Origin of the sequence: Yersinia alsatica (assembly GCF_902170305.1) — a bacterium.
Lineage (GTDB): Bacteria > Pseudomonadota > Gammaproteobacteria > Enterobacterales > Enterobacteriaceae > Yersinia > Yersinia alsatica.
Genome location: NZ_CABHWW010000009.1, coordinates 1 through 56,900 on the forward strand (window position 1 = coordinate 1; position 56,900 = coordinate 56,900).

The following is a 56,900-nucleotide window of genomic DNA, read 5'->3' on the forward strand; positions in this document are numbered from 1 at the left end:
TCAGAAGTGAAACGCCGTAGCGCCGATGGTAGTGTGGGGTCTCCCCATGCGAGAGTAGGACACTGCCAGGCATCAAACACGCATCATCAGAGTGACATCTGGTGATGGACAAAATCGCCAAGCGCGGTTTTGCACAGCGAGAAGCGCTGGCCCTGAAAAGGGTAAGTATCAGGAAGATACACGTAAAAGAATCGGTGGAGCGGTAGTTCAGTTGGTTAGAATACCTGCCTGTCACGCAGGGGGTCGCGGGTTCGAGCCCCGTCCGTTCCGCCACTTATTGCAGAACCCCTGAATCATAGATTCAGGGGTTTTTTGCATTATAGAATCCTAATCTGCTAGATATATTCGTCAATAAAGGCTCATCATTATCCTTCTTTGACGCTATTTCCCCCTAACGCATCTATATTACTCTACATGAAACTTACTGTTAAAATTCAGCTAATTAATTGCCGTATACATATATAAATAGAGCTGTTTGGCTAAGTATAAAATCTCAATCTGCTAGTTATGTTCCTCTAGAAAGCTCATCAATAACCTTTTACGGCAGCATTTACCCCTATAATGTCTATATTACTCTACATACAACTTACTGTTTGAATACAGCAGTTCAGTTACTACATGTTTATATGAGGCTAATGGGGAAGGGAAAACGCAGAGTATCAAAGTTGGGACAGCGATATTAAGCCCTCGGATTGAGGGCTTAATGGTTAAGCGGGTTCTTTACGGCAGATTAATAATGTATGCCCAATGCCAAGACCATCAATATCTTTCTCAATATAGAATCCGGCAGCAGTTAAGCATTGGTAAAAAGTATCTGAATGATAAAAACGGCTATTACCATTAGCCATACATGTAAAATATAGGGAGGAAGCGTTTAAGCTAAATGCGCCTGCTTCGAATTGTTGTCTATCCCAAAATATCTCCATGATACATACGTAGCTGTCGGGCTTCATCGCACGATGGATAAGCTTGAGAATATGTACAATTCTTTCTTCACTAAAACAGTCTAGAAATTGGCTCATCCACCAAACATCAGCATCATTTGGTAGCTTATCAGCTAATAATAGATCCACTGGGTAGGTACTAATACGATTACTGAGACCTTTGCTTTTGACATTTTCGTTAGCTAATACCAGCTGCTGCGGTAAATCTAATAGTGTTATCTTCACGTCAGGGTTATAAGCTGCGCATTGCAGAGCCCATTTACCGGTATTAGCACCAATGTCATATATATGCTTTGGTTCAAGATCAAAAATGGTTTTTAGTGCAAGTTGAAAGGCATTATCGGAGTAAAAGTGATCAAAGGCGAACCAACTTTCGCGGGCTGCAGTCGGTAACTCACTCAGTGCTGGGTAAATAGTGGGCCATTCACCAAATACTGATAGTCCTGCAGGTTTTCCCGTCTCTAGTGCTTCTTTTAAATTGAATAAACCTTGATAACAAACATCTTGAGTAAAGTCCATATTTACGCGGGTCATTTGGTCATGTAATAAGTAGTGACCAACCTTTCCAAGATAAAATTGTTTTTCCCGCTGATAGAGAATATTGCCACTAAGCCCCATATCGAGCAGGATGCTGATTGCATATCGACTAAGTGAACAACGGGTATCAAGCTCATCCAGTGTGATACCGTTTTTACCTGATTCATCTAATGCGGCTAGGATCCCTGATTCTCTCAGGTTAAGTGCGGCTTGAAATAGCATAGGGGCAAAAGCTATTTTCTGGGCTTCAGTGATTGCTGCTAAAGCACTAATTTGGTCTCTATCATATCCGTAGCGCAAGCTTACGTCCTCGTAATCCAGGTAATCGCTCACCATTCGACATGGTTGAATTAGAATGGCGAACGAGATTTTATTTTAATACAATCCTTTGTTATAAAAGGATTTTATACTGATGGTTGAACAAGTTTGGTCTGAATGTCTTTGTTTAAGTTAGCGATCCAGCGATTATACTTTGAATGTATTTTCCCATTCTTTGCGTCCATGTTAGTGCTGCCAACGTATTTTATTTGGTAATTATTAGCACTGTAATTGATTCTTATTTCAACGATATGATCACGATTGATTAATTTGCCATTAATCACACCTTCAGAAGCAGGTACCATTATCCAGCCGCGGCTTATACCGCCAGCTAAAATGGCTCTTTGTACTTCTGAAGCGGTGTGACTTCCCATCACTGTTTGATTAACATCTTGGATAGGTGTTGTACCTGCACAACCAGTAATAAATGCAATAGATACCAACCCGACTAGAAGGATTTTTAATATTTTCATGATGATCCAATTTACTAATAATTTTCATGTTATTCATGGGAGGAATAACGCAGATATGCTATACAGCAAACATAAAATACTCTGACTTATTCGAATACACAAATATTATTATGTTTTATTTATTTTAAATAAATGTAAAATTTATATTATAAATTTATTCTAGTTTTCATTTTTATATTTATTGTGAATTTATTTCAAATTTTTCTAAAGAATATTATATTAGTGCCGATAAATAATGTATTTTTTTAATTTTAATTATAGATTTATTTAGGTTTGATGATTTTTTAATTAAACAAAGTCATAACTAAGACAGTTTTTAAATGCTTTTTATCTAAAAATAGAATAAATTATCTCGCTTTACTGCTTGCTACTTGGGAAGTTTCGATATCGTGGTTCATTCGTTGAATGTATTGAACTGGTGTGCTTTAGCTCCTGGTATGGGGTCGCATGAGCAGTGGATTGCTTGGGCGCAAGATCCTGAGCTCCGTGCGACATGGCAGGGAGATTTACCCAAGTCATCACATATACCTATGATGTCCGCGAGAAGAATGAGTACAGCTAGCCGGCTCGCCGTTGAAGCCGGCCTTTCATTACTCGAAGGGGCCACTACTGATATGGCGATTTTTACTAGCCGCCATGGAGAACTAGAGCGTACTTATAAAATATTACAATGCCTCAATTCTCAGCAGAATATCTCGCCGACCGATTTTGCCATGTCAGTGCATAATACGGCCTCTGGATGGCTGACTATCACAGCAAATGAGACAATGCCTGTGGCCTCTCTTGCCGCAGGAATCGATAGCTTTCAGCAAGGCATTATTGAGGCGATGGGCATGCTCGCCAGTGGCGCTAAACGTGTATTATTGGTCGATTTCGATGGAATTATGCCTAATTTTTATCATTCTCAGACTTCTCCAATAGGGTTGCCCTATGCTTTGGCATTACTGTTAGCCATCGGTGATGATTTACAGTGTGAATGTATCTCTTCGATTGATTCTAATGAATCTGAATTACCCCAGGGGCTTAGCTTCTTACGTCATTGGTTGAATAAAAAACCTTCTTTTGTGGTACGCGGTCAGCATAATAATTGGCAATGGAGTCAGTGATGGACAGCTCTCTCGCAGTACAAACTGCCTCCCAGCATTCTTCTTTACTTAATCGTTTATGGCGAGTAGTGGCGACCGGCTTTTGTTTTGCACTGTTTGGTCTTGGGGGGCTGATATTATCCATTGTATGGTTCTCCTCGCTCCGTCTCATTATTCGCTCTGCGGCGGTGCGTAGTCGAGTCACTCAATTGAGTATTCGTTATAGTTTTCAACTGTTTCTACGAATCGCTAGATTTCTTGGTGTCTTTGATTACCAGATAAAAAATAGCGAACTGTTCTCTGAAGATGCAGGATGCTTGATTGTTGCTAACCATCCCAGTCTATTGGACTATGTGTTACTGGCTGCACATATGCCAAGGTGTGATTGCATTGTCAAAGAAGCACTACTGAATAATATATTTGTTTCCGGTGTCATTAAGTCTGCCGGTTATTTGGTTAATACTGAATCAGATAAATTATTGGTGCATTGCAAATCTCGTTTAGGTCTTGGGGGAAGTATCCTTATATTTCCAGAAGGAACGAGAACAACTGCAGGTGGTATGCTGAGTTTGCAGCGGGGAGCGGCTAATATTGCATTACATAGTGGATGTAATATTCGAGTGGTGTTTATTGACTGTAACCCGCCAATGCTGACGAAAGAGCTTAAATGGTATAATATCCCGCCAGTAAAACCCCAGTTTAATATTACTGTTCAAAATAAAATCAATAGTAAGGATTTTATTCAAGATAGTGATTTATCGCTAGCGCTTGCCGCGAGACGGCTGACTAAGCATTTAACCTGTGCATTAATGCCCGAATCTAAGAGAAAGAATTAATGGAATTACTCAGTAGTGAGATTAAACAGCTAATTATTGATGCCTTGAACCTGGAAGGAATGTCAGTGGATGATATTGATTCGCAGGCTGCATTATTTGGTGATGGTTTAGGTTTGGACTCAATCGATGCGCTAGAACTTGGATTAGCATTAAAAAACCGATATAGCGTTGTGCTCTCGGCAGAGAGTGAAGATATGCGTCAACACTTTTATTCGGTAGAAACGCTCGCGAAATTTATTTCTGAACAGCGTAACTAACAGGATATTGCACTAATGGACAAACAGGAAATATATCAGCAGATTACAACTCTTCTGGTTAAGCTTTTTGAAATTGATGAGGCTGACATTAAGCCAGAATCGCGACTGTATGAAGAATTAGAGTTGGACAGTATTGATGCTGTCGATTTGGTGGTGCATTTGCAGAAAGTGACCGGCAAAAAAATAATGCCAGAAATGTTCAAATCGGTTCGAACTGTGCAAGATGTTGTCGATGCTGTCGATAATTTATTAAACACCCAATCGTAAGTGGTGAAATCAGGTGACAGCTAATCAAAGTAATTTATTCATTGGTCGCCTGGCTATTTTGCTCAAAGTTTTCACGGTTATTGCACTTACTGCCTATCCTCTGGCGGTGTGGTTTGGTTTGACGCGCTGGGGAATGCAGGTATTAGCGCCAATACTGTTATTAATGTTTACACTGCGGTTGTTTGTCGTACGTAATCAAATTAAACAACAACTTTGGTTAGGTAAAGCGCTGGCACTTACTGGCATTATTCTGTCTTTGGCAAGTTGGGGATTAGGGCAGGCGCAATGGTTGTTGTTTTATCCTGTTGTGGTAAACATCCTATTACTGTCACTGTTTACCTATTCTCTGTTTTATCCCCCACCCATCATTGAACGATTGGCAAGACTGGCCGAGCCTGAATTGCCTCCTCAAGCCGTGGTTTATACCCGCAAGGTAACGCAGGTATGGTGCGCTTTTTTTGCAGTAAACGGTGCTATTTCTCTGGCAACCTGTCTGTACGGTAATATGCATCTATGGGTTTTGTATAACGGTGGCCTGAGTTATTTACTTATTGGTTCTTTGATGGGTCTGGAATGGATAATCAGAAAAAGAGTTCAACAGCAATGAATCTACCCATGGCTAATTGGTTAGATCATTCTCGTGGTGATGCCTTGGTTATTGCTAGGTGCGGTTCAACAGCGATAACTTTACATCAATTCAGGTGCGACGTTAGCTCTCTATTTAATAAAATCACGCTATTGCCCAATCAACGCTGGGCATTATGTTTTGAAAATAGCTATTGGTTTAGTGTCGCATTGCTGGCCACTCTGTATTGTCAAAAAACACCGGTTATTTTCGGCCATACACGTGAAGCTGTTCTCAAAGAACAGCGGCATGAATTTGATGGCATGTTAACTGATCAATCACTGAATCTTGATTGCCAGAATATTACCGTAGCTAATCACGCATCTGTTGAGGCTATCTATCACCCACTACCTGATTGGTTTTCTCATGCTTCATTAATCCTCTTTACCTCTGGCTCGACTGGTGCGCCTAAAGCCGTAGTCAAATCTGTTGAGAGTTTAGATATTGAAAGCCGTTGGTTGGCTGAGCAATGGCAGTCTTGCTTCGATAAAAAGCATAATCCACTAATCGTTGCCTCGGTTTCTCATCAACATTTATATGGGCTCACTTTTCGTATCTTTTTACCCCTTTCGCTGGGAATCCCCTTCCAGGCCGAGTTGATAACTTACCATGAGCAACTGCACTCATTACCTGAATCTTGCTCAGCTATATTTATTAGCAGCCCGGCGTTTTTAAAACGTATAGACACGAAGCTAGCGCCGATTCTATGTCGGCAGATCTTTTCTGCAGGCGGCCCACTCAGTTTTCATGATGCACAATCTAGTCGGGATGCTCTAGGTATCCTGCCAATAGAGATCTATGGTGCTACCGAAACCGGTCTTATTGCTTATCGTCAGCAGTCAGAACAACAGCAAGCTTGGCAGTTTTTTTCAGGGGTAACTCTGGCTATCAATAACGACAATACTTTCACTGTTTATTCGGACCTTATATCTGAATCAGAGGGGGTGCCGATGAGCGATGTTATTGAGTTATTCGATAACAGGCGAAATTTCTATTTGGTGGGGCGTAAAGATCGGATAGTTAAAATAGAAGAAAAGCGTGTTTCGTTAACAGAAATAGAGCAGCGCCTAATATCACTGCCCGATATTGCCGACGCCACAGTATTGGTCTTAACCCAAAATGAGCGCGTGAATATTGCCGCAGTGGTAGTGTTGACTGATGGTGGGAAAGAAAAGCTTTCCTCGGCAACCATGGCTTCTTTCAATCAAAAATTACGCAGTGAATTACGTCATTGGCTTGAACCTGCCTCTCTTCCCCGGCGCCTACGTGTAATCGATGTTATTCCCGTTAACCCACAAGGGAAGCGAGATTATGCGCGGTTACAGGAGTTATTTTTATGATGTTGCCTACGGTTATCAGTCAGCAAATAACAGGTGATCACCTCGCGAATATCGATCTCTTATTACCTGCTGATTTATTGTGGTTCAGTGGACATTTTCCTACTTGCCCGATATTACCGGGTGTTGCACAAATCAATTGGGTGATGCACTACGCCAATCAGCTATTTGGCCCAATGCCAGTGGTGAAAAGCATTGATGTCGTAAAATTTCAGCGGCCCCTGATGCCCGATGACAAAGTGACACTTGTACTGAATTGGGATCGCACCAACCACAAACTGATTTTTAAGTACCTTGCTCACGGCGAGATAACGGCCAGCAGTGGAAAGATTGCCCTATGTCAGTAACCTCTTTTATGCCGTGTGTCGTTATCCCCTGTTTCAATCATGGCCGCACCATGGCTGGCGTTTTATCTCAATTGGCGGTTTATCAACTCCCTTGTCTGATTATTGACGATGGTAGTGATATTGATACCGCAAATGAGTTGGCGCGCTTAGCAGAGAAATACCCTTGGGTGGTGTTAGTTACACAACCTGAAAATCGCGGGAAGGGGCATGCGGTACTGAATGGATTGGCTGTCGCGCAAAAATACGGTTATAGCCATGGTCTGCAAGTTGATGCTGATGGCCAGCATCAGTTATCCGATCTGCCGATCATGTTGGCAGAGGCTGAAAAACATCCTCATTGTCTGATTTCAGGGCGGCCGATTTACGACAAGTCAGTGCCGAAGGCGAGGCTTTATGGCCGCTATATCACGCATTTCTGGGTATGGGTCGAAACCTTATCTTTATCGCTGAAAGACAGTATGTGCGGCTTTCGGGTTTATCCGATTACTGCGACGCTGGCTTTAGCGGCGCGCCACCCATTGGGTGTACGGATGGATTTTGATACCGAGGTGATGGTGAGATTATATTGGCAAGGGACAGAAAGCCGCTTCCTGCCAACCCGTGTCACTTATCCTGACGATGGTATTTCGCATTTTGATACTTTGCGCGACAATCTGCGCATCTCCTGGATGCACACCCGTTTATTTTTCGGCATGTTGCCGCGCATTCCTGCGCTACTCAAACGTAATCTGCAAAAGTCCGAGCACCATTGGTCCCAGACTCAAGAGCGCAAAGGTTTATGGGGCATGCGTTTGATGTTGCGCAGTTACAAAGCGTTGGGGCGCACCACTTTCAATCTGATGTTATACCCGGTAATTGGCTATTTTTGGCTTACTGGTCATCGTCAGCGGCAGGCATCAAGCCGCTATTTACAGCGCCTCACTGCTTTCGCCGAACAGCGAAATCACCCATTACCCACCTCCCTAAACAGTTTCCGTCATTTCATGCGTTTTGGTGAATCGATGCTCGATAAGCTGGCCAGTTGGCAAGGGGATTTAGTGGTGGGCAGAGATGTGGTTTTGGTGGGGCGTGAGCGCTGTGAAACACAAATTGCCAGCCGCCAAGGGTCACTTATTCTGGCATCGCATTTAGGGGATATTGAATCTTGCCGGGCTTTGGCCGAGCTATCTATTGGCGTGAAAGTTAATGCATTAGTCTTCACGCATCATGCCGCTCGCTTTAATCAGGTAATGAAGGAGATTAATCCGCATGCGCTTATTAACCTGATTCAAGTGACATCCATAGGGCCTGATACCGCCATTTTATTGCGCCAGAAGCTGGACGCAGGTGAGTGGGTTGCAATTGTTGGTGACCGAACCTCAGTCAGCCCTTATCAACGAGATAACCAACCAAGGGTTATCTGGAGCTCATTTTTAGGTCATCCGGCACCGTTCCCTGTTGGGCCATTCGCATTGGCTGCGGCATTGCGTTGCCCTGTGTTCTTGATGTTTGGTCTAAAACTCGCCGGGCAAGAGAAGCAACCAGCCCCCGCGGCACCTTCCGCTCGGCTGCATGTTTACTTTGAGCCTTTCGCCGATCCACTGATGTTACCGCGAGCAAATCGCCAGCCCGCTTTGCAACAAGCTGTGGATCGCTATGCTGCGCGTCTGGAACATTACAGTTTATTAGCGCCGCTTGATTGGTTTAATTTTTATGATTTTTGGCATTTAAACGATGAAAAGCCAAACCAAGGAAATCCGTGAAATGAATTTACCCGATGACCCGCGTTTTACTACCCGGATAGTCCACAGTATCCCTTTCCATGATATCGACCCTATGGGGGTTGTGTGGCACGGCAATTATTTCCGTTACTTTGAAATTGCCCGTGAGGCATTGTTAAACCAAATTGATTATGGCTACCGTGCCATGCAAGCTTCAGGCTATGTTTGGCCAATCGTTGATACAAGAGTGAAATATATTGCACCGCTCGAATTCGAGCAGCGTATTCATATTTGCGCTTCTATTGAAGAGTATGAGAACCGCCTGCGCATCGGTTATCAGATTTATGATGCCAATAGCGGCAAGCGTATGACGACGGGATATACCATTCAGGTCGCTGTTAAGGCATCAACAAAAGAGATGAGTTTTGTGTCACCGCCAGTACTGCTGGAAAAAATGGGTATCACCTTATGAAACCTATTTTGACCGCCATATTATTCTGCCTGTGTATCAGTGCTCACGCGGTGACATTGTCATCATTACAGCAACGATTCAGTGAACAACCGGTATTACGAGCTGAGTTTGAACAGCAGCGCAGTATCAGTGGCATGGACAAGCCCTTGAAATCAAGTGGTAATTTACTGATTTCACGAGAGAAAGGCCTATGGTGGTCACAACAGAAACCTTTTGCTTTGACACTATTGTTAGATGACAAACGTATGGTGCAAACCATGGCGGGCCAACCTTCGCAGGTTATTACGGCCGACAGCAACCCGCAAATGTTCCAGTTTAATCATTTATTAACGGCACTCTTTCATGCTGACACAGCAGTTCTGGAGCAGAATTTCACCTTAACATTTACCGACAGTGGTCAGGAACGCTGGGTATTAATGTTAACGCCGAAAACAACGCCACTCGATAAATTGTTTAAAACCATCACCTTGCATGGGCAATATTTCCTGGAAACAATAGATATCGAAGACATGCAGGGAGATGGAACACACATCCGTTTTTTCAATCAACTAACCGAACCTAAGACACTGAGCCATGCCGAACAGCAGCTTTTTGCGCACTGATTGCCATAGAAAACTGGCTATCGGTTGGTTACTTATCTGTTTGCTCTTGCTGGCGACATTGCTCTGGCTGATTCCCCGTAGCCAGATTAATAGCAGTGTCTTGGCGCTACTGCCCAAACAGGAGTTGGCTGGCGTTCCTGCCGAATTGACCGACGGGTTTAGCCAACGTCTTGATCGCCAGTTAGTGTGGCTGGTTAGCCCAGAGAAAGAGACATTGGCTCCAGTAAACTGGTGGCTACAACAGTTGCAGAACATGCCAGCGCTGCATCAAGTCAGTGGTGAAATGACTGCGCAACGCCAACAAGAGTGGGGGACTTTTTTCTTTCAGCACCGCAATGTGCTGCTTGATGATGCTACTCGTCAGCGATTAAGCCAGGGTGGCGATGCTCAAGCGCAGTGGATACTCGGGCAAGCATACTCAGCATTTGCCGGGGTCAGTGGTAAAGAGTTGCAGTATGACCCACTGTTACTGGTGCGTGGCTCACAGCTGGCACAACAACAAAATAGTGGAACACTCAGTCTCAATAAAGGGTGGCTGGTGGCGAAAGATAGCCACGGGCGGCAATGGTATTTGATTCACGGGGAGTTGCGGGCTTCATCTTATGACATGGCCAGTGCGCGTAGCACCGTCGAGTCATTAGCGCTATTAAAACAGCAACTTCAGCAGCGCTGGCCCGGTACTGAAGTGTTGGAGCGCGGTACCATTTTTTACAGTAATTACGCCAGTCAGCAGGCGGAAAGTGATATTTCGACCATTGGTTTGATCTCGATCGCCGGTGTCTTCCTGCTGGTGTTGATTATGTTTAAATCACTATTACCCCTGGGCTTATGTCTTCTATCGATAACTATCGGAGCATTAGCCGGGGCGGTCGCGACATTACTTGTCTTTGGTGAGGTTCACGTGATGACGCTGGTGTTAAGCGCCAGCATCATCGGGATTTCAGCCGATTACACCCTTTATTATCTGACCGACCGCATGGCGCATGGCCGTCAGATAACCCCATTAGAAAGCTTAGCGAAACTCTTTCCCGCGCTCTCTATGGCACTGCTGACCACCGTCATTGCTTACTTAATTTTACTTATTGCCCCTTTCCCCGGTTTACAGCAATTGGCTGTTTTTGCGGCCGCAGGTTTAACCGCAGCTTGCATCACCGTGATGTGCTGGTACCCCATACTGGCTAAAGGATTACCGGTTCGTCCGATCCCCCGTTTAACACTGATTCACTTATGGCTAACGCATTGGCAAAACAACCGCCTGCTGCGATTAGGCCTCCCTACGTTGATTGTTGTTTTGATTATTAGTGGGGTCGCCACCTTACAGGTTAATGATGATATTAGTGAGCTGCAGGCGATGCCGCGTGAATTCCAGCAGCAGGAGCAGCGCATTGCGGCGCTGACCGGGCAGCACAGTGACCAAAAATGGTTCGTGGTTTATGGTGATAATGCCGAGCAGGCATTGCAGCGCCTAGAGCAATTTTCTCCACATCTGTTGCAGGCTAAAAAGTCAGGATGGATTGAGAGCTATCGTGCGTTGCCATTGCCGTCACTATTACGGCAACAGCAAAATCTGGTGTTACTTGAGCAAACTGCGCCGGCTATTATTCAAAAATTACAGCAGGCGGGTATCAGTGTTTCTATGCCAGATATACCTGCAAAGGGGGACGCCAAGATATGGGTGACTCCGTCACTGTGGCTTGATTCTGTGGTGAGTGAGGGTTGGCGACTGCTCTGGCTGACATTACCTGATGGGCGGACCGCTATGTTGGTGCCTGTCAGTGGTGTTAGTAATCCAGGCGCTTTACAGCAGTTGGCCGCGTCGACACCCGGAGTGACTTGGGTTGACAGGAAAACAGAATTCAATGAGCTATTTTCCCTTTACCGCATTTACTTATCATGGCTGCTACTCATTTCTGTTCTTGCTATAGCGGTAGTTTATTGTTGGCGCTTGGGTGTTCGTCGCGGTTTATATTGTGTAACTCCCACATTCCTTTCATTGGGAATGGGGCTGGCGGTGCTTTCCCTTACCGGCCATTCATTGAATCTCTTTTCATTACTGGCATTGATATTGGTGCTGGGTATTGGCATCAATTATACCTTGTTCTTTACCAATCCCCGCGGGACACCAAGCACCTCCATGTTTGCCATTTTTATGGCGGTGTTCACCACGCAACTGACTTTCGGCATGTTGGTATTTAGCCACACTCAAGCTATCAGTAGTTTTGGCATTGTGCTGAGCAGTGGCGTATTTACTGCCTTTCTATTAGCGCCCCTCGCGCTGCCCAAACCCAAAGGAGAGCGTACGTGAGTTATAAACGCAGTGGGGTGTTGTTGATTTTCATCTTATTGATGATGGGATGTGCCAGTTCGCCGGATCAAACCCAACCTAAAGCTTGGCTTAAACCCGGGGTGAGGGTGGGTTTACCGCTACCGCTGCTTGCTGAACCTATCAATCAACAGCAGCTATTGACCGCGACCGCACAGGGCAAGCAGCAATCATTATTAGTGTTACTCAATGCCGATGGGCAGCATTTGACCTTGGTTGGATTATCCCCGCTGGGGATCCGCTTGTTTAAAGTTTCCTATGACTCACAAGGCATTCACTTAGAACAGAGCATGAAAATTGTTGGTTTACCTCCAGCAAATCAAGTTCTTGCCGATATTATGCTGAGCTATTGGCCCATTGCGTCATGGCAACCACTATTACCTGCCAATTGGCGGCTGGTGGATGAGGGAGATAAGCGCCGGCTCTATGATGATAAAGGCCAAATAGTGACCGAGATTAGCTACCAAATCTCGGGTAGCAGCCGCAAGCCGATAGCCATTGAGCAATTTATATTTCACTACCGCATTACTATCCAGAACGTCGAGGGCTAAAAACTATGGTCTATTTCTCGGCGGTTGGGATGGTTAATGCACTCGGTAATTCAGTGTCTGAGGTGAGTCAGAATCTCAGGGCTGGACAATCCGTGGGAATGGCTCCACAGCAAGGTTGGCTACTGGGCGATTCGCCTGTTTGGCTGGGCGCTGTTAATGCTGAGTTACCGCCAGTGCCTGAAGCGCTTTCACAGCATAATAGCCGCAATAACCGCCTGTTGCTGGCAGCATTGCAACAGATTCAGTCTGAGGTCTCCGCCTGCATCATTCGCTATGGCGCAGCAAGGGTGGCGGTAATTATGGGGACCAGCACCTCGGGTATTTTTGAAGGTGAGCGGGCGGTTAGAGAGTATCAGCCCGCGACCGGTGAGAACGCCGGGCGTTTTCCGGCTGGCTATGATTATCAACAGCAGGAGTTAGGTGACCCCAGCATCTTCCTTGCTCGTCATTTAGGGTTGATCGGGCCGAGCTATACCCTGTCAACCGCGTGCTCTTCCAGTGTGCGGGCGATTATCAGCGGTAAGCGGCTAATAGAAGCAGGAATGGTCGATGCAGCCATCGTCGGTGGCGCAGACAGCCTGTGCCAGATGCCAATCAATGGTTTTCACAGCCTTGAGTCATTGTCAGCTGAGCGCTGCACACCTTTTGCTACAGAGCGCAAAGGAATCAATGTTGGTGAGGCGGCGGCGTTAATCCTATTGTCGCGTGAGCCCGCACCGGTGGCACTGCTCGGCGTAGGTGAGTCTTCCGATGCCTGGCATATGTCGGCCCCCCATCCCGAAGGGCGTGGGGCGGAGCATGCCATCAGAATGGCGTTAAGCCAGGCTAAGTTGCAGCCTGACGACGTGGGCTACATTAATCTGCACGGTACGGCGACACGTTTAAATGATCAGATAGAAGCTCAGGTCGTGAATCGGGTTTTTGGTCATCAGACTCCTTGCAGTTCAACTAAACATCTTACCGGACACACTCTGGGGGCGGCCGGAGCCACAGAGGCGGCATTAAGCTGGCTGATGTTGCGCCATGACTTACCTTTGCCGATGCAAGATTTCACTCAAAGTACTCAGGACCAGACATTGGCCGAGATTAATTTGGTCACGGGTCCGGCAAAACTCAAGAAGCCGGTTATTTTGTCTAACTCATTTGCTTTTGGTGGCAATAACGCTTGCTTGATTCTGGGAGCTCACTGATGGCGTATTTAGCTAAAAATTATCTTCCTCATCAATCACCTATGGTGATGTTGGATGAACTTCATTCAGTCGGGGAAGAGGATGCCGAATGCCGCGTGACCTTGAGCAAAGAGGGCGTTCTCGCGCCTTTTCTTGATGCAGATGGCGGCCTGCCAAACTGGTTTGCTATCGAATTAATGGCGCAAACTATTGGAGTATGGCGGGGTTGGCATGGTTTGGAACAGGCAGTGCCACCCTCGATTGGCATGTTGCTTGGTGGACGGGCTATTAGCTGTGAATTACCCGTATTCCCGGCGGGTAGCGAGCTTCAAATCTGCGTTCATTTAATCTTACAAGATGAAAAAATTGGCAGTTTTGAGTGCAGTATTAGCATTGCCGGGAAGCCAGTTGCGCGTGGCAGATTAAATACATATCAACCAGATAGCGAAGAAATAAAAAAACTTACATTGGGGAAGGGTGCATGAAGCGTTCTATTTTAGTCACTGGGGCCAGCAAAGGAATAGGGCGGGCCATTGCACTCCGTCTGGCTGCGGATGGTTTTTTGGTGGTGGTGCATTATCACCGTGATGCTGTCGGTGCTGAGGCGACTCTGGCTCAACTCACTGACGCGGGTGGCGAAGGGCGTCTAATCAGCTTTGATATCAGTGCAAGACAGCAGTGTAAAGAGGTGCTGGAGCACGATATTGCTACTTATGGTGGCTACTATGGCGTGGTAAACAATGCCGGTATTACTCGCGATGGCGCGTTTCCGGCGCTGACAGATGCCGATTGGGACGGCGTGATTCATACCAATCTGGATAGCTTCTATAACGTATTGCACCCTTGCGTAATGCCGATGATCGGCCTGCGTAGCGGAGGGCGTATTATTGCACTGTCCTCGGTCTCCGGTGTGGTCGGAAATCGCGGCCAAGTCAACTACAGCGCGGCTAAGGCCGGGGTGATTGGTGCATGCAAAGCACTGGCTCTTGAGCTGGCAAAACGAAAAATTACTGTGAACTGTATTGCGCCAGGATTGATTGATACCGGCATGATTAATATGGAACCTATAGCGCTGGAAGAAGCGATGCGGATGATCCCACTGAAACGAATGGGGCAAGCCGAGGAGGTGGCTGGATTAGCCAGTTATCTGATGTCAGATATTGCCGGTTATGTGACTCGCCAGGTGATTTCAATCAATGGAGGAATGATATGAGCAGCAGGATGGTTGCCACCAATAGAGTTGTGATTACCGGGATGAGTGGCGTCACCGCCTTTGGCAATAGCTGGGCTGATATTTCGGCGCGTATCTATGCCGGCCAGAACGCGGTGCAATATATGCCGCAGTGGGAAGAATACCAAGGGCTGAATACACACTTAGGCGCGCCGATTAACGATTTTGTGGTACCGGCCCATTACACCCGTAAACGCATTCGTTCGATGGGACGAGTTTCATTGCTGGCTACCCGAGCAACTGAGCTGGCGCTTGAGCAAGCTGGGTTGATTGGTGAGGAAGTGCTAACTAACGGTGATACTGGCATTGCCTATGGTTCTTCTACTGGCAGCACCAAACCGGTGAGTGAATTTGCCACCATGTTGACCGAAAAGCACACCAACAATATTACCGGCACCACCTATGTACAAATGATGCCCCATACTGCGGCAGTCAATACCGGGCTATTTTTTGGTTTGCGCGGGCGAGTTATCCCGACCTCAAGTGCCTGTACTTCGGGTAGTCAGGCAATTGGTTATGCCTATGAAGCTATTCGTCATGGTTACCAAACCGTGATGGTCGCTGGTGGTGCGGAAGAGTTGTGCCCTTCAGAGGCGGCGGTGTTTGATACATTGTTTGCGACCAGCCAACTGAATGATTCACCCAAATTATCCCCAAGGCCCTTTGATCGTCAGCGTGACGGTTTAGTTATTGGTGAAGGAGCCGGGACGCTGATTCTGGAAGAGTTGGAACATGCCAAAGCGCGTGGAGCCACTATTTATGGTGAAATCATCGGTTTTTACACTAATTGCGATGCCAGCCATATTACTCAGCCACAAAAAGAAACCATGCAAATCTGTATTGAAAGGGCGCTATTGAGCTCTGGCCTGAGTGCGGCTGACATCGGCTATATCAGTGCGCATGGCACGGCGACTGAACGGGGCGATATTGCAGAAAGTCAGGCAACGGCGGCTGTTTTTGGTCATCGGACACCCATTTCCTCTCTGAAAAGTTATTTTGGCCATACACTAGGGGCCTGCGGTGCGCTTGAGGCCTGGATGAGTTTGGAGATGATGAGAGCTGGGCGCTTTGCCCCGACCATCAACCTGACAGAACCGGATCCCGCCTGTGGCGACTTGGATTATCTGATGGGCGAAGGGCGCTATATTGATACTGAGTTCTTCCAGACAAATAATTTCGCCTTTGGCGGCATTAATACTTCATTGGTGATCCGTCGCTGGCCGTGATCGTCATTAACTTCTTCATTGTTGATTTTTTATCAAAAGTATTGTGTTGAATGGTGTGTTTTTAGGCAATAAAACTCTTGGCATAATCACTGCAGATTTTTACCGCGAGCTCAAACAAAAGAGCTCCCGGTAAATAACCCGCTTTTAAACACACATCATTTATTGTCTAACCACGATAAAAAATATTATCTGTTCAAAATGAGGAATTATGATGAGCATACCTGCATTCGGTCTGGGAACGTTTCGCCTTCAAGATCAAGTCGTTATTGATTCTGTTAGTCAAGCTTTGACATTGGGCTATCGCGCAATTGATACAGCCCAAATCTATGAGAATGAAGCCGCAGTGGGCCAGGCTATCGCAGAAAGTGGTATCAAACGTGATGAGTTATTTATCACGACCAAAATCTGGATTGCTAATTTGGCGGCAGGAAAGTTAATTCCTAGCCTGCAAGCAAGCTTGCAGAAGCTGAAAACCGACTATGTGGATTTAACTTTAATTCACTGGCCATCACCTAATGATGAAGTTTCAGTTGCCGAGTTTATGGCTGAATTAGTGCAGGCTAAAGAGTTGGGGCTGACCCGTCAGATTGGTATTTCTAACTTCACGATTGATTTAATGAAGCAGGCCATTGCGGCTGTGGGCGCAGAGGCGATTGCGACTAACCAGATCGAACTCTCTCCACTATTACAAAATCGCAAAGTTGTTAAGTTCGCGCAGGAACACGGCATCGCCATTACCTCTTATATGACATTGGCTTATGGTAAAGCACTGGATGAGCCAATTATTAAGGCTATCGCTGAGAAACATGCAGCAACCCCGGCTCAAGTGATTTTAAGCTGGGCAATGCAGCTGGGCTACAGTGTTATCCCGTCATCTACCAAAGTGGCAAACTTAGCCAGTAACTTGTTGGCTCAGGAATTACAGCTAACTGCGGACGATATGGCCCTGATTGCTACGTTGGATCGTGACGATCGGCTGGTTAGCCCTGATGGTCTGGCACCTAAGTGGGATTAATCCCTGCTTAAATGACGAAGCAAACCACCTCGCAAGGGTGGTTTTTTTATGTTGTAGGGAGGCCCGAAACTAGACGCTCATTGATGAAATCAATAAAACAGCGCAGCCGATTACTGACTGCTTGGTCACTGTAGTACACCGCATTAATTGGCATGGCGACCGGCAAGGTATGCTCCGCCAGTATTGGTACCAAATCCCCACGTTGTAGATCTTGTTGAATCATAAAATCAGATAGACAGGCAATGCCATTACCCTCAAGGCAGAGGCGGCGCTGGGTCTCACCATTATTTGAGGTTAAATCTGATGTTATTTCATAAAGTTGCCCATCAGGCCCGGCGAGCGGCCAACGATTTAACACCGGTAAATCATTAAATCCCAGACAGACATGATGCTGTAGGTCAGCCACCGTTTGTGGTGTGCCATATTGTCTGAGGTAAGCGGGGGAGGCCAGTAGATGGCGATAGCTGGTCATGAGTTTTCTGGCGCGCAAGGTTGAATCCTGCAAAGTGCCCACTCTGATAGCAATATCGACTTTTCGCTCAATAAGATTAATAAAGGTTTCAGATGAGACTAGCGATAAGGTGACTAAAGGATAACGTTGGCGAAATTCAGCCATCAGAGGTGCCACAACATGCAATACCACTGGCGTCGAGGCATCGATGCGCAGCAATCCTTTTGGATTTAATTGGCTGTCTAACAGCTCATTTTCAGCTGTTGCCATGTCGCGCAAAATATTCTGTACTCGGCGAAAATAATGTTCACCTTCTTGCGTCAGACTGATTTGCCGTGTGGTGCGGTTAAGCAGTGTGACACCCAGCTTACCTTCCAATCTTTTTACTGTTCGACTCACTACCGAATTGGCTTGTTCAAGCTGCTCCGCCGCACGACTGAAACTGCCGCACTCCACCACGGTGACGAAAGTAATCAATTCATCTGAGTTTGCTTTCATTATTGCTACTCCAGCAAAAATATTTTGATATTTTGAGCATTTTTGTCATTTAAACATAGGTCCATAATCTCCGCTATCAAATTGACCCGTTTTAATTGAACTGAATTTCTGGAGTAAATAATGCCACTCGCTTTACTGGCGCTGACCATCAGTGCATTCGCTATTGGTACCACGGAGTTTGTCATTGTTGGATTGGTGCCGACAATTGCCGAACAATTAGGGGTTTCTGTCCCCTCCGCTGGTTTGTTAGTTTCAATTTATGCACTCGGGGTTGCTATCGGTGCTCCGGTGCTAACCGCATTAACCGGGCGAATTCCACGTAAAATGCTATTGATTGGCCTGATGGTGTTATTCACCTTAGGTAACTTATTAGCTTGGCAATCCCCCGGCTATGAATCATTGGTAATCGCCCGTTTATTAACCGGTCTGGCCCATGGGGTGTTCTTCTCCATCGGCTCGACGATTGCCACCAGTCTGGTACCTAAAGAGAAAGCCGCCTCAGCGATAGCCATTATGTTTGGTGGCCTGACGGTGGCATTAGTGACCGGAGTTCCACTAGGAACATTTATTGGACAGCATTTCGGCTGGCGAGAAACCTTCCTTGCGGTATCACTGATTGGTGTGGTCGCAACTATCGCCAGTGCCATTTTGGTGCCCAATAATATTCCCCAACAAGTTTCAGCCAGTATAAAACAGCAATTGCAGGTGCTGACTCACCCGCGTTTACTGCTGATTTATGCGATTACTGCATTAGGGTATGGCGGCTTCTTCACCATGTTTACTTTCCTGGCCCCAGTGATGCAGGAGCTGTCCGGCTTCTCGCCCGCCGCAGTGAGCTGGATTTTACTGGCATACGGTGTCTCTGTTGCCATTGGTAATATATGGGGAGGTAAACTGGCCGACCACCACGGCGCAGTACCTGCGCTGAGCTTTATCTTTACTGCACTGGCTGCTCTGTTATTTGTTTTCCAATTTAGTGCCAGCCACAGTATTGCCTCATTGATTACCTTACTGGTCATGGGTATTTTTGCTTTCGGTAATGTCCCTGGCTTGCAAGTCTATGTGGTGCAAAAGGCGCAAGAGTATACGCCACATGCGGTTGATGTTGCTTCCGGCTTGAATATCGCGGCATTCAACGTAGGCATTGCATTAGGTTCAATTATCGGTGGTCAGGCGGTGACTCGGGTTGGATTGGCACAAACGCCGTGGATTGGTGGCGTGATTGTTATCGGCGCATTATTGCTGGTGACATTGAGCGGCAAGCTCGACAAAAAGTCCCTGCGCCCAGTGGCGACAAGCTAGATCTTATTTCAACTGTCCATTCTCAGCCCGCTTTGGCGGGCTTTTTTGTTAATAGAAGCCTAATTAGTGCATTATGAATGAGATACATTGAATCTCTCTTTGGATATCCCAAGATCAGCATCATAAGCTGGGGAAAAGACATTACTGAGCGGAGCATCTAAGCGTATAATCAGAGGACTACCGGCTGCGGTTATCCCACAGGCCAGAGTGATTTTGAATAAGGAATAGGCCATCAAAGTGCCGAAACGAACATATGCAATGCGGTATGTTGCAGGTCAACCGGTTGAACAGATTTTCCCTGGTTCCGCTAAACAATTGGGGCAGGGGTTACCGCCAGGCGCACCATTGCCTACCTCTGAATTCCTACGTGTGATGGTGTGGAACATCTTTAAGCAGCAGCGAGCTGAATGGCTATCGGTGCTCAAAGGGTTTGGTCGGGATGCTCAACTGATGTTGCTGCAAGAAGCACAAACAACACCCGAGCTGGTGAGGTTTGCTACGTCCCATTATCAAGCGGCAGATCAAGTGCCCGCCTTTGCGCTGCCTCAGCACCCCTCAGGTGTGATGACGTTAGCCGCCACCCACCCAGTCTACTGTTGCCCGCTGCGCGAGCGCGAGCCACTGTTGCGCTTGTCTAAATCGGCATTAATTACTGTTTACCCTATTCATGATGGCCGTTTATTGATGGTAGTGAATATTCATGCCGTTAATTTCAGTTTTGGTGTCGATGTTTACAGTAAACAGTTAGAGCCTATCGGTGAGCAGATTGCCATGCACCGAGGCCCGGTTATTCTGGCCGGGGATTTCAATGCCTGGAGTCGTCAGCGAGTTAATGCTTTGCAGCGCTTTGCCCAAAGTGCCGGGTTGGCCGAAGTTGAGTTCCAGGCTGATAATCGTAGCCGAGCCTTTGGCCGCCCCCTGGACTTTGTGTTTTATCGTGGTCTCACCCTTGCCGATGCCTCGGTATTAGTCACCCGCGCTTCTGATCACAATCCGCTGTTAGTCGAATTCCAGCCATAAAAAAAGCACCCCGAAGGGTGCTTTTTTACAGCTTTATACCGATTCTAATGTTAGGCATCCGGAGTCGATTTGTTGTTAACAAACAACGTCAATTTCAAACCGGGTACTAATTTATTTGCTTTGCTGATTACCGAATTCCATCGCATCACATCGTCGGTGTTTACACCGTGACGCTTGGCAATACTGGCAAATGAATCACCTTTACGAACCTGATAGGTGATGCTGTTGCTGGCTGTATTGCTTGCCAGTTGCAGGGTTTGCCCAACTTTTAAGGTGCTCGAGGCACGTAAGTTGTTCCAACTCTGCAAATCGCTGGTCTTGATATTCAACCGCTTGGCAATCGTAGATAAGGTATCGCCGGGGCGAACTTTATACTGCGAACTTGATGCTGATGTTGCGCTGTTCTGTGCCAACTTGGTTGGTTGAACTGCGGCAATATCGGTATCTGCCAATGAATCTTTAAGCTGCTCAGCATGGGCTTTTGGCAACATAATATAACGAGGACCATGTCCATCAGGTGCCGTTACATTGCGCTTATACCCAGAATTAAAGGATTTCAACTTAGTAAGTGACATCCCCGCCATCTCAGCCGCCTGAGTTAGCTGTATCTGCTGACCAACATCAACACGCGCTAATGCACGGTCTTTGTCGGTTTCAGGTAAGTTTATACCGTACTTTTTGCTGTTCTTGATTAAATCACCCAAGGCCAGCATTTTTGGTACATAAATTGACGTTTCACGAGGAAGCGACAATGCCCAAAAGTTCGTCGGTTTACCCTTAGCCTTATTGGCTTTCAACGCCTGCATGACTCTGCCTTCACCGCTGTTATACGCAGCGACTGTTAACAACCAGTCACCGTCAAACATCTTGTTCAGGCGCTCCATCATATCAAGCGCTGCTTTGGTTGAAGCAACCACATCTCTGCGGCCGTCATACCATTGGTTTTGTTTTAAGCCATAATTTCGACCGGTACTTGGCACTATCTGCCACAGCCCTGCGGCGTTGGCGGATGATGTCGCGTGTGGGTCAAAAGCGCTCTCCACTATGGGTAGCAGTACCAGTTCCATCGGCATCTTACGTTTCTTAATCTGCTCGACTATCAGGTACATGTACGGCTCTGCCCGTAATGTTACATCGTGGAGATAGCTCTTATTTTTTAAGTATTTTTGCTTCTGTTCACGGATCCGGGAATTCTCCGGAACCTTCATCTTCAGCTCGTCGCTAATGAAGTTCCACAAATCTTGCTGCGCGAGGCCACTTTCACTATCAAGCCATCGCGCGGAGCCCACTCGGGCGCTATTTGTGTACTCTCCTGCTTCACTCTCTTGACCTGCCGAAGACAAACTCTGTGCATGCTGTACAGGAGCCTGTACGCCCACCTTGGACGACTGGCACCCAACAAGCAAGACTGAGGCGAGAAATATCGCTTTGGTCTTCATGTGTGTGTCAATGTAGTTGCTTAAAAGACGAGCAATCATACTTTGCTTCGACAAAAAACACAACTAAAAGCTCAGAAGCGGTCTTTCTGGGCGCGTAATTCGGAAAAAACTGAGACAAGTGACTCTGGTGGTGACATTACGCCTATTTTTCTTTGTAAATCAACGTCATTGCAACGTAAAAAAACATTAATTTTACGCTCAATTTGCAATTTTACCGGTAGGCTAGGTAGGTTTTTCGCCCGTAATTGCATGATTTGTTGTTGATATGTAGCAATGTCGTGGTCTGAGGGCAGAATAAAACGGGCAAACTTAAGATTTGCGAGAGTGTATTCATGCGCGCTGCAAATTAAGGTTTCGTCAGGGAGTTGCGCGAGCTGTTGAATAGACGAGTACATTTGTGCTGGCGTACCTTCAAATAGCCTGCCGCAACCGGCGGAGAATAGCGTATCGCCACAGAAAAGATAAGGTTTGCTGTAGTATGCAATATGTCCAAGTGTGTGCCCAGGAACGGCAATAACGTGGTAATTTTGACCACCAATTGTCAGGTCATCCCCCCCATTTACGATAATTGTCGCTCCTTTATTCGCAGTTTCTTGCGGGCCATAGACGGGAATATCGGGGTAATGGCGGCGCAAATCAGCGACACCGCCGACGTGATCATTATGGTGGTGAGTCAGCAATATGGCTTGGGGAAGATAGTCACCTTGGCTCAGCATGGCTAATACCGGGGCCGCTTCACCAGGGTCAACAATAACGCAATGTTTTTGTGTGTCCGCTAATAGCCAAATGTAATTGTCTTGAAATGCAGGAATGCTGATAAGATTCATTTGATACCTCTACTCTAATAGCTTGAAAGAAGATAATAAAACATGAAACCAGCACAGACACACCAAAAGATAGATGCGCCCGCATCCTGGGCTGAGTTACCTTGGGGTGAGTATTATCGCGCAGCGATTGAGCAGCAATTGCAGCCTTGGTGGCCGAAATTCTTTGGTTTCCACTTATTGAAAATAGGCCATTTAAGTGCGGAAATTGCTAGTGATAAATGTGCGATTTCCCATCAGGTTAATGTGGGCGAGCAGGGCAAAAATATGCAAGTGCTTGCCAGCCCCTACCAATTGCCTTTCGCTGAAAAGTCAGTAGATGCGTGTTTGTTATCTCATACTTTAGCCTACGCTTCTGACCCGCACCGCATTTTACGTGAGGTGGATCGCGTCCTGATTGATGATGGCTGGCTGGTTATCAGTAACTTTAACCCATTGAGTTTATTAGGCGCAGGGAAGTTGGTGCCATTACTCCGTCAACGACAGCCCCACGTCAGCCGAATGTTTACCCAGATGCGTTTGTTAGATTGGCTAAGTTTATTGAATTATGAGGTTTTGTATTTATCGCGCTTTCATGTGCTGCCGTGGCACAAAGAAGGTGGGCGCTTTATCAGCACCCATTTGCCAGCGTTGGGTTGTGTCAGCCTGATTGTTGCCCGCAAGCGCACCATTCCGTTAACATTCAACCCGATGAAATTTGGTGCGCGCAAGCCGTGGTCTAGCCGAGCTGTGGGCGCAACTAAAAGTTATCGTGACCAACCCTGAGCCGCTGCAATGTTAAAAGCGAAGGATTAGTCAGGGTTATAGCCGCTATCTTCTAACGTCGGTGAATTCGCGCCTTGGCGGGCCAACTCATCACAGCGCTCATTCTCTGGATGGCCAGCATGACCTTTTACCCATTCCCATTGTATGGTGTGGGTTTGGATAGCCAGATCCAGCCGCTGCCATAAATCGACATTTCGCACCGGTTTGCGATCCGCGGTTTTCCAGCCCCGTTTTTTCCAATTGTGAATCCACTGAGTGATACCTTGACGAACATATTGGCTGTCGGTGCTGAGTGTCACTTCACAAGGCGAAGTTAAGGCTTCCAGCGCAACAATGGCCGCCATCAACTCCATGCGGTTGTTGGTGGTGAGAAAATAGCCCGCACTAAAGGTTTTCTCATGCTGTTTGTAACGCAAAATTGCGCCATAACCACCGGGCCCCGGATTGCCAAGGCAAGATCCGTCGGTGAAAATTTCTACCTGCTTAGTCATCTCTGGTAGACTCATCCTATCTGTTTAAACGTTAAGTCTGACATAAACGAGCGCTATGAGCACTGGCAATATGCAAGTTACACCGACCAGACAGATTGTTCTGGATACTGAAACCACCGGTATGAATAAACTTGGCGTTCATTACGAAGGCCATAGAATTATTGAGATTGGTGCGGTTGAAGTGATCAACCGCCGCCTGACCGGCAGAAATTTTCATGTCTATGTGAAACCTGATCGTCTGGTGGATCCAGAAGCTTATGGCGTTCATGGTATCAGTGATGAGTTTCTGGCAGATAAACCCAGCTTTGCGGATATTACCCCCGAGTTTCTCGAGTTTATTCGCGGTGCTGAGTTAGTCATCCATAACGCGGCGTTCGATATCGGCTTTATGGATTACGAATTCCGTATGTTGCAGCAGGATATTCCGAAAACGGAAACCTTCTGTACCATCACCGATAGCTTGTTACTGGCGCGCCGCCTGTTCCCCGGCAAGCGAAATAACCTCGATGCGCTGTGCGACCGCTACCAGATAGACAATACCAAGCGAACTCTGCACGGCGCGTTACTCGATGCCGAAATTCTGGCAGAAGTCTATCTGGCGATGACCGGCGGTCAGACTTCGCTTTCTTTCTCAATGGAAGGTGACCAGTCGCAGAACGACTCTTCAGAAGATATTCAGCGCATTACCCGTCCAGCCTCGGGATTGAAAATTATTTATGCGGCGGATGAAGAGTTGAAGGCCCATGAATCGCGTTTGGATTTGGTGATGAAAAAGGGCGGCAGTTGCTTGTGGCGGATGCCGCTGGAGCCACAAGAGAACGCCAACGCAGAATAAAGTGACATCCAGTCGAAAAACTGTGCAAACGGCTTATTTTGCTAGAAAAAGTGTTGACGAGATACCGTTCCATACGTAATATCCGTCTCGTTCTTAACCGGAACAGCAGCGTGGTGCGGTAGTTCAGTCGGTTAGAATACCGGCCTGTCACGCCGGGGGTCGCGGGTTCGAGTCCCGTCCGCACCGCCAACATTCAGAAGCCCTGAGTTAGCAATAACTCAGGGCTTCGTTGCATTCAGGTTCCCGCCAAATCAGTCTTTACTCATTTCAGTGCGCATAAACAACGTGGCATGGTTAGCGGCTTGTTCGTGACGAGCAATATAGCGGTAGAAACCACCACCGAGTAACACGCCAATAAACCAACTAAAATTAGCCACCTGATGCAGGCTGGGGATAAAACTTATCACCAGACCAATGGCAACCGCAGGGAGCAAAGCCATAATCGCTTTTGGATTAAAGCCACCCCGATACCAATAGCGGCCGGATGGTGTGGCATTGAATAAGTCGTCGACATGTAATTGGCTGCGTTTTATCAGATAGAAATCAGCAATCAAAATACCAAACAATGGCCCAATAAATGCCCCCAATACATCCAGTGTGTAATGAATAATCTCGGGTGACTGGAACAGGTTCCACGGCGTCAACAATACTGAGCCCACCGCAGCTATCATCCCACCGGTGCGGAAACTGATTTTTTGTGGCGAACAGTTTGAAAAATCGAAGGCGGGCGAAACAAAGTTAGCCACAATATTAATGCCGATGGTGGCGATGATCATGGTCAGCAAGCCCAGCGCCACCGCCACACTGTTACCCACTCGGGTGACGGTTTCAATCGGGTCAGTAATCATTTGACCAAACAATGATTGAGTGCCGGAGACAATCACCACCGTGACAATGGAGAACAGCAGGAAGTTGAAGGGCAAACCCCAGCGGTTGCCACGACGGATTTCTTGCATGCTTTTGCCATAACGCGAGAAATCACCAAAGTTGAGCAGTGGCCCGGAGAAGTAAGATACCACCAATGCCGTGGCGGTCAGCATTTGCCAGCCTTGCTCTGATGTGGTTAAGGTTTTACTGGCTAAGGTAAAGGAGATATTGCTTATGCCCGTCTGATAAATAATCCATCCGGCCAATGAGAGCATCACCACGTATACCGCCGGTCCGGCGACATCAATAAAGCGTTTGATGGCATTCATCCCATGCCAAAATACCATCGCTTGCAACACCCACATGATAGAGAAGCAAATCCAGCCCAGCGCTGATAACCCTAGCCAATGACTTTGCGTCAAGGGCATTAGTGATGGGAAGAACTTCAACATCACTAACATCAATGCATTGGCGGCAAGATAGGTTTGGATACCATACCAGGCAAAAGCAATCAGCCCGCGAATGACCGCCGGAATATTTGCGCCGAACACCCCAAATGCCTGACGGCAAATAACCGCATAGGGCACACCAGCCATCTGACTGGGTTTAGCCACCAGATTGGCACAAATTTGCACAATGCAGATACCGGCGAGCAAACATAACAAAACCTGCCAACTGGATAAGCCGAGTGCGAAGAAGCTAGCAGCGACGACATAGCCGCCCATGCTGTGCACATCAGACATCCAGAATGAAAAAATATTATACCAACTCCAGTTCTGGTCACGTGTCGGGGCCAGATCCTCATTACAGAGTTTCGGGCTGTAGTGGGGATTAATACTGCCGTTTCCCGAGACTCTTGCATTATTTGGCATAGAACGTGCTCCTATAAAAGACAACACTCAGATGATGTGATGCAAAGCTTGTTGAACCTCACGAGAGAAGCATTTGCAGGAATCAGGCCAAAAATGAATTCTTGTATACAAGATATCTACTTTATGTATACGATTTGATTATCTGACGGTATACGGAGCGGCGAAAAATGATTACGTGGGATGGGCGGAAAATCGCCTACTTTACTGATGATCAAGACGATCATATCTATAACGCGCTGGTAACAGCCATTGTTGAGCATCAGTTATTACCGGGCAGTAAATTACCGGAAGTAGCGCTGGCAGACGTTTTTGGTATTAGCCGAACGGGGATCCGCAGTGTATTGCAACGCCTTGCGGCGGAGCAATTGGTGACATTAATGCCCAAACGTGGTGCACAAGTTACCACGCCGGGTATTGATGAGGCGCGCGATGTATTTAACACCCGCCGTATGCTGGAGTGCGCCAACTTGCCCGCCGTGGTAGCTCATTGTCAGCCGCTGCATATCTCGGCACTAGAGCAGATCCTCAGTGATGAGCAGCAGGCTCATCAGGATTATCAAGGGGCGGCGGCCATCCGTTTATCTGCGCTTTTTCATCTTCAGTTACAAGCTATTGCGGGTAATGGGGTGCTGACTGAAATGGTTTCCCAACTGACATTACGTTCTTCGCTGGTGATTGCGGCTTATGGCGCACCGTGGCAGCAAGGTTGCCGCTGTCATGACCATCATGATTTGGTGGCGCTGTTGAAGCAGGGGGATGCCGCCAGTTTGTCGACACGGATGGCGCAACACTTTGATGAGATTGTCGCCAGCCTGAATTTTATCGAGCGAGATAGCCACACACCGGATTTTGGGCGCATTTTTTCTCATATAAATGTTGCCAATATAAGCGCGGATCAATCCGCTCAGGAGTAACCATGCATTTGCCCTCTTCTCGGCCATTACGGATTCAGGTGATCAATCCCAATACCAGCTTGGCCATGACTCAAACTATAGGGCAGGCCGCGGCACAGGTTGCGGCACCGGGCACGGAAATCCTGGCGGTTTGCCCCACACAAGGTGTGCCGTCGATTGAGGGACATTTTGATGAGGCGGTTGCGGCGATTGGCGTTTTGGAGCAGGTAAAACAGGGGCGAGCCGCCGGGGTTGATGGCCATATTATCGCCTGTTTTGGTGATCCAGGATTATTGGCGGCCCGTGAACTGGCTAGCGCACCGGTGATTGGTATTGCAGAAGCCGCCATGCATATGGCGACACTGGTCGCGACCCGATTTTCTATCGTGACGACTTTACCAAGAACCTTGATTATCGCCCGCCATTTATTGCAGCAATATGGTTTTGAACACCAGTGTGCCGCCTTGCACGCGATCAATCTGCCGGTATTGGCACTGGAAGATGGTAGCGGGTTAGCACAACAGAAAGTGCGGGAGAAGTGCCTGCAAGCGAAGCTGCAAGATGGCAGCGGCGCGATTGTTCTTGGCTGTGGCGGGATGGCGGATTTAGCACGGCAATTGACTCAGGAGCTGGGTATTCCGGTTATCGACGGTGTTAGCGCGGCAGTCAAAATGGTCGAATCGCTGGTGGCCTTAGGTCTTGCCACCAGTAAACACGGCGATTTGGCTTTCCCGGTGGATAAGCCGTTATCGGGAATGTTTAGTATGTTTAGCCAATAACAGGATATGCCCATGAGTGAGACTGATTTCAACCAAAACTATCCACGAGACTTAGCCGGTTATGGTGGTCAGCCGCCGGTTGTCAATTGGCCGGGGCAGGCAAAAATCGCCGTGCAGTTTGTTCTCAATATTGAAGAGGGGGCAGAAAACAACGTGCTGCACGGCGATGCCGGCTCTGAGCAATTTTTGTCTGATATTATTGGCGCTGATAGTTACGCCGCTCGGCACATGTCGATGGAGTCACTTTACGAATATGGTTCCCGAGCCGGTTTTTGGCGTATCCATCAAGAATTTGTTCGCCGTGGTTTGCCATTGACCGTATTTGGTGTGGCGATGGCGCTAGCGCGCAACCCACTGATTGTTGAAGCGATTAAAGCGGCTGACTATGATGTGGTGTGCCATGGTTGGCGCTGGTTACATTATCAACATATTGATCAACAAACAGAATTGCAGCATATGCAGCAGGCGGTTGCTGTGATGCGGGATCTGTTTGGTCACTCTCCCTCCGGTTGGTACACCGGCCGCGATAGCCCAAATACCCGGCGGCTGGTAGTGGAGAATGGCAACTTTCTCTATGACAGTGATTATTATGGCGATGATCTGCCATTTTGGCAGCAAGTTCAGCGGGCTGACGGGAATCTCGCCCCCCACTTGATTGTGCCGTATTGCTTAGATACCAATGACATGCGTTTTGCTTCTGCTCAAGGGTTTAATTCAAGTGAGCAGTTTTACACCTATTTAAAAGACAGTTTTGATGTGTTGTATGCCGAAGGGGAATCGACACCTAAAATGATGTCGGTAGGGATGCATTGTCGTCTATTGGGGCGGCCGGGGCGCTTTCGTGCATTGCAGCGTTTTTTGGATTATATCCAGCAGCACGAACGAGTTTGGGTGTGTCGACGGCAAGATATTGCCGAGCATTGGGTTAAATATCATCCGTTTGCAGAATTGCAGCGGCGATAGGAAAAAACAGACACCCGCGGGTGTCTGCTGCACATAATTTACTGTGCCGCTTTGGTGTTGCCAGCTTCCGCGGCGGTTTTCACCCAACCATCAAAGGTGGCCTGATGAGCTTGAATCCAACCATTCACATGGCGTTCAATGTCGGCATCTGAAGATTCACCGGCATGCATCCGCATATTCTGAGCATTCACATCATTAATGGATAATTTCATGATGGAGAACAGTTTTGCTGCGGCAGGGTTAGCTTCAGCCCACTTTTTGTTTGCCACAATGTGCATCACACTGGGTGGGAAACCATAGTTCGCGCCATTAGAAAGCTGGGTATCAATAGTTTTATCTGGCAAGGATGAGAACGGCACCTGTAACCACACCACATCACGCCCCGGTACTAATACATCACTGACCCAATATGGCGTCCAAGTGTAGTACAGGATAGGTTTGCCTTCTTTGTAGCGGGTGATGGTATCGGCAATCATGGCGGCATAGTTACCCTGATTATGGGTCACGGTATCGCTCAGACCATAAGCCTGAATTTGATGATTTATCGGTGCTTCACAGCCCCAGCCGGGGTTACAGCCGGTAAGATCGGCTTTGCCATCATTATTGGCATCAAACAATTTGGCGATTTTCGGATCTTTTAGCTGCCCAATATTGGTGATGTGGTATTTATCGGCGGTTTTTTTGTCGATCAAATAGCCCTGTGCCAAGCCTTCAATGAAGTTACCCTGACGATAAAATTTGGCATCACCACCGGCCGCCGCATATTGGTCATTATGCAGTGGCTCCCAGTTAACGGCGAGGAAAGTGGCATCCCCTGCGGCAATGGAAGAGTAGGCAACATTGTAGTCCACTTCTTTGGTCGGCTGGACGTCATAACCGAGCTTTTCCAGTGCTTTATTCACCAGCGAAGTCTGGAAGGTTTCTTCCGAAATAGTACTTTGCAGAGGCAGGACCGTAATGCCTTTGCCCGGTAACTCTGCTGCGGATAACTGAGTGCTGATCAGTGTGGTGAGGGCCAGAGCCCAGATTCCTGTCGTGCGCATAGTTTTTCCTCTTTATTAAGCTATTTTACTTATCATTTTGAACCAGAGCAGTGCTCATCATCCTCAGGTACTGCGTGTACACTGCGGTGATTGCGCGCTGTTCCGGTCCTAACTGCCTGCGACAATGACGCTTATTCTGTTAGTTATTGTTTATGTTGAACACAACCCATTCAAATAACAGACGAAGCTAATTTTTAGGGAGAGAACAGTGATGGAGTCGTAGTAGCGTGAGCCACCGGAGTGCCCACGCTGTGCTAGACCCGAGTATCTCGGTCTTCTTTCCGACTTTGTCATTAACCTCAATTAATTGAGATTATTTATCGTGACGAAATGGTTTAGTGAACAGCCCAATTGGGCCGGTGGCATACCAGCGGCCGACACCTTTGCTGCGGCGATCGCGGCCTAATGATTGGGTCAGACGGTCAAGGATAATCGCCAGAATCACGATACCCACACCACCGACTGCGGCTAACCCCATATCGAGCCGACCAATACCGCGCAGTACCATCTGGCCTAAACCACCAACGGCAATCATCGAGGCGATAACCACCATAGACAGTGCCAACATCAGGGTTTGGTTGACACCCGCCATGATGGTGGGCATCGCCAGGGGTAATTGCACTTTGAACAGCATTTGGCGTGGATTTGCCCCAAAGGATTCTGCGGCTTCAATCAGATCTTCTGGCACCTGCTTAATGCCCAGAATAGTCAGGCGGACAATAGGTGGCAGAGCAAAGATAATCGTCACCACCACTCCGGGGACATTACCGATACCAAATAACATGACGATAGGCACCAGATAGACGAACGCCGGTGTGGTTTGCATCGCGTCCAATAAAGGGCGAATGATACGAGCGGCATTATTACTGCGTGCTAACCATATCCCGAGCGGTAACCCGATAAGAATACAGAAGAACAGTGAGGTCAGAACCAACGCCAGTGTCACCATAGCTTGCGACCAGGCACCAATAGCGCCGATAGCCACCAGTGATACCAAGGTTGCAACCCCCATTCCCAAGGTAGAGAACTGCCAGGCGATCAGGGCGAAAACTAAGATAGCGACCGGTGCTGGCATGCCCAACAATAAGTGTTGGAAGCCGCTGAGAATAAAATCAACCGGCACACGAATGCCCTGAAATAGCGGGCGAAAATGCAGCACAACCCAATCAATGCCGTGGGTGACCCATGAATCCAGTGGCAGCCAAGTGTGGTGGAAGGGGTCCATCAAGCTGAAATGTTCGGGGGCGGCGGCCGGAGCGCTATTCAGCCAGTCAGTATTGGCGACTTGGCTCTGTGCGGCCTGAGTGGCAGCCTCATGGCCGGCACTTCCTGCGGCATGGCTACCCTCGGCCATGCTAGCTCCCCAAGGGTCAGCAGCGGCTGACAAGCTCTGAGGGGCGGTGTCCGTGGTGGCGGGAGCGGCTGACACCGCAGCATCCGTCGCCCACGGGTTACTGACGGTTTGATCGTCAATCTGGATTTGATCACTCATTTGGCGTCTCCTTATCTAAGGCCTGCAACAGCATGGCTTTGGAAATAATACCGATATAACTGTTGTCTTCACCGACCACAGGAACCGCGCACGGTGCCTGTGCAACCAGTGAAATCAGCTCACTGAGGGGCATATCTGCGGGAACCGGTGCCGGATCGGCCAGCAAGGCACTATCCAGTGGTTGGTTCTCAGCTAAGGCTTTTTTCAGTGAATCTATCGATACCACGCCAATAAACTTCTGCCCGCGCTCCAGCACATAGCCGTAATCGCGGTCTTCATCCTGAAGCAGTTTTAACGCTGAACGAGGGCCGAAACCCGGGGTTTTACGGATCAAGGATACCGGGCGACGGCGCGCAATATCTTTGGCACTAAAGACATGACTGATATCAACGCCACGGAAGAAGGTGCGGACATAGTCATTGGCCGGATTATTCAGTATTTCATCCGGTGTACCGACTTGAACGACTTCACCGCCCTGCATAATGGCGATGCGATCGCCAATCCGCATGGCTTCATCCAGATCATGAGAGATAAAGACAATGGTGCGTTGATGTTTGGCCTGTAACTTGACCAATTCATCTTGCATTTCGGTGCGGATTAATGGGTCGAGTGCCGAGAAAGCCTCATCCATCAATAAGATATCGGGGTTATTTGCCATTGCTCGGGCCAACCCAACACGCTGGCGCATCCCACCGGAAAGCTCGTCTGGGTATGACTGTGCGTAAGTTTCCAGACTCACCTGACGTAATGCTTCCAGTGCTTTTTCGTGGCGTTCTTGCTGCGGGACGCCCGCGAGCTCCATGCCGAATGCGGTGTTGTCGAGCACATTCAAATGTGGCATTAGTGCAAAGGATTGGAACACCATACTGATCTTGTTACGGCGCACGGTGCGCAGAGCACTATCAGATATCTTGGCAATATCTTCACCGTCGATCAGGACTTCGCCACGGGTGGGTTCTATCAGACGATTGAGAAGGCGTACCAGGGTGGATTTACCGGAACCGGATAACCCCATGATGACGAATATCTCGCCTTCTTCAATGGCCAGATTGGCATCTTTAACGCCAACGGACAAACCGGTTTTGGCAAATATCTGCTCTTTATTTTTACCTGATTCAAGCAGTTTAAAAGCGCGTTCGGGATGCTCACCAAATATCTTATATAGGTTTTTTACTTCGAGTTTAATTGCCATGCAGCTGGTGTATTCCTCTGTCAATTTTAAATTATGTTTATTCGATCAATATTATCCTGATGAAAAAATAGAGCGCCATATACCCTAACACAGTGAGAATCTGAGACAACCCTCAATATTCCTATAATCAAAATTTCAATAGTCTTCATCCCAATATATATCTTTTTAAATGGTTAATTTACTTACGTTAATATTGTGGTTTTTTATCGCGGATGTATTGTCTAATATTGGAGTTGTGATCGGTGTCTAATTATTGACTGAATGGTGTAAATATTGCACATATATCTTTAATGTGTTCTCAATATTATTATTGATTATATTCAGCAAATATCTTTGTCTGATTAATGGCTAAATCAAATGCGATTAATCAGCCCAAAATGACCAATCTAGGGGGGCCGAATCCCCCTTCGGCTCTGGTCTGCGGCCAAATGAGTAGCTAAGTAATAATTTCGATTCTTGGTGTGAAATTGGCCGGTTGAAATGGTGAAAAAGAGGCTGAGTTGATGGGGTGTTTTTGCGGTATCACCGGAGGTAAATGATAGGAAAAAAATGGACAACCCGCTGCGGCTGCCCATCGGTGCGGTATACCCTTTTTTTAAATGACCAACCGGGGGGCCAAAAGAGGGCTGAGAAAGCTTAAAAATCCCAGTCTTCGTCCTCAGTATTAACCGCTTTACCGATCACATAAGATGAACCTGAGCCGGAGAAGAAATCGTGGTTTTCATCAGCATTTGGTGATAAAGCCGCCAAAATGGCCGGGCTAACTGCCGCCTGACTTGCCGGGAACAATGCTTCATAACCTAAATTCATCAATGCTTTGTTGGCATTATAATGTAGGAATTTTTTGACATCTTCAGTCCAGCCTACATTATCATAAAGGTCTTCTGTATAACGGACTTCATTGTCATATAAGTCCTGCAACAAATCGAAAGCAAAGTTCTTTATTTCCTGACGTCGGTTATTATCAACTTTCTCTAATCCTTTCTGGAATTTATAACCAATGTAATACCCATGTACCGCCTCATCGCGGATGATCAGCCTAATAAGGTCGGCAGTATTGGTTAATTTTGCCCGACTTGACCAATACATAGGTAAATAGAATCCAGAATAGAATAGGAATGATTCCAAGAATACACTGGCAATCTTTTTCTTCAGTGGATCGTCATTATGATAATGCTGCAGGATAATATCGGCTTTCTTTTGTAGTGGGCCATTCTCCTCACTCCAACGATAGGCATCATCTACATCAGATGTCATGCAAAGTGTAGAAAATATAGAGCTATAAGAGCGGGCATGGACTGCCTCCATAAAGCTGATATTCGAAAAAACCGCTTCCTCATGGGGGGTGATGGCATCTTTAATCAGTGCCGGTGCGCCTAGCGTATTTTGAATAGTATCCAGCAATGTCAGGCCGGTAAAAACCCGAATGGTCAGTTGCTGCTCATTGGGGGTCAGCGTGGCCCAAGAGGGAATATCATTCGAGAGCGGGACTTTTTCCGGCAACCAAAAGTTTGCGGTCAGGCGGTTCCAGACTTCCAGATCTTTATCGTCTTCAATTTTATTCCAATTAATGGCACTGACCGGTGTTATCAGTTTTACTGCGTTCATAGATGATTTCCTTATTAATCCGATTCTGTTTATTCAGTACAGCGCATTACAATGAGCAGGAAACACAGCCTTCAACTTCCGTGCCTTCGAGCGCCATTTGACGTAGTCGGATGTAATAAATAGTTTTAATCCCTTTCTTCCAGGCATATATCTGCGCTTTATTGATATCGCGGGTCGTGGCGGTATCGCGGAAAAACAGTGTCAGTGATAACCCTTGGTCAACATGCTGAGTGGCCTCGGCATAGGTATCGATGATTTTCTCTGGGCCTATCTGATAAGCATCTTGGTAATATTCAAGATTCTCGTTGGTCATATAAGGCGCGGGATAATATACGCGGCCAATTTTGCCTTCTTTGCGAATTTCAATCGGCGAGACAATCGGGTGGATACTTGATGTCGAATGATTGATATATGAGATAGAACCGGTCGGCGGTACCGCCTGCAAGTTCTGATTATAAATACCGTGCTCCATCACCGACTTGCGCAATTGCGCCCAGTCCTGTTGAGTGGGAATGGTAATTCCAGCCTCGGCAAACAGCGCCTGTACTTTGGTGGTCTTAGGTTGCCAACTCTGCTCCACGTACTTAGTAAAATACTGGCCAGAAGCATAATCTGATTCGTCGAAGCCTTTAAAGTGGCTGCCTCGCTCTATTGCCAATAGATTGGAGGCACGGATCGCGTGATATGCCACGCTGTAAAAATAGATATTGGTAAAGTCCAGAGCCTCTTCTGAGCCGTAAAAAATACGTTCACGAGCCAGATAACCGTGCAGATTCATCTGCCCCAAACCAATGGCATGAGACTCCTGATTACCTTTTTCAATGGAGGGCACTGAGCGAATGTTGCTCATATCTGAGACTGCGGTTAACCCACGAATGGCGGTTTCAATTGATTTGCCAAAGTCAGGTGAATCCACGGTGTGGGCGATATTCATCGAACCAAGGTTACAGGAGATATCCTTGCCAATATGGCGATAGCTTAGGTCATCGTTGTATTCAGTTGGTGAATTAACCTGCAAGATTTCTGAGCACAGATTGCTCATGTTGATCCGGCCTTTAATCGGATTAGCGCGATTGACCGTATCCTCAAACATCATATAGGGATAGCCAGATTCAAACTGGATCTCCGCCAGAATCTGGAAGAACTCACGCGCTTTGATTTTGCTTTTACGTATGCGTTTGTCATCAACCATTTCGCGGTATTTTTCACTGATGCTGATTTCTGACATTGGCACGCCGTAAACCAACTCGACATCATAAGGAGAGAACAAATACATCTCCTCATTATTCTTTGCCAGTTCAAAGGTGATGTCTGGAATAACGACCCCTAGCGACAGGGTTTTAATGCGGATTTTTTCGTCGGCATTCTCCCGTTTGGTATCGAGAAAACGTAAAATATCCGGATGATGGGCGTGAAGATATACCGCTCCAGCCCCCTGACGAGCGCCCAACTGATTAGCATAAGAGAAAGCATCTTCCAGCATTTTCATAATAGGAATAACGCCAGAAGACTGATTTTCAATCCGTTTGATGGGGGCACCAACTTCCCGAATATTGCTCAGCAGGAAAGCTACGCCGCCGCCACGTTTAGAGAGTTGCAGCGCCGAGTTAATAGAACGGCCAATTGACTCCATGTTGTCTTCAATACGCAGCAGGAAGCAGGAAACCAGCTCACCGCGCTGTTTTTTGCCGCAATTGAGGAAGGTTGGGGTGGCGGGTTGGAAGCGACCAGAGATGATTTCTTCGACCAAATCCCGGGCAACTTGCGGGTTACCCGCCGCCAGCGTCAAGGCAACCATGCAAACGCGATCTTCATAGCGTTCCAGATAGCGTTTGCCATCAAAGGTTTTCAGGGTATAGCTGGTGTAATACTTAAATGCGCCAAGGAAAGTCGGGAAGCGAAATTTTTTGCTGTAAGCTTGCTGGAATAAGCTTTTGATAAAGCTGAAGTCATAGCGCTCCAGCACCTCTTTCTCGTAATATCCTTCTTCAACCAGATAATCGAGTTTTTCCTGCAAATTATGGAAGAACACGGTGTTTTGATTAACGTGCTGTAAGAAATATTGCCGGGCCGCCAGGCGGTCTTTATCAAACTGGATACGCCCGTCGACATCATAGAGGTTCAACATTGCATTCAGTGAGTGGTAATCAAGTTCACTGCTGGATGGATCGGTAATTTTCACTGTTGTCGTTGCCAAAATTCAGTTACTCCCTTGCGCACATTTGCCACATCTTCTGCTGTACCCAGTAGTTCAAAGCGATACAGATATGGAACCTGACATTTTTGGGAAACTATCTTCCCCGCCAGACAGTAGGCGTCGCCAAAATTAGTATTGCCCGCAGCAATTACACCGCGAATTAATGAACGGTTATGGGGATCATTCAGGAATCTAATCACCTGAATGGGCACGGCACCGACCGGGCTGCCCCCACCATAACTGGGTACGAGCAAAATATAGGGCTGCTCAATCCGTAGTTTTTGCCGTGCACCGGCAATGGGAATCCGTATTGCCGGGAGTTCCAGCTTCCCGACAAAACGGTGTGTGTTTTCTGAGGAACTGGAGAAATACACCAGCGGATTCATTTAGTTACCCTCATCAGGCACCGACGGACTGAACCAGTGCACTGATTTTGTCAGGGCGAAAGCCGGACCAATGTTCCTCCCCGGCAACAATGACCGGAACCTGCTGATAGCCAAGAGATTTAACATGATTTAAAGCTTGTGAATCTTCAGTTAAATCAATCACCTGATAAGCAATGCCTTGTTTATCCAATGCACGATAAGTGGCATTACACTGGACACAATCAGGTTTACTGTAAATAATAATGCTCATGATTCGCATTTACCTCTTGTGTTAAGGAAAGGCGGGTTTAGCAGGTTGTCCTTGTCATATTGCAAGACACAGGGTTGTTGGCTGCCATCACTCACCCAACTCCTTGGGTTTCACTGGTTGCCGCTCCAACTTGAGATCGGTTGGATATGACCTCTCTCGGCGACCTGCCTCTGATTATCAGCTACGGTTTCATTCTCGTAATTGATAAATTAAATACTATATCTAGTGTTTATTTAATTCAACCACACTACATGTAGTTTTTTTTTGCGGGTGATTTATGCACATGACAGAGACGAGGCCGCCAGCACGGGGCTGGCAGTTGATTTGGCTAATGATAGGCAGGGTAAAAATATTTCTGGGGTGAATTGCGGTGAGGGTAAATATTTACTGACGCAAACTAACGGCTAATCGGTTAAATGCATTCATAATGCTGATAGCAAAAGTTAAGTCGGAAATTTCAGCATCAGTAAAATGTGTTTTTAAGGCATTGAAAGTACTGTCCGGGGTACCGCTGGTGGTGATGTTAGTCACCGCTTCTGCCCATTCTAATGCGGCACGTTCCGCTTCACTGAATGCATGACTCAGTCGCCAACCGGCAATCGTATCCATTTTGGCATCATCAAAACCGCTCTCACGCAAGAATTTACCGTGCATGTTTAGGCAAAATGCACAGCCGTTGATCTGTGATACTCGCATAAAAATCAGCTCTATCAGTGCCTTCGGCAGCGAACTTTTGTCGAGCGACATAGAAGCATTAACCAGTGCTTTATAAGTCACTGGGGAGAGTTCGGAAAAATAAAGACGTTGTTCGATCATGATAAGTTCCTGTGAGATTTAGCGTACGGCGCTACTTTAGCAACCCCATGACCTATACTATAGGGCCATAAATTACTTATTTTAGTGGGACATGATGAAGGTATTTTCACGCCTGCTTAAGTTGGATCGCCAGCACAACGAACCCATTTATCGTCAAATTTATCAACGAATTAAAGATGCTATTGTTCAGGGAACATTGCCGCCAGATACGCGAGTTCCGTCCGTCAGGGCGCTGGCCAGCGAAGTGGGTGTGGCGCGAGGAACCGTAGAAAATGCCTATACTCAGTTGATTGCCGAAGGCTTTTTACAAAGTCGTGGGCAGGGCGGCACTTATGTTTCAGCTCAATTACGTGATGCTCCTCTATTACCATTGAATATAGTAGACCAGCCTGAGCAACCTATAGCGGTTAACAATGCTTTATCGGCCAATCGCGTGATGGCGCGGCCATTTCAGTTGGGGCTACCCGCGCTGGATGCTTTCCCTCGGGCGCAGTGGGGGAGAATGATGACCAAACAGTTGCGAGGCCTGACCGCGGCTGCACTTGGACATCCTCCGGCTGCCGGATTACCGGCTTTACGTGAGTCGATAGCCCATTACTTGCAGTTATCTCGAGGATTCAGTTGCCAGCCCGAGCAGGTATTTATTTGCGCCGGTTATCAGTCTTTACTTGATCTGGTGGTCAATACTGTACTGAAACGCGGAGACCGCGGTTGGCTGGAAGATCCCGGTTATCCTGCCACTCAGCAATTAATTCGCGAAGCTGGGCTGATTCCACATCCGGTAAATGTCGATAGTGACGGGATGGATGTTGCCGCCGCTATCCGCGACTGCCCACAGGCCCATTTCGCTATCGTCACTCCTGCACACCAAAGCCCACTGGGTGTTGCACTCAGTTTAGCGCGGCGCATTGCTCTACTGGAGTGGGCTGAGCAGCAACAGTCGTGGATTATTGAGGACGACTATGACAGCGAATTTCGTTATCAAGGGCGGCCATTGCCCCCGCTGAAGAGTCTGGATAGACACGGGCGAGTTCTTTATGCCGGAACATTCAGTAAAGTGATGTTTCCTGCGTTGAGATTGGCCTATTTGGTGGTGCCGCCTGAATTGGTGGCCGTTTTTAAACATCGTTGCCAACTGCGCAGTTGCGCTAGCCCGCCACTGATACAAGCCAGCGTGGCGGAATTTATTCATCAGGGGCACTTTTATCGCCATCTTAAACGAATGCGCCATTTGTATGCTGAGCGCCGCGAAATGCTGGCCGCAAGTCTGATGCGCCAGTTGGCGGGTGTTGTGGTGATTGAGCAACAGGCGGGAGGGATTCAGTTGCTGGCTCAGTTGGACCGGCGCTTTGTCGATAGCGATGTTGCTGCTCGGGCGCAAAATCAGGGGCTTGCTATTCAAGCAGTGTCAGATTGGGTGTTGGAAACCAACGTCGCTAAGGACAGAAAGGCTGATAGCCAGAATGGGTTGTTGATGGGGTTTACTAATCTGACGTCTGTCGCTGAAACTGATCGGTTAGTGGCACGGCTAGCCGAGGTAATTTGGTCTTTCTCTAAGGAAGAATAAGTGTTGGCCCGGAGCGAAGATCACCCGGGCCTCCGATAAACAACCCTATAAGTACAACCGTAGACACAGCAATGAGGAGGGATTATCGGTAATCAGATGGATATCAGCGGCGTGCTAACAGCACACCCAGCACGAGACCTATCGCCGCACCAATACCGACACCTTGCCATGGTTTATCATGCACGTAGTTATCGGCATTGCCAGCTACGTCGCGCGCATGTTGCTTCAAACTGGTCGAGCCGCTGAAACGCGCTCGAGCATCGCGTAATACTCCTTCGGCATTTTGGCGCACCTTGGCGAGTTCCTCTTTTGTTTTCTCACCTGATGAGCGCAAGACATCGTCAAGAGTATCGGCCAGAAGGGTCACGTCCTGATCGAGATCTCTTTCCACTTTTTCTGATTTCTTGAACATTTGACGCTCCATTTTGCTAAATGAACATTAAGCATAGACCATCAGAGCGCGTGTCAATTGGCTTCAGGAGTAATCTGAATCAGGGACTTAGCAGCCAGCGGCAATAAAATCGCCATTTGCACTGATTGGGATGACGGAGCTAAACAGTACCAAACCGAATAGAATCAATAGCAACCCACCAATGAGCATGGCAATACGTGCGGCATGAATGAGTTGTCCACTGAGTATTTGGCTATTCATGCTAATCAGTTTTTCACGGGCATGATAAACCAGTGTTGCCACTATCATGATCGACAGTGCGGTTCCCAGCGCCATACTCATGACGGCAATCATTCCCCAAGTAAACATACCGATTGCATTAGCAAACACCAACACCATGATGGCACCACTGCACGGGCGAATACCAATTGAAATAATGACCCATAAGTAGGTTTGCCACCCGCCCTGAAGCTGCTCTGCTGATGGCATATGGCGATGACCACAACCGCAATTTTCATCATGTTGATGAGCAGGGTGATTTGCGGACAATAATGGTGCGGGAGTGTCGGCTAAGGGCTGGCCAATATGATGAATAGCAGCCTGGCGTTTGCGGCGAAATAGGTTGAGCGGGCTAATACCCAAGGCCCGTAAAATAAGAACGAGACCAAATAATACAATAAACAGGGCGCTGCCTTTTTCGACATAAAAACGGCTAAGGCTTAATTCGCCCACGGATAAATTGAATATCACGCCCAGAATAATGACAAACACAATAGCGACCAGCCCTTGCATCAAGCTGCCGAGAAAAGTAATGAGCCGACTGGTGGTCACTTTCTCGCGGCTGGTGGCAAGGTAGGTGGTGATAACAAATTTGCCATGGCCCGGCCCGATTGAGTGTAAAAAGCCATAGATAAAGCTAAACAGGGTTAGCATAAATCCAGCGCCAGTTTGATTATTTTGTTGTTTAAGCAGATACAGCACTAAATAACGGTGCATATAAATCTGGAAGTTAATACAGTACTGCACAAAATCAGCCCAATGCCGGGCAAATACCCACAGTAGTGACAGTAGAATGGCGCCGCTGAAACCGATGCTGGCAATATTCGCTCGGTTGAGTTTGAGGTTTGATAGCATATCGGTGTTCCAGAGAGAGCCATTAATCACTTCTTTATCGTAGCGCACTACGAATCAAAAAACGCGCGCCCGAGAGACGCTGATTGTAAATGGATGTATTCATAATAAGAAAGCGTAAATAACAATCACTATGACTTTGTACATTTGGTTACTCAGCGAAACCAATGACTCACGGAAAGGAAAATTTCATTCCTCTATGATTCTTCCAACGGCCCCACCGGGGGCTTAGCGAAACAAACTTCTGAGGATTTTAAAATGAAAAAAGTATTAGCGCTGATCGTTGCTGCAACCATGGGTCTGTCTTCTGTTGCTTTCGCTGCTGAAACTACTGCGGCCGCAACAGCAGCACCAGCTGCAACCAGCACTGTTGCTGCTCCTGCTGCAGAAAAAGCTGCACCGGCTAAAGCAACTCATCATAAAAAACATAAAGCAACTAAACAAACCACAGAACAAAAAGCACAAGCTGCCAAAAAACACGAGAAAAAAGCACCTGTTCAAAAAGCACAGGCTGCCAAAAAACACGTGAAAAAAGCACCTGCTCAAAAAGCACAAGCTGCTAAAAAACATGTGAAAAAAGCACCTGCTCAAAAAGCACAGGCAGCTAAAAAACACGAGAAAAAAGCACCAGTTCAAAAAGCACAAGCAGCTAAAAAACACGTGAAAAAAGCGCCAGCTCAAAAAGCACAAGCAGCTAAAAAACACCATAAAGCTGCTAAAAAATCAGCAACAGCTCCAGCTGCATAATAACGCCGGAATGCGGGCCACTGAGCACCGCACAGTCTAGCCAATGACAGACACCCGGTTAATACCGGGTGTCTTTTTTTATAGGCTAATCATCATGATCAATCGCTATCTGTTTGAACTCATTTTTAGTGTGATGACATTGTGTGGTGTCTTACTTGCCTGTGCGCTGTTCCTCACCGACTCTTTTATTTAGTTTTCCTTGTCAGATATCAGTGCAGAATATGTTGTTGATGAAGGTATTTGATTATCTGTTGCGCTGCTTGCTGATGCAGTTTCTCTCTTGCAACGGCCGGCGTCGCGCAGATAAAACTTTCCCCTTCAGCGGCTAAAATAGCGCTCGCCGCGGGTTTACATATTGGTAGGAAATCAAAATGGCCACTGTTGGCTAAATTTATCGCGGTAATATTGGGTTGATTAAGCTGTTTTACCCATTCAGCACCAGCCAAATTCAGCGACGCCTTGGGCGAGATAAAATAGTGGGCATTAATAAGCAACAGTGGGGCGGCCAAATGAGACAGACTGCTGTTTTGGTAAAAAGGTACCATGCCCGGATCCAGCGCAATCGCAAAACCTAGGCGGTTATCCACATAATTCCCTTCAAATTTCTCTACTGGTAGTTGCTCTAGTTTCACCCCCGCCCGAGTATAAAACTGGCAATTAGGTTGTGCTGGCTGTTGCTGGCAACTGGCAATAAACCTTGGTAGTGACAGTGTTGCTCCTAATGCGGCTATGGCGCTATAGCCCCCCTTTGAGTGGCCGATCACGCCAATCGGTTGGTTATCCAAGGCGGTTTTCCAATGTGAATCGGACAGCAATTTACTGATAATAAAAGAGATATCCTCAGTTTGTAGCCACAGTTGAGCTGATTGCGCGGGTATTGAGTTACCGGTGGTGCTACCCGGATGGTTGGCGGCGACCACCACAATACCCTGCTGTACCAGCTTATCTGCCAACCATGCCAAACTGGTATTATTGCCACCACTGCCATGACTGAGAATGATTAAAGGGAAATGTCCATTGGCAAGAGTCGCATCAGGTAAAACAGAAATACCCCGAAACACGGCATTCTCCCCCAGCAGATTCGATTTACCTTGCTCGGTCGTTGGATAGTAAATCACCGTATCTAACTGACGATGGCGCTGGATATCATTAAATGAAATTGGGGTTGCCGCCGTTTGCCAGCCATAACTGGTCAGTGGAAAAAACAGCAAAAAACATAAACACAGAACAATATTTTTCATTGTATAACGCTCTAATTGGTTGAGTTCTTCGCCACCTTAAGAGGGTTAAGATATTGCCGCGACCTCGATCATGATCCAGTCCCTGAACGTGCTTGTTTTCAATCATCTGGCTGTCTACACTGCGAAACAGTTATTCACGATATCTATTTGTTAAGGCAAAGGTATGCCGCTAATCCCGGTCTCTTTTCTGCTATCAATCCTCTGTATTGGTCTGTTTTATCATTTGCTTAAAACCGGTCGGCAGGGGGTATTCCTGTTGCTGTTATTGTTAGTTTGTGCGCTGCAAAGTGGCCTGATTGGTTTGCGCTATGGCTACCATTTGGCGCTATTCAATGGCCTGCAACCAATAGTCGCCATGACTATTCCGCCACTGACCTATTTAGCTTTATTGAGTACCGCGAAAGGCAATGTAGGCATTAACCAAGGGTGGAAACACAGTTTAGCGCCCATTGGCACCCTAATTTGTGTATGGCTAGCCCCACAGTGGCTCGATGCTATCGTCATTATTAGCTATGTATCGTATGGCTTGGCGGTGCTGCTTTATTTACGCCCCGGCGAGGATCGTTTGCAGCAGGTTTCAGTGGAGAAAAGTTGGCTCAGTTACCGTTTATGGTTACTGATGGCGATGTTGCTCATAGGGTCAGGGGCGGCGGATATCATTATTAGCCTGGATTATGCTTTATATGCGGGAAATCAGGCCGGAGTGATAGTCAGTTTTAGTAATCTATTGATTACACTGGCGATGTGCTACACGCTGGCGACTAGCGCGCGTCGTGGGGAATCCATTGCTGAGGCACCGACTGAACCGGAGAGAATAGATAATAAGCCGGATAGTGGAGCGTTGGAAGAGCTATTTTCTGCTATCTTATTGACATTAAAGAAAAATAATCTTTATTTGGACAATCAGCTTAATTTGTCTAAATTGGCGCGTAAAGTTGGTGTACCCGCGCGCAAAGTGTCGCAGGCTATTAATCAGCAAACTGGGCAAAATGTCTCGCAATATGTCAATCAGTTGCGGATTGACCAAGCAGCACAACTATTGGCGACAACTGAATTACCGGTGGTCGATATTATGCTGGACGCAGGGTTTCAGACTAAATCCAACTTCAATCGTGAGTTCATGCGGGTTACGGGCATGACCCCTTCACAATGGCGTGAACATCAACGGTCAATCGACACAAAGTAGCAGGCAAATAATATTTAATTATATATATCTGATTCAGCCTGAAAGCTTATCGGGGTATGGTGAATAACACTTTCTTTCTTGTTTGAGCATTGCCTATGTCTGCTGATCCTGCTCCAGTGGTGGCTAATAGCACGCTACTGACGACTCGCCAAATCAATAAGCGCATCCTTTCGATTGTTATTTTTACCTTCGTTTGTTATCTGACAATCGGCTTACCACTGGCAGTGCTGCCCGGTTTTGTTCATAACCATCTGGGCTACGGTTCAGTATTGGCCGGTTTGGTTATCAGCGCGCAATATTTTGCCACCTTAGTGAGTCGCCCACATGCCGGGCGATATGCCGATTTATTAGGGCCGAAAAAAGTGGTGCTGTTTGGTTTGAGTTGCTGTGGGATCAGCGGGCTATTTTGTGGTTTGGCTTTTTGGTTGGATAGCCAGCCACTGCTGAGTGTGTTGATGCTGCTGGTTGGGCGACTTTTCCTTGGTGTTGGTGAAAGTTTTGCCAGCACCGGTTCTACCCTTTGGGGCATGGGCGTGGTGGGCTCGATACATACCGCTCGAGTGATCTCGTGGAATGGCGTGGCAACTTATGGGGCGATGGCGATAGGTGCGCCGCTTGGCGTTTATCTTAATATGCGCTGGGGATTAGCCGGTATTGCCTGGCTTATCTGTTTGGCTGTGGTTTTGGCTCTGGTGCTGGCCTGCCGTAAAGCGGCGGTTTCAGTTGTCACCGGCAAACGTATTGCCTTCCGGGCGGTGTTGGGCAAAATCTGGCTTTATGGGCTGGGTCTGGGGTTTGGTACTGTTGGTTTTGGGGTTATTGCCACCTTTATTACCTTATTCTATGCCGACAAAGGGTGGGGCGGTGCGGCATTTTCTCTGACCTTATTCGGTGCCGCCTTTGTTGGCATTCGGCTATTGTTCAGCAATAGCATTGACCGCCACGGTGGCTTAAAAGTCACATTGGTTTCCTTTCTGATAGAAATCGTCGGTTTATTACTGATTTGGGGCGCGGATGCCACCTGGATGGTCCAATTGGGTGCATTCTTGGCCGGGGCGGGTTTCTCATTAGTGTTTCCTGCCTTGGGGGTTGAAGCGGTTAAGCAAGTGGAGCCACAGAATCAAGGCACGGCACTTGGCACTTATTCTGCTTTCCTAGACTTAGGGCTGGGCGTTACTGGCCCATTGGCGGGGCTGGCCATTGGCCAATTTGGTATTCCGGCGATTTATCTGGGCGCAGCATTAATGGTCGTTTTCGGTGTGTTGCTCACATTACGCTTATTGCAGCGACAGCAGAGCACGGATAACGCCGCTCGGCTTGATGGCGTGTAGACTATTCCGAAATAGTTGCTTTGAGCCAATAAATACGTGGTTTCCCTTATTTATTGCGGTAAGGTCGCTCAATTGGAGTTAAAAAGAGGGGAAATAAATGTATTTACGGCCAGATGAAGTGGCTAAAGTCTTGGAGAATGCCGGCTTTGAGAGAGATTATACGGTTGATCAGGCTTACGGTTATCGGAAAGCGGAGCATTATGTTTATGTGAATCGCGAAGCCCGCATGGGCAGAACCGCATTAATTATCCACCCGGCACAGAAAGATAAAAGTTTGTTGTTTGCTACACCTACGGCCACGCTTCGTATCAGTGATAAGTATGTTGAATTTCCGCTCTATTTAGCGGGTGAAGCTGAAGATCGCTACGGTATTGCCCATGGTTTTAGCTCAAGGGAAATGTTATTGCGCTACCTGAACAGTATGTTCCAGTAAGTTTTCTCATCCCTGCCGCAATGAATTTGATCCGCCGTAATGTCATCAACTAGTGCAATACGGCGTCCGCTTCCTGGTTAAATTGCAGATTATAATTGCGGCGGAATTGCGCCAATTCAAAAGCATCTAAATCAAGCTCAGCAAAATAGAACAGTGCGGCTTCAGTATGTTCAGCGGTTAACATCGGGGATATGTGTGAGCGAATCAGCGTATTTCGCCATTGCATCACATTTTCGTCGGAAGGGTCTTTGATAAAGGTTTGATAAATAAAGACCAGATAAGCCGCTTTTCTGACATCTTCGGCATATCCATTGCTGGTGGAGCGAATAAACATTTGAGTTTGACGCTGCCCCATCTCTTGCAGCATTGACTCGATATAAATTGGTTTTATTTTCAGTAAATTAGCCAATGTGTCTACAGCTTTGCGGGTATCTGAGGTCAATACTCGATAGCCGACAATAAAAACTACGATCAAAACAGCAATAATTATCCACGTCATGTAGTGTTTCTTTGCGCCATAAAAGGTGAAATTGACAACGTAAAATTATCTGGCTGTTGAATCGCCGGTACAGATAAAATCAACCCAATATTTACTGATTATCGCCACTGAAATTATCGCCATTTTTTTGCTGATTATTCAGATGATGATTAAACGCGGCGGCATCTTTTGCCAATGCATCAAGATGCGCACCCAATACTTTGATCTGCCTAACCAGCGAATGTTGTTCCGGCAAGGTATTCGCGGTGTTGAGCTTTCTAAGCAGCATGTCATTTTTAGCACGCAATGCAGTTTCCCGCGCTTTTGACTGCTCCAGCTCATGTTGCAGTGCTGTGTAGCTGGCCTGCCATGTCTGGTGCTGTTTCTCAAAAGTTGATTGCAACTCACTCATTGCATTAAGAAACTTTACTTCAAGTTCACGCATTGTCATTGCTTTTCCTTTATGACGGCTTCCGATTTTCAGTGGCAGTATAGCGAAATCTGAGCATAACCTCATCTGCAAGAATTTGTCTTTCATTAAAGGCTCGGAACCCAACTGAATGACAGGCTACACTCGGTTTTATCATAATTAATGGGTGATTTGTTTTTATCATTCATTAATGTGCAAAATAAATAAGCCTTGCTATTAGCCTCTCAGCATGCGTTAATAGCGTCATCGGTTTGTAGTACAGACCTATTTATGTAAGCCATTTAAGTAAAGTAGTTCCTAGTTAAAGCGATATTTTTAGACATCACTTCTCCGACGAATTTCCTTCTTTAGTGCCCCCATAAGTAACTCTTGATAAGCAGACCTCAATTGCCAAAATTTGGCACTAATAATGAAGGAAATACCTCTATGTCTACTAAAATGACTGGTTTAGTAAAATGGTTTGATGCTGGTAAAGGTTTTGGTTTTATTTCTCCTGCTGACGGCAGCAAAGATGTTTTCGTACATTTCTCTGCAATCCAGGGTACTGACTACAAAACTCTTGATGAAGGCCAGAACGTTGAGTTCAGCATCGAGCAAGGCCAGAAAGGCCCTTCAGCTGTAAACGTAGTTGCACTGTAATTTACATTACTGCAATTAATGTTTCGCTGTAATTAAATCTGATTTTGGTTGGATTTAATGTTGGTGATTTTAATTAAGTTGCCAACAACCAGAAAACCTCGCTAAGGCGGGGTTTTTTGTTTTCTGAGATCTCGAATATATTTTTATTGGTATGAAATATCTGCTGCTAATGATGTTTAAATTGTCGCCGATATACCGCGGGGGTGATGCCAACGGTTTGGCGAAATGCATTTCTAAATCCTTCAACCGTCTGAAATCCACAATATTCAGCAACTCCTGCAATATTCATCTGATCCCTTTCCAGTAACTCTTTTGCTCTGTGCATTCTTTCGTGCTGCAACCAAATTTTAGGTGTTTGACCGGTAGAAGCAGCAAAGCGTCGTAAAAATGTCCTTTCACTGAGCGCTAATTCGGCGGCCATCTGGCTGATAGTCCAATTTTTTCCGAGATCCTCGCGCACTTGCTCCATCAATTTTGCCATATCTCGATAGGGTTGTTTGGTCACTGGCGTTGGAATAAATTGTTGCTGTCCTCCCCGACGAAGTGGGGCCATAACTAAGCGCCGAGCCACCTGATTGGCGATTTTAGCGCCAAAATCACGGGTAATCAGATGCAAGCAGGCATCGATACCGGCACTGCTACCCGCCGAAGTGATAACTTGCCCCTCATCGACATACAACACATTGGCATCGACATGAATATCGGGGTAATGCTGTGCCAGATAATCAGTATAGCGCCAGTGTGTGGTTGCACTTTTCCCTCGCAATAACCCCGCCGCTGCTAAAACAAAAACACCTGAACAGATGGAGATAATACGTGTGCCGCGCGCGACTGCTTGCTGCAATGCCTCAATCAATGCTGGTGATGGCAGGGCCTCCGGGCTACGCCATCCGGGAATGACAATGGTTTTAGCCTGCGTCAATAAGTCGATACCGGCATCAACCTGAATATGGAGGCCGCCATTGGCGGTTGAGATGTTTTGATCCACGCCAACCACTTGGCACTGATACCAAGGGAAATCAAATTCCGGACGCGGCAGCCCAAATATCTCCTGTGCAATACCAAACTCAAACAGACACAGGCCATCATAGGCCAATATAGCGACCAGTCCCGGGGCATGTTTCACCGTAGGATCAGTGTAATGAGTGGCTGAATGATTCATTGGCGTATCTCAGTGGTTTATTGTCATTTCTGCCACTGTAATCGGCTAGCGCTATTTCTTAAAGTGATGCTTCATAATATTTAGTGGAGCAATCATATGAGCAGTTTAGTGAGCCAAATCCCATCAGCCTCTCCTGAGCAAGCATTGCGACATTTTTCTCAGCGCCTGGCGTATGAAACTGATTGCTCGGATGTCTATACCAGCCAGCAGCAGGGAAAGGTAGATTTTGTTTTGGTGGATGTGCGTAATGAGGCGGCATTTGTGGCAGTGAATGTGCCAGGGGCAATTAATATTCCTCACCGTTTAATGGATGCCTCGCTGCTTTCCCATTACCCGACAGAGACACTATTTGTCGTTTATTGTGCCGGGCCGCACTGCAACGGGGTTCACCGTGCAGCAATAAAATTGAGCCAACTCGGTTTTGCAGTTAAAGAGATGATAGGTGGAGTGACTGGTTGGCGTGATGAGGGGTTGCCGCTGAACTATGCTAAAAACAGTTCAGTTGATCAATGCAGTGATGCAGTGAGCTGCGGTTGCCATAGTTGAATTTCTCTACTGTGATATAAAACGCATCGCTTTCCTTATGTTGGCGATTATCCGCTATTATTCTTGGCACTTATTACGAGTTAGCTGGTAGAGTAATGGCGGTTTAGTCATGACAGGAATTCTGTATGCGTTCTGTATATCTGTGGGTAGTCGTAGTGGCTATTATCATTACTGCGTTCGTATCACAGCTCAGTTTCTTTTTCATTGAACCCCAGCAGGGTACCGATGAGGGGAAAGTGTTGGTGCTTAAACGCACGCCAAAGATGAGTTTTATTGATAGCCCGCGAGGTTACTGCCAGCGCGAGTATCCAACTGAAGATTATTTACGCTGTGAATCGAGAACCCTTCCTCCGCTACTGGAAAGCACTCATGCTCTTTATGAGTTGCCGTTTAGCGTTTATTTTTACGAAATGACGTATAAAGCTAATCCTTAAGTATTGGCGGTGAATTACCATTATTCTTATGGCACCATATCATATTAAGATTTTAATATAGATTGCTGTTAAATAGTTTCATAACTTTAATATATAAAACATAAAGGGGTTGGCTGTGAATTGGACGGAGGTCTTGGTATCTGGAGGGGTAGCGGCAGTTCTGGGTATTGTCACGACAGCATTACGCAATAGAAATAAATTGAGTAAGATTAGCGCTATTTTATGGTTTATTATCCCCATCGTTATAGGGAATATTGTTTATTACCAATATAATAATTCTAGCTGGCTACGTGGTAATGAGCGCGCTCAAATAGAGCAATCACTCGAGAGTTACCCTGTTTTCCAAACCCTCAAACAGCAAGATCCCGCCTTTTATACCCAGTTGGTCGACAACTTTATTAAATCGAAGAATGCCGGGCATTCCGAACAACAGTTGATCGATGAAATGAAACAGTCGGTTGCTGAGTTAACTGTGCAGCGAATTCAGCGAGCGTCTGATGAAAACGTTATTGATTATATGCAGATCATCTTAGAAGAGCTACGTTATTATCAGGCCAATCATCGCAGTGAGAAACTCTGCTTTAAGGCATTGTTCCCGCAAGTTAGCGGTGGTGTGAATACCACCAAAATTCTACCTAGGGCACTGTTAGATCGCGATCTTGATTCAGTTAACCGTTTGTTTGAATCTTCCACTGGCGAGATAATAAAGCCTAAAAATCAAGAGTATGAGAACAGACTTAATATAGTTATAGAGCAAATGCAACAACAATACGGTGATGATTTGCACATGTTCTCAAACCCAGCTAGCCCTGATGTCGATCGAGAGAAACTCTGTGATATGGCAATCGATATGTATAGTGAAATATTGAAACTGCCCCCGAGTGATGCGGGTTCAATTTTACGTTCGATGCTGGGTGGTGAATAAAAAATAACCTATCCTGGGTGGGTATTTAAAATGCCTATGCCCAGGAATGTCTACTGAATCACTCTCTTTTCCTTTCTATTATGATAAGTTTCAATCAGTGGATAATAACCTCTGATTGAAATTTACTTTATTATCTTATGTTCTGTCAGATTATTTAGATTAAAAAAATAGCGATTGAACCACTTAATGGCTAATGAATCGTTTTGATAAAAATCGGAAATAATGAGCCGACTAACTTATAGGTACTATCTCTTGATGACAGGGTACTAATAGGCAAATCTTGTTATAGAACGGCATGATAGTAACTGCCAGCAAAGCTTTAATTGAATGTTTTTTGTCATATTTATAGACGTAGATCAATATTATTTATTATCAATTTTATTTCTGGCTTGGTTTTTTTTGATTTTCCTCATCTAAAGCTGACATTTGTCACATAAATACTTTAAAGCTCTTATAAGTGGCGAGAAAATCAGTCATTAATGCTAAATAGGAAGTCTCTTACCCATATTATTGTTTAGTGCTACGCTTAATTGCTTGTTGAATCTTTTTCTGACTGGCAATGATCTATATTCGCTAGCTAATTTATCAAAGGATGATTCATGTCTAAACGTTTATGGCTCCGGAATACCTTATTGACCGCCGCTTTATTGAGTGCTTTTTCTATTCCGGTTAGTGCCGCAACTCACACATTGCAACTGGCTATCGGTGATGAACCGACTGAAGGCTTTGACCCCATGTTAGGGTGGAGTCATGGGAGTTATCTGCTGCTACACAGCCCGTTATTGAAACAAAATGAAGATCTCAGTTGGAATAGTTTTCTACTGAGCCAGTATAAAACCAGTGACGATGGCAAAACCTGGTTACTGACGCTGAAACCCGACCTTAAATTCTCTGATGGTTCGCCTCTGACCGCCAAAGATGTGGTGTTTACCTACAACAATGCGGCTGCCAGTGGCGGTAAAGTTGATATGGGTAACTTCCTCAAAGCCGAAGAGATCGACCCTCTTAATATCCGAATTCAGTTGAAAGCGCCACAAAGCACCTTTGTGAATGTATTGGGTTCACTGGGTATTGTTTCCGCGGATAAATACGATGCTAAGACTTATGCACAAAAACCTATTGGTGCAGGCCCTTATCGTTTAGTGAGCTTCCAGCCGGGTCAACAAATGATTGTGGAAGCGAACCCGTATTATGCGGGCAATAAAAATGATTTCGATAAACTGATTTTTGTTTTCCTTGATGAAGACAGTGCTTTTGCTGCCGCGCAAAGCGGGCAATTAGGCGTAGTACGTATTCCTCCATCTATGGCAGTCGGCCCGGTTAATAACATGAAGTTATGGGTCAGACCGAGTGTGGAAAACCGTGGCATTGTGTTCCCGACCACACCTGCCGGTAAAAAGGATGCGCAGGGTTACCCCATTGGTAACGATGTCACCGCTGATGTCGCGGTGCGCCGCGCCATCAACTATGCCATTAACCGCCAACTACTGGCTGACCAAATCATGGAAGGCCATGCTATTCCGGCCTATACCGGCGTGCAGGGGCTACCATGGAATAATCCAGATTCTGCCATCAAAGACGGTGATATTGAAAAAGCCAAGCAGATACTGGAGCAGGCTGGTTGGACAGTGAACAGCAATGGCATCAGAGAGAAAAATGGCATTCCTGCCAAAATCACCCTTTGGTATACCAGCGGCGATACCACTCGGCGTGATTTGGCGCAGGCGATACGTTCAATGCTGAAACCTATTGGTATTGATGTCGATTTGAAATCCGGCAGTTGGGAAACCGTAGAACGGAATATGCATGCCAACCCGACGTTATTTGGCTGGGGTAGCCTCGACCCGATGGAGCTGTATCATCACTACAGCAGTAAGGCGGCGGGCGTGGAATATTATAATCCTGGCTACTATAAGAACCCGGTAGTGGATAAACATCTGCAACAGGCGCTGGATGCCCCAACGTGGGAGCAAGCGGTGCCATTCTGGCAACAAGTCGATTGGGATGGCACCACTGGCGCGGGTATTCGTGGTGATGCTGCGTGGGCGTGGCTATTGAATGTCCAACACACTTATCTGGCCAATAGCTGCGTTGACTTGGGCAAGGGTGCTCCAGAGATCCACGGTTCCTGGTCACTGCTCAACAGCCTCGATAGCTGGAAATGGACCTGTCAGTAATGAAGGGGGTTTCACTATTTGCCCTGCGTTTAATTTGCCTGCTGCTGATCACCGCAGTGGGCACTTTTACGCTACTGAGTTTCTCCCCGGTTGACCCAATACGTGCCTATATTGGCAGTGAGTTACTGCATGTTCCGCCGGAACAGTATCCGCTGATTGCCGCACGTTGGGGGCTGGATTTACCGTTATGGCAGCGTTTTCTGCATTGGTTTACCCAAGTTTTACAAGGAGACTTTGGTTACTCAATGCTGTACAACGCGCCGGTTTCACAGGTTATCGGTGAACGTTTTGCTACCTCGTTCGCATTGCTATTTTCGGCCTGGTTATTCTCTGGCATTGTTGGGCTATTACTGGGGCTGACTGCCGGGCGCTACCTTAATCGCTGGCCGGATCGACTGATTTCAACGCTGTCATATTTATTGGCTTCATTACCCACGTTCTGGATTGGCTTATTGCTGCTGTCACTGTTTGCCGTGAAACTGAATTGGGCTCCCATTTGTTGTGCATGGACCCCCGGGAGTAACGCCGAGACCGCCAGTTGGAGCGACAAGCTGCATCACCTCATTTTGCCAATGCTCGCCTTAGGGTTATTGGGGGTGGGGAATATTGCTCTGCATACTCGCGCCAGAGTGGCCGAAGTGATGAACAGTGAGTTTATCCGCTATGCTCAGGCACAGGGTGATAAAGGCTGGTCACTGGTTAATTTCCATATTTTACGCCATGCCATAACTCCTGCACTGTGCTTACAATTTGCCTCAGTGGGTGAATTATTGGGGGGCTCTTTATTGGCTGAAAAAGTCTTTGCTTACCCCGGGTTAGGGCAGGCCACCATTGATGCTGGTTTACACGGTGACATCCCGTTATTGATGGGGATTGTGATGTTTTGCGCCATTTTGGTCTTTTGCGGTAACAGCATTGCCAACGCACTGTTACACCGCCTCAATAGGGGGGCAGCACGGCAATTATGACTTATAACCCAAATCTGGCTTTGTTCCGACTCTTCGTGTCCCTGGCGCTATTAACCATTTTAATTGTCTACGGCTACGCAATATATCCTATTGAAATTCCGATGGATTTGATGGCCCGTCGCCAACCTCCCTCTCTGTCTTATTGGTTTGGTACTGACAGTTTAGGCCGCGATTTGTGGCTGCGCTGTTTTCAGGGCATGACCACTAGCCTGCAAATTGGTTTGATTGCTGCTTTTGCCAGTGGCTTGTTGGCGATGCTCACCGCGAGTTTAAGTGCGGTCAATAAAACGCTGGATTATGTTATCCGCGGGGTGATTGACAGCATGTTGGCATTGCCGCATTTATTGCTATTGGTGCTGATTTGCTTCACGTTAGGTGGGGGAAAACACGGAGTGATTCTGGCGGTGGCATTAACCCATTGGCCAAAGCTTGCCTTGATTTTGCGGGCAGAAATCTTGCGTATTCGTGAAACTGACTACGTTATGCTTTCTCATCGGCTAGGTAATAGTAATTTTTACCGTTGGCGTCATCATCTGCTACCGTTATTACTGCCACAATGGATTGTTGGCACGTTGCTGATGTTCCCTCACGCGGTGTTACACAGTGCGGCACTGAGTTTTCTGGGGTTTGGCTTGTCACCTCATGAGCCGTCGTTGGGGATATTATTGGCTGATGCACTGCGCTATCTGAGCAGTGGAGCATGGTGGCTGGCATTTTTCCCGGGCCTGATTTTGGTGAGTTTGGTTCTGATATTTGACCAGTTTGCCCGATCGCTGCAACAACTCTGGGTGAGGATATCCTGATGTTGAAATTTTCAAACTTTGCCATTGATGTTGCCCATTATCGCTGGCTAGGGCGAAAAACTTGGCACCCTTTGCTGAGTCATATTTCGCTGGAGGTCAATCCGGGAGAATTGGTCGCGCTAGTGGGGGGCAGTGGTGAGGGCAAAAGCCTGTTGCTGCAAAGTGCCTTAGGTTTGTTGCCAGATAACATGCGGTGTCACGGCGAGATTATCCTCGATGGGGAAGTCTTATGCGCTCAGGATAAAATTGAGCGGCGCGGTAAAACCCTATGCTATGTGCCTCAAGGAGTGAGTGCGCTGAATCCCTTGATTAAAGTTGGCTCGCAAATGACGCGAGCAGCACAACTCAGTGGGGTAAAACTGCGACTGGAAGATGTCGCCATGCAACTGCAAACTTACAACCTCGCACCGGGTCTGGTGCATGATTTCCCCCGTCAACTCTCTGGTGGAATGGCAAAGCGAGTACTTACTAGCTGCGCCACATTGACCAATGCCCGCTATATCTTGGCTGATGAAGTCACCTCATGGTTGGATGAAGAACATGCCTGTCAGTTACTGACTCATTTACGTGCCTTTTGTCAGCAAGGGCGCGGAATTTTATGGGTAACCCATGACTTGGCGCTGGCCGCGCGCTTCGCCGATAAAATAGCAGTATTACACCAAGGTGAATTGCATGAGACACTGAGCGCCAATGAATTGAAAAATAACGGTGGCAGCCCATGGTTGCAATCACTGTGGGCGGCGTTGCCGGAACAGCAGTTTGTTAGCCAGCCGCAGTCGTTAACAGAGGTGGCAGAGTATGTTTAGTGTCGATAATCTGACCATTGTTCAGGGCGGTAAGCGGCTGTGGGATTCAGTCTCATTTTCACTGATGCCGGGAGAGCGGCTAGGTATTTCAGCCCCCAGTGGCTTTGGTAAAACGACTTTAGGGCGAGTACTGGCGCAATGGCAGTCAGCGACGTCAGGTCAAATTCGAGTCGGTGGGAGTTTGCTGGCGAAAAAAGGGTATTGCCCAGTCCAATTGGTTCCTCAACACCCGGAACAGAGCTTTAATCCTTACCGAACCACCGGTGAGAGCTTGCATGATGCCTGGCAGCCAGATGCCCAGTGGCTTGAGCGAATGGTGGTTAATCCTAATTGGTTAAAACGTCGGCCCGATGAACTCTCTGGAGGGGAGTTGGCCCGAATTGCTCTATTGCGAGCACTGGACCCTCGGACCCGTTATTTAATCGCCGATGAAGTGACCGCGCAGTTGGATGCTCATATTCAAGCACAAGTTTGGCAAGTTTTACTCGAAGAGTCCGCTCGTCGCCCGCTGGGGTTAATTATTTTCAGCCACAACAAATCTTTATTGGAAAAAGTATGCTCACGGATATGGATACCGGAAAGAGAGAGCGAAAAGACGCTTTATCCAAGACCACAGATTAAACCCCACCTTGGTTTGGCCATGATAAAGACCGGATGATACTGAATAAGTATTAATAGAGAATATATTAAATATTAACGATGAAATAATAATGTAACGTGATAATGACATGCTGGGAAGAGAGGTTTTAGCTAATGTGCCATTATAAATATATTGATTAAGATCATATTACTCTTAAATGATAATAATAATGTTTGTTGTGCAAGGTTAATAATAATTAACATGCCGGATGGATAAGTTTACATTAATAAATTTAGGCACTGATAAATATTCGCCAGTAGTGAATTTAAATTTAATTAAGAATGTGGTGTTGATATTTTAACCTGGCCGAGAGCCATTTTATGAGGTTAAATCACCCTCAGGCTTTGTTAGATTTGTCATCTTTATTTTTGTATTTTAACAGCATAAAACTCTAGGTTAAAATAGTCAGAGTACTTTATTTTTGGTAAATAAAAACCCGGAAGGGATTTATATAACATGTTGATTTTAATCTAAAAAACAACAAATCATGCAAATAATAACCCACCCTTTATATTAAATTTGCAATTAGTGGTGAATTTCTCAGGTTTTGGTCTATATTGGTTAGAG

Annotated in this window: 59 protein-coding genes and 2 tRNA genes; 40 read left to right on the forward strand and 21 right to left on the reverse strand. The window is 46.8% G+C overall.

From position 1 onward, the window contains the following. Positions 1-196: 196 nt before the first annotated feature. Positions 197-273 (forward strand) — tRNA-Asp (locus tag FTA96_RS04690). Positions 274-707: 434 nt separating this feature from the next. Here the strand turns inward: FTA96_RS04690 and FTA96_RS04695 are convergent. Continuing rightward, positions 708-1,817, reverse strand: a complete 1,110-nt coding sequence (locus FTA96_RS04695) for a methyltransferase (protein WP_145573280.1) — start codon at positions 1,815-1,817, stop codon at positions 708-710. A gap of 68 nt (positions 1,818-1,885) precedes the next feature. Continuing rightward, positions 1,886-2,272: a hypothetical protein gene (locus FTA96_RS04700; RefSeq protein WP_050123110.1), complete on the reverse strand. Its 387-nt coding sequence runs from the start codon at positions 2,270-2,272 to the stop codon at positions 1,886-1,888. Positions 2,273-2,661: 389 nt separating this feature from the next. Here FTA96_RS04700 and FTA96_RS04705 point away from each other — a divergent pair, with 389 nt between their 5' ends. From FTA96_RS04705 to dkgB, 17 genes are all read left to right on the forward strand, one after another. After that, complete coding sequence (locus tag FTA96_RS04705) at positions 2,662-3,378, forward strand: beta-ketoacyl synthase chain length factor (protein ID WP_145573281.1); 717 nt, start codon at positions 2,662-2,664, stop codon at positions 3,376-3,378. Beyond that, complete coding sequence (locus tag FTA96_RS04710) at positions 3,378-4,193, forward strand: lysophospholipid acyltransferase family protein (protein WP_050319582.1); 816 nt, start codon at positions 3,378-3,380, stop codon at positions 4,191-4,193. Before FTA96_RS04705 ends, FTA96_RS04710 begins: the two co-directional genes overlap by 1 nt. Further along, positions 4,193-4,450, forward strand: a complete 258-nt coding sequence (locus tag FTA96_RS04715; protein WP_032911715.1) for a phosphopantetheine-binding protein — start codon at positions 4,193-4,195, stop codon at positions 4,448-4,450. The genes FTA96_RS04710 and FTA96_RS04715 overlap by 1 nt, the downstream gene beginning before the upstream one ends. A 15-nt stretch (positions 4,451-4,465) precedes the next feature. Beyond that, the gene (locus FTA96_RS04720; protein WP_050108343.1) at positions 4,466-4,717 is read left to right on the forward strand and encodes an acyl carrier protein; all 252 of its coding nucleotides are present in this window, start codon (positions 4,466-4,468) and stop codon (positions 4,715-4,717) included. Positions 4,718-4,730: 13 nt separating this feature from the next. Next, positions 4,731-5,324: a COG4648 family protein gene (locus FTA96_RS04725; protein ID WP_050146064.1), complete on the forward strand. Its 594-nt coding sequence runs from the start codon at positions 4,731-4,733 to the stop codon at positions 5,322-5,324. Positions 5,325-5,332: 8 nt separating this feature from the next. After that, positions 5,333-6,682: an AMP-binding protein gene (locus tag FTA96_RS04730; RefSeq protein ID WP_186372850.1), complete on the forward strand. Its 1,350-nt coding sequence runs from the start codon at positions 5,333-5,335 to the stop codon at positions 6,680-6,682. Continuing rightward, a complete protein-coding gene (locus FTA96_RS04735; protein WP_050123095.1) occupies positions 6,679-7,026 on the forward strand; it encodes an ApeI family dehydratase in 348 nt (115 codons plus the stop codon). The genes FTA96_RS04730 and FTA96_RS04735 overlap by 4 nt, the downstream gene beginning before the upstream one ends. Next, positions 7,017-8,768 (forward strand): glycosyltransferase family 2 protein, encoded by a 1,752-nt coding sequence (locus tag FTA96_RS04740; RefSeq protein WP_145573283.1) that lies wholly within the window; start codon positions 7,017-7,019, stop codon positions 8,766-8,768. The genes FTA96_RS04735 and FTA96_RS04740 overlap by 10 nt, the downstream gene beginning before the upstream one ends. Position 8,769: 1 nt before the next feature. After that, positions 8,770-9,198, forward strand: a complete 429-nt coding sequence (locus tag FTA96_RS04745; protein ID WP_050108333.1) for an acyl-CoA thioesterase — start codon at positions 8,770-8,772, stop codon at positions 9,196-9,198. After that, positions 9,195-9,800, forward strand: coding sequence for a LolA family protein (locus FTA96_RS04750; protein WP_050123091.1), 606 nt, complete (start codon positions 9,195-9,197; stop codon positions 9,798-9,800). The genes FTA96_RS04745 and FTA96_RS04750 overlap by 4 nt, the downstream gene beginning before the upstream one ends. Next, a complete protein-coding gene (locus tag FTA96_RS04755) occupies positions 9,772-12,105 on the forward strand; it encodes an MMPL family transporter (protein ID WP_186372851.1) in 2,334 nt (777 codons plus the stop codon). The genes FTA96_RS04750 and FTA96_RS04755 overlap by 29 nt, the downstream gene beginning before the upstream one ends. 41 nt (positions 12,106-12,146) lie before the next feature. Next, positions 12,147-12,674 carry a DUF3261 domain-containing protein gene (locus FTA96_RS04760; RefSeq protein WP_050123137.1) on the forward strand — a complete coding sequence of 176 codons (528 nt, stop codon included), beginning with the start codon at positions 12,147-12,149 and terminating at the stop codon, positions 12,672-12,674. 5 nt (positions 12,675-12,679) lie between these two features. Beyond that, positions 12,680-13,864, forward strand: coding sequence for a beta-ketoacyl-[acyl-carrier-protein] synthase family protein (locus tag FTA96_RS04765; protein WP_145573284.1), 1,185 nt, complete (start codon positions 12,680-12,682; stop codon positions 13,862-13,864). Next, positions 13,864-14,328, forward strand: a complete 465-nt coding sequence (locus FTA96_RS04770) for an ApeP family dehydratase (RefSeq protein ID WP_050134837.1) — start codon at positions 13,864-13,866, stop codon at positions 14,326-14,328. The genes FTA96_RS04765 and FTA96_RS04770 overlap by 1 nt, the downstream gene beginning before the upstream one ends. Then, positions 14,325-15,056 carry a 3-ketoacyl-ACP reductase FabG2 gene (locus FTA96_RS04775; RefSeq protein ID WP_050108324.1) on the forward strand — a complete coding sequence of 244 codons (732 nt, stop codon included), beginning with the start codon at positions 14,325-14,327 and terminating at the stop codon, positions 15,054-15,056. The genes FTA96_RS04770 and FTA96_RS04775 overlap by 4 nt, the downstream gene beginning before the upstream one ends. Before the next feature lie 8 nt (positions 15,057-15,064). Next, positions 15,065-16,300, forward strand: coding sequence for a beta-ketoacyl-ACP synthase (locus FTA96_RS04780; RefSeq protein ID WP_172665455.1), 1,236 nt, complete (start codon positions 15,065-15,067; stop codon positions 16,298-16,300). A gap of 211 nt (positions 16,301-16,511) precedes the next feature. After that, positions 16,512-17,315 (forward strand): 2,5-didehydrogluconate reductase DkgB, encoded by an 804-nt coding sequence (dkgB, locus tag FTA96_RS04785; protein WP_050108322.1) that lies wholly within the window; start codon positions 16,512-16,514, stop codon positions 17,313-17,315. A 46-nt stretch (positions 17,316-17,361) separates the two neighbouring features. Here dkgB and yafC read toward each other — a convergent pair whose 3' ends face one another. Further along, a complete protein-coding gene (gene yafC, locus FTA96_RS04790) occupies positions 17,362-18,264 on the reverse strand; it encodes a DNA-binding transcriptional regulator YafC (protein ID WP_050108321.1) in 903 nt (300 codons plus the stop codon). A 120-nt stretch (positions 18,265-18,384) separates the two neighbouring features. Between yafC and FTA96_RS04795 the strand changes: the two genes are divergently transcribed. Further along, positions 18,385-19,566: an MFS transporter gene (locus FTA96_RS04795; protein ID WP_145573286.1), complete on the forward strand. Its 1,182-nt coding sequence runs from the start codon at positions 18,385-18,387 to the stop codon at positions 19,564-19,566. A 237-nt stretch (positions 19,567-19,803) separates the two neighbouring features. Then, positions 19,804-20,586, forward strand: coding sequence for an endonuclease/exonuclease/phosphatase family protein (locus FTA96_RS04800; protein ID WP_072078616.1), 783 nt, complete (start codon positions 19,804-19,806; stop codon positions 20,584-20,586). Between the two features lie 50 nt (positions 20,587-20,636). Here FTA96_RS04800 and mltD read toward each other — a convergent pair whose 3' ends face one another. Both mltD and gloB read right to left on the reverse strand, forming a co-directional pair. Beyond that, entirely contained in the window at positions 20,637-22,025 is a 1,389-nt protein-coding gene (gene mltD, locus FTA96_RS04805) for a murein transglycosylase D (RefSeq protein WP_080987056.1), read from the reverse strand. A gap of 71 nt (positions 22,026-22,096) precedes the next feature. Further along, positions 22,097-22,852: a hydroxyacylglutathione hydrolase gene (gene gloB / locus FTA96_RS04810; protein ID WP_050134845.1), complete on the reverse strand. Its 756-nt coding sequence runs from the start codon at positions 22,850-22,852 to the stop codon at positions 22,097-22,099. A gap of 42 nt (positions 22,853-22,894) precedes the next feature. Between gloB and FTA96_RS04815 the strand changes: the two genes are divergently transcribed. Beyond that, the gene (locus FTA96_RS04815; protein WP_050108312.1) at positions 22,895-23,614 is read left to right on the forward strand and encodes a class I SAM-dependent methyltransferase; all 720 of its coding nucleotides are present in this window, start codon (positions 22,895-22,897) and stop codon (positions 23,612-23,614) included. A gap of 26 nt (positions 23,615-23,640) precedes the next feature. Here FTA96_RS04815 and rnhA read toward each other — a convergent pair whose 3' ends face one another. Beyond that, positions 23,641-24,105: a ribonuclease HI gene (gene rnhA / locus FTA96_RS04820; protein ID WP_050108309.1), complete on the reverse strand. Its 465-nt coding sequence runs from the start codon at positions 24,103-24,105 to the stop codon at positions 23,641-23,643. Between the two features lie 70 nt (positions 24,106-24,175). On the opposite strand from rnhA, the gene dnaQ reads away from it, so the two are divergent. Next, the gene (gene dnaQ / locus FTA96_RS04825; RefSeq protein ID WP_050108363.1) at positions 24,176-24,940 is read left to right on the forward strand and encodes a DNA polymerase III subunit epsilon; all 765 of its coding nucleotides are present in this window, start codon (positions 24,176-24,178) and stop codon (positions 24,938-24,940) included. Between the two features lie 112 nt (positions 24,941-25,052). Beyond that, positions 25,053-25,129, forward strand: a tRNA-Asp gene (locus FTA96_RS04830). A 62-nt stretch (positions 25,130-25,191) separates the two neighbouring features. Here FTA96_RS04830 and FTA96_RS04835 read toward each other — a convergent pair. Then, the gene (locus FTA96_RS04835) at positions 25,192-26,679 is read right to left on the reverse strand and encodes an NCS1 family nucleobase:cation symporter-1 (RefSeq protein ID WP_050108307.1); all 1,488 of its coding nucleotides are present in this window, start codon (positions 26,677-26,679) and stop codon (positions 25,192-25,194) included. A 167-nt stretch (positions 26,680-26,846) separates the two neighbouring features. Between FTA96_RS04835 and FTA96_RS04840 the strand changes: the two genes are divergently transcribed. Genes FTA96_RS04840 through puuE form a run of 3 tightly spaced genes read left to right on the forward strand, consistent with a single transcriptional unit; the run spans position 26,847 to position 29,314 of the window. Beyond that, positions 26,847-27,593 carry a GntR family transcriptional regulator gene (locus FTA96_RS04840; RefSeq protein WP_050134847.1) on the forward strand — a complete coding sequence of 249 codons (747 nt, stop codon included), beginning with the start codon at positions 26,847-26,849 and terminating at the stop codon, positions 27,591-27,593. A gap of 2 nt (positions 27,594-27,595) precedes the next feature. Then, entirely contained in the window at positions 27,596-28,351 is a 756-nt protein-coding gene (gene hpxA / locus FTA96_RS04845; protein ID WP_145573287.1) for an allantoin racemase, read from the forward strand. A 12-nt stretch (positions 28,352-28,363) separates the two neighbouring features. Next, complete coding sequence (gene puuE / locus FTA96_RS04850; protein ID WP_145533875.1) at positions 28,364-29,314, forward strand: allantoinase PuuE; 951 nt, start codon at positions 28,364-28,366, stop codon at positions 29,312-29,314. Between the two features lie 38 nt (positions 29,315-29,352). Here puuE and proX read toward each other — a convergent pair whose 3' ends face one another. The 8 genes from proX to FTA96_RS04890 form a co-directional block, all read right to left on the reverse strand. Next, positions 29,353-30,357, reverse strand: coding sequence for a glycine betaine/L-proline ABC transporter substrate-binding protein ProX (gene proX, locus FTA96_RS04855; RefSeq protein WP_134957070.1), 1,005 nt, complete (start codon positions 30,355-30,357; stop codon positions 29,353-29,355). Positions 30,358-30,670: 313 nt separating this feature from the next. After that, positions 30,671-31,849, reverse strand: a complete 1,179-nt coding sequence (proW, locus tag FTA96_RS04860; protein WP_145573288.1) for a glycine betaine/L-proline ABC transporter permease ProW — start codon at positions 31,847-31,849, stop codon at positions 30,671-30,673. Next, positions 31,842-33,041 (reverse strand): glycine betaine/L-proline ABC transporter ATP-binding protein ProV, encoded by a 1,200-nt coding sequence (gene proV / locus FTA96_RS04865; RefSeq protein WP_050108294.1) that lies wholly within the window; start codon positions 33,039-33,041, stop codon positions 31,842-31,844. Before proV ends, proW begins: the two co-directional genes overlap by 8 nt. Before the next feature lie 636 nt (positions 33,042-33,677). Next, entirely contained in the window at positions 33,678-34,649 is a 972-nt protein-coding gene (nrdF, locus tag FTA96_RS04870) for a class 1b ribonucleoside-diphosphate reductase subunit beta (RefSeq protein ID WP_050134856.1), read from the reverse strand. A gap of 46 nt (positions 34,650-34,695) precedes the next feature. After that, positions 34,696-36,846: a class 1b ribonucleoside-diphosphate reductase subunit alpha gene (gene nrdE, locus FTA96_RS04875; RefSeq protein ID WP_186372852.1), complete on the reverse strand. Its 2,151-nt coding sequence runs from the start codon at positions 36,844-36,846 to the stop codon at positions 34,696-34,698. Continuing rightward, positions 36,828-37,232 carry a class Ib ribonucleoside-diphosphate reductase assembly flavoprotein NrdI gene (nrdI, locus tag FTA96_RS04880; protein WP_050108291.1) on the reverse strand — a complete coding sequence of 135 codons (405 nt, stop codon included), beginning with the start codon at positions 37,230-37,232 and terminating at the stop codon, positions 36,828-36,830. The genes nrdE and nrdI overlap by 19 nt, the downstream gene beginning before the upstream one ends. A gap of 13 nt (positions 37,233-37,245) precedes the next feature. After that, on the reverse strand, positions 37,246-37,482 hold the full coding sequence (locus tag FTA96_RS04885; RefSeq protein WP_050108289.1) for a redoxin NrdH: 237 nt from the start codon (positions 37,480-37,482) through the stop codon (positions 37,246-37,248). A gap of 384 nt (positions 37,483-37,866) precedes the next feature. After that, positions 37,867-38,298: a carboxymuconolactone decarboxylase family protein gene (locus FTA96_RS04890; protein WP_050108287.1), complete on the reverse strand. Its 432-nt coding sequence runs from the start codon at positions 38,296-38,298 to the stop codon at positions 37,867-37,869. Between the two features lie 91 nt (positions 38,299-38,389). Here FTA96_RS04890 and pdxR point away from each other — a divergent pair, with 91 nt between their 5' ends. Continuing rightward, the gene (gene pdxR, locus FTA96_RS04895; protein WP_050108285.1) at positions 38,390-39,865 is read left to right on the forward strand and encodes a MocR-like pyridoxine biosynthesis transcription factor PdxR; all 1,476 of its coding nucleotides are present in this window, start codon (positions 38,390-38,392) and stop codon (positions 39,863-39,865) included. Positions 39,866-39,968: 103 nt separating this feature from the next. Here the strand turns inward: pdxR and FTA96_RS04900 are convergent, their stop codons facing one another. Both FTA96_RS04900 and FTA96_RS04905 read right to left on the reverse strand, forming a co-directional pair. After that, positions 39,969-40,277, reverse strand: coding sequence for a DUF883 family protein (locus tag FTA96_RS04900; protein ID WP_050108284.1), 309 nt, complete (start codon positions 40,275-40,277; stop codon positions 39,969-39,971). Between the two features lie 87 nt (positions 40,278-40,364). Beyond that, positions 40,365-41,390, reverse strand: a complete 1,026-nt coding sequence (locus FTA96_RS04905) for a nickel/cobalt transporter (RefSeq protein WP_145538763.1) — start codon at positions 41,388-41,390, stop codon at positions 40,365-40,367. 255 nt (positions 41,391-41,645) lie between these two features. Between FTA96_RS04905 and asr the strand changes: the two genes are divergently transcribed. Continuing rightward, positions 41,646-42,134 carry an acid resistance repetitive basic protein Asr gene (gene asr / locus FTA96_RS04910; RefSeq protein ID WP_050108280.1) on the forward strand — a complete coding sequence of 163 codons (489 nt, stop codon included), beginning with the start codon at positions 41,646-41,648 and terminating at the stop codon, positions 42,132-42,134. Positions 42,135-42,343: 209 nt separating this feature from the next. On the opposite strand, the gene FTA96_RS04915 is transcribed toward asr, so the two are convergent. Then, the gene (locus FTA96_RS04915; protein ID WP_235897430.1) at positions 42,344-43,375 is read right to left on the reverse strand and encodes an alpha/beta hydrolase family protein; all 1,032 of its coding nucleotides are present in this window, start codon (positions 43,373-43,375) and stop codon (positions 42,344-42,346) included. 163 nt (positions 43,376-43,538) lie between these two features. Here FTA96_RS04915 and FTA96_RS04925 point away from each other — a divergent pair, with 163 nt between their 5' ends. The 3 genes from FTA96_RS04925 to FTA96_RS04935 all read left to right on the forward strand — a co-directional run bounded on the left by FTA96_RS04925 (position 43,539) and on the right by FTA96_RS04935 (position 46,325). After that, entirely contained in the window at positions 43,539-44,561 is a 1,023-nt protein-coding gene (locus FTA96_RS04925; RefSeq protein ID WP_145573291.1) for a helix-turn-helix domain-containing protein, read from the forward strand. Between the two features lie 95 nt (positions 44,562-44,656). Beyond that, on the forward strand, positions 44,657-45,892 hold the full coding sequence (locus FTA96_RS04930) for an MFS transporter (protein ID WP_050108276.1): 1,236 nt from the start codon (positions 44,657-44,659) through the stop codon (positions 45,890-45,892). A gap of 97 nt (positions 45,893-45,989) precedes the next feature. Continuing rightward, positions 45,990-46,325 carry a DUF2002 family protein gene (locus FTA96_RS04935; RefSeq protein WP_050108275.1) on the forward strand — a complete coding sequence of 112 codons (336 nt, stop codon included), beginning with the start codon at positions 45,990-45,992 and terminating at the stop codon, positions 46,323-46,325. Between the two features lie 49 nt (positions 46,326-46,374). Here FTA96_RS04935 and FTA96_RS04940 read toward each other — a convergent pair whose 3' ends face one another. Together FTA96_RS04940 and FTA96_RS04945 are read right to left on the reverse strand one after the other, a co-directional pair. Further along, the gene (locus FTA96_RS04940; protein ID WP_050108273.1) at positions 46,375-46,824 is read right to left on the reverse strand and encodes a DUF1198 domain-containing protein; all 450 of its coding nucleotides are present in this window, start codon (positions 46,822-46,824) and stop codon (positions 46,375-46,377) included. A gap of 91 nt (positions 46,825-46,915) precedes the next feature. Continuing rightward, on the reverse strand, positions 46,916-47,254 hold the full coding sequence (locus tag FTA96_RS04945) for an MbeD/MobD family mobilization/exclusion protein (RefSeq protein WP_050108272.1): 339 nt from the start codon (positions 47,252-47,254) through the stop codon (positions 46,916-46,918). Positions 47,255-47,659: 405 nt separating this feature from the next. Here FTA96_RS04945 and cspE point away from each other — a divergent pair, with 405 nt between their 5' ends. Further along, positions 47,660-47,872, forward strand: a complete 213-nt coding sequence (gene cspE / locus FTA96_RS04950) for a transcription antiterminator/RNA stability regulator CspE (protein WP_032816455.1) — start codon at positions 47,660-47,662, stop codon at positions 47,870-47,872. Between the two features lie 166 nt (positions 47,873-48,038). Here the strand turns inward: cspE and ftrA are convergent, their stop codons facing one another. Further along, the gene (ftrA, locus tag FTA96_RS04955) at positions 48,039-49,034 is read right to left on the reverse strand and encodes a transcriptional regulator FtrA (RefSeq protein ID WP_050146078.1); all 996 of its coding nucleotides are present in this window, start codon (positions 49,032-49,034) and stop codon (positions 48,039-48,041) included. A 96-nt stretch (positions 49,035-49,130) separates the two neighbouring features. Between ftrA and FTA96_RS04960 the strand changes: the two genes are divergently transcribed. From FTA96_RS04960 to FTA96_RS04995, 8 genes are all read left to right on the forward strand, one after another. Beyond that, positions 49,131-49,580 carry a rhodanese-like domain-containing protein gene (locus FTA96_RS04960; protein WP_145573293.1) on the forward strand — a complete coding sequence of 150 codons (450 nt, stop codon included), beginning with the start codon at positions 49,131-49,133 and terminating at the stop codon, positions 49,578-49,580. Between the two features lie 125 nt (positions 49,581-49,705). Then, positions 49,706-50,014, forward strand: coding sequence for a hypothetical protein (locus tag FTA96_RS04965; protein WP_050146080.1), 309 nt, complete (start codon positions 49,706-49,708; stop codon positions 50,012-50,014). 115 nt (positions 50,015-50,129) lie between these two features. Continuing rightward, positions 50,130-50,939, forward strand: a complete 810-nt coding sequence (locus tag FTA96_RS04970; RefSeq protein WP_145573375.1) for a DNA gyrase — start codon at positions 50,130-50,132, stop codon at positions 50,937-50,939. 599 nt (positions 50,940-51,538) lie between these two features. Beyond that, on the forward strand, positions 51,539-53,116 hold the full coding sequence (locus FTA96_RS04975; RefSeq protein WP_050108267.1) for an ABC transporter substrate-binding protein: 1,578 nt from the start codon (positions 51,539-51,541) through the stop codon (positions 53,114-53,116). Next, entirely contained in the window at positions 53,116-54,084 is a 969-nt protein-coding gene (locus FTA96_RS04980) for an ABC transporter permease (protein ID WP_072077614.1), read from the forward strand. Before FTA96_RS04975 ends, FTA96_RS04980 begins: the two co-directional genes overlap by 1 nt. Beyond that, a complete protein-coding gene (locus FTA96_RS04985) occupies positions 54,081-54,887 on the forward strand; it encodes an ABC transporter permease (RefSeq protein WP_050108263.1) in 807 nt (268 codons plus the stop codon). Before FTA96_RS04980 ends, FTA96_RS04985 begins: the two co-directional genes overlap by 4 nt. Next, entirely contained in the window at positions 54,887-55,693 is an 807-nt protein-coding gene (locus FTA96_RS04990; protein WP_050123032.1) for an ATP-binding cassette domain-containing protein, read from the forward strand. Before FTA96_RS04985 ends, FTA96_RS04990 begins: the two co-directional genes overlap by 1 nt. Next, a complete protein-coding gene (locus tag FTA96_RS04995; protein WP_050134872.1) occupies positions 55,686-56,351 on the forward strand; it encodes an ATP-binding cassette domain-containing protein in 666 nt (221 codons plus the stop codon). Before FTA96_RS04990 ends, FTA96_RS04995 begins: the two co-directional genes overlap by 8 nt. The last annotated feature ends 549 nt before the right edge of the window (positions 56,352-56,900 follow it).

Excerpts from the sequence above, each read along its gene's own strand:
- FTA96_RS04835 (WP_050108307.1), bottom strand. The coding sequence starts at position 26,679 with ATGCCAAATAATGCAAGAGTCTCGGGAAACGGCAGTATTAATCCCCAC.
- dnaQ (WP_050108363.1), top strand. The coding sequence starts at position 24,176 with ATGCAAGTTACACCGACCAGACAGATTGTTCTGGATACTGAAACCACC.
- asr (WP_050108280.1), top strand. The coding sequence starts at position 41,646 with ATGAAAAAAGTATTAGCGCTGATCGTTGCTGCAACCATGGGTCTGTCT.
- FTA96_RS04730 (WP_186372850.1), top strand. The coding sequence starts at position 5,333 with ATGGCTAATTGGTTAGATCATTCTCGTGGTGATGCCTTGGTTATTGCT.
- FTA96_RS04775 (WP_050108324.1), top strand. The coding sequence starts at position 14,325 with ATGAAGCGTTCTATTTTAGTCACTGGGGCCAGCAAAGGAATAGGGCGG.
- FTA96_RS04700 (WP_050123110.1), bottom strand. The coding sequence starts at position 2,272 with ATGAAAATATTAAAAATCCTTCTAGTCGGGTTGGTATCTATTGCATTT.
- rnhA (WP_050108309.1), bottom strand. The coding sequence starts at position 24,105 with ATGACTAAGCAGGTAGAAATTTTCACCGACGGATCTTGCCTTGGCAAT.
- FTA96_RS04935 (WP_050108275.1), top strand. The coding sequence starts at position 45,990 with ATGTATTTACGGCCAGATGAAGTGGCTAAAGTCTTGGAGAATGCCGGC.
- yafC (WP_050108321.1), bottom strand. The coding sequence starts at position 18,264 with ATGAAAGCAAACTCAGATGAATTGATTACTTTCGTCACCGTGGTGGAG.
- gloB (WP_050134845.1), bottom strand. The coding sequence starts at position 22,852 with ATGAATCTTATCAGCATTCCTGCATTTCAAGACAATTACATTTGGCTA.
- FTA96_RS04795 (WP_145573286.1), top strand. The coding sequence starts at position 18,385 with ATGCCACTCGCTTTACTGGCGCTGACCATCAGTGCATTCGCTATTGGT.
- FTA96_RS04905 (WP_145538763.1), bottom strand. The coding sequence starts at position 41,390 with ATGCTATCAAACCTCAAACTCAACCGAGCGAATATTGCCAGCATCGGT.
- FTA96_RS04715 (WP_032911715.1), top strand. The coding sequence starts at position 4,193 with ATGGAATTACTCAGTAGTGAGATTAAACAGCTAATTATTGATGCCTTG.
- FTA96_RS04755 (WP_186372851.1), top strand. The coding sequence starts at position 9,772 with ATGCCGAACAGCAGCTTTTTGCGCACTGATTGCCATAGAAAACTGGCT.
- FTA96_RS04750 (WP_050123091.1), top strand. The coding sequence starts at position 9,195 with ATGAAACCTATTTTGACCGCCATATTATTCTGCCTGTGTATCAGTGCT.
- FTA96_RS04990 (WP_050123032.1), top strand. The coding sequence starts at position 54,887 with ATGTTGAAATTTTCAAACTTTGCCATTGATGTTGCCCATTATCGCTGG.
- FTA96_RS04765 (WP_145573284.1), top strand. The coding sequence starts at position 12,680 with ATGGTCTATTTCTCGGCGGTTGGGATGGTTAATGCACTCGGTAATTCA.
- dkgB (WP_050108322.1), top strand. The coding sequence starts at position 16,512 with ATGAGCATACCTGCATTCGGTCTGGGAACGTTTCGCCTTCAAGATCAA.
- nrdF (WP_050134856.1), bottom strand. The coding sequence starts at position 34,649 with ATGAACGCAGTAAAACTGATAACACCGGTCAGTGCCATTAATTGGAAT.
- FTA96_RS04980 (WP_072077614.1), top strand. The coding sequence starts at position 53,116 with ATGAAGGGGGTTTCACTATTTGCCCTGCGTTTAATTTGCCTGCTGCTG.
- FTA96_RS04760 (WP_050123137.1), top strand. The coding sequence starts at position 12,147 with ATGATGGGATGTGCCAGTTCGCCGGATCAAACCCAACCTAAAGCTTGG.
- FTA96_RS04695 (WP_145573280.1), bottom strand. The coding sequence starts at position 1,817 with ATGGTGAGCGATTACCTGGATTACGAGGACGTAAGCTTGCGCTACGGA.
- pdxR (WP_050108285.1), top strand. The coding sequence starts at position 38,390 with ATGATGAAGGTATTTTCACGCCTGCTTAAGTTGGATCGCCAGCACAAC.
- FTA96_RS04720 (WP_050108343.1), top strand. The coding sequence starts at position 4,466 with ATGGACAAACAGGAAATATATCAGCAGATTACAACTCTTCTGGTTAAG.
- FTA96_RS04930 (WP_050108276.1), top strand. The coding sequence starts at position 44,657 with ATGTCTGCTGATCCTGCTCCAGTGGTGGCTAATAGCACGCTACTGACG.
- FTA96_RS04745 (WP_050108333.1), top strand. The coding sequence starts at position 8,770 with ATGAATTTACCCGATGACCCGCGTTTTACTACCCGGATAGTCCACAGT.
- hpxA (WP_145573287.1), top strand. The coding sequence starts at position 27,596 with ATGCATTTGCCCTCTTCTCGGCCATTACGGATTCAGGTGATCAATCCC.
- FTA96_RS04985 (WP_050108263.1), top strand. The coding sequence starts at position 54,081 with ATGACTTATAACCCAAATCTGGCTTTGTTCCGACTCTTCGTGTCCCTG.
- FTA96_RS04965 (WP_050146080.1), top strand. The coding sequence starts at position 49,706 with ATGCGTTCTGTATATCTGTGGGTAGTCGTAGTGGCTATTATCATTACT.
- FTA96_RS04900 (WP_050108284.1), bottom strand. The coding sequence starts at position 40,277 with ATGTTCAAGAAATCAGAAAAAGTGGAAAGAGATCTCGATCAGGACGTG.
- proV (WP_050108294.1), bottom strand. The coding sequence starts at position 33,041 with ATGGCAATTAAACTCGAAGTAAAAAACCTATATAAGATATTTGGTGAG.
- FTA96_RS04815 (WP_050108312.1), top strand. The coding sequence starts at position 22,895 with ATGAAACCAGCACAGACACACCAAAAGATAGATGCGCCCGCATCCTGG.
- proX (WP_134957070.1), bottom strand. The coding sequence starts at position 30,357 with ATGCGCACGACAGGAATCTGGGCTCTGGCCCTCACCACACTGATCAGC.
- FTA96_RS04925 (WP_145573291.1), top strand. The coding sequence starts at position 43,539 with ATGCCGCTAATCCCGGTCTCTTTTCTGCTATCAATCCTCTGTATTGGT.
- proW (WP_145573288.1), bottom strand. The coding sequence starts at position 31,849 with ATGAGTGATCAAATCCAGATTGACGATCAAACCGTCAGTAACCCGTGG.
- FTA96_RS04885 (WP_050108289.1), bottom strand. The coding sequence starts at position 37,482 with ATGAGCATTATTATTTACAGTAAACCTGATTGTGTCCAGTGTAATGCC.
- FTA96_RS04915 (WP_235897430.1), bottom strand. The coding sequence starts at position 43,375 with ATGAAAAATATTGTTCTGTGTTTATGTTTTTTGCTGTTTTTTCCACTG.
- FTA96_RS04740 (WP_145573283.1), top strand. The coding sequence starts at position 7,017 with ATGTCAGTAACCTCTTTTATGCCGTGTGTCGTTATCCCCTGTTTCAAT.
- cspE (WP_032816455.1), top strand. The coding sequence starts at position 47,660 with ATGTCTACTAAAATGACTGGTTTAGTAAAATGGTTTGATGCTGGTAAA.
- FTA96_RS04995 (WP_050134872.1), top strand. The coding sequence starts at position 55,686 with ATGTTTAGTGTCGATAATCTGACCATTGTTCAGGGCGGTAAGCGGCTG.
- FTA96_RS04710 (WP_050319582.1), top strand. The coding sequence starts at position 3,378 with ATGGACAGCTCTCTCGCAGTACAAACTGCCTCCCAGCATTCTTCTTTA.
- FTA96_RS04770 (WP_050134837.1), top strand. The coding sequence starts at position 13,864 with ATGGCGTATTTAGCTAAAAATTATCTTCCTCATCAATCACCTATGGTG.
- FTA96_RS04780 (WP_172665455.1), top strand. The coding sequence starts at position 15,065 with ATGGTTGCCACCAATAGAGTTGTGATTACCGGGATGAGTGGCGTCACC.
- FTA96_RS04890 (WP_050108287.1), bottom strand. The coding sequence starts at position 38,298 with ATGATCGAACAACGTCTTTATTTTTCCGAACTCTCCCCAGTGACTTAT.
- puuE (WP_145533875.1), top strand. The coding sequence starts at position 28,364 with ATGAGTGAGACTGATTTCAACCAAAACTATCCACGAGACTTAGCCGGT.
- FTA96_RS04975 (WP_050108267.1), top strand. The coding sequence starts at position 51,539 with ATGTCTAAACGTTTATGGCTCCGGAATACCTTATTGACCGCCGCTTTA.
- ftrA (WP_050146078.1), bottom strand. The coding sequence starts at position 49,034 with ATGAATCATTCAGCCACTCATTACACTGATCCTACGGTGAAACATGCC.
- nrdI (WP_050108291.1), bottom strand. The coding sequence starts at position 37,232 with ATGAATCCGCTGGTGTATTTCTCCAGTTCCTCAGAAAACACACACCGT.
- mltD (WP_080987056.1), bottom strand. The coding sequence starts at position 22,025 with ATGAAGACCAAAGCGATATTTCTCGCCTCAGTCTTGCTTGTTGGGTGC.
- FTA96_RS04940 (WP_050108273.1), bottom strand. The coding sequence starts at position 46,824 with ATGACGTGGATAATTATTGCTGTTTTGATCGTAGTTTTTATTGTCGGC.
- FTA96_RS04960 (WP_145573293.1), top strand. The coding sequence starts at position 49,131 with ATGAGCAGTTTAGTGAGCCAAATCCCATCAGCCTCTCCTGAGCAAGCA.
- FTA96_RS04840 (WP_050134847.1), top strand. The coding sequence starts at position 26,847 with ATGATTACGTGGGATGGGCGGAAAATCGCCTACTTTACTGATGATCAA.
- FTA96_RS04945 (WP_050108272.1), bottom strand. The coding sequence starts at position 47,254 with ATGACAATGCGTGAACTTGAAGTAAAGTTTCTTAATGCAATGAGTGAG.
- FTA96_RS04735 (WP_050123095.1), top strand. The coding sequence starts at position 6,679 with ATGATGTTGCCTACGGTTATCAGTCAGCAAATAACAGGTGATCACCTC.